Raw genomic sequence first — 57,671 nt, 5'->3', positions numbered from 1 at the left:
GATAAAGTGAAATAAAAAAATTAAAATATAATAAGTGTAAAAGCATCAATGAAATAATTTTTTATTGATGCTTTTTGATTTAAATATACCTCAATGAAATTAATTATACCCAGTCCAATCGTTACTGTAACATGGTTATACAACAATAAAGAAGAAGAAAATTTAATAATTTTAGATGCTAGTATACTAAAAGTAGGAACGGCACAAAAGAAAGAGGAATCAAAAAAAACAATTCCAAACTCTATTTTTTTCGATTTAAAAAACGTGTTTTTAAATAAAGATGGGCAATTCCCAAATACTATTCCAACACAAAACCATTTTGAAGAAGAAGTTCGAAAATTAGGAATTAACAAAGATAGTTGTGTTGTGGTTTATGATGATTTAGGCGTGTATTCTTCACCTAGAGCATGGTGGTTATTTAAATTATTCGGGTTTAAAAATGTAGCTGTTTTAAATGGTGGTTTACCTGCTTGGGTCAAAAACAATTATCCAATAGAGTTTTTATCATTAAAAGAATCTCAACAAGGAAGTTTTACAGCTATTTTTCAAAAAGAATTACTTTGTAAAACGGATAATGTTTTGTTGGCGTCTAATAATAAACAGATGATTTTAGATGCTCGATCTAAAGAAAGATTTTATGCAACAGTTCCGGAGCCTAGAAAAGATTTAAGAGGTGGACATATTCCGAACTCTAAAAGTTTGCCTTATACTGAACTACAGGTTGCTGGTAAAATGAAATCTAAAGAAGAGTTACAAAAAGTTTTTTCAATATTAAACCCACATAATAAGAAAGTCATTTTTTCTTGTGGATCAGGAATTACTGCATGTATCTTAGCTTTAGCTAATGAAATTATTGGAAATACTAATTATAGTGTTTACGATGGTTCTTGGACAGAATGGGCAAGTACTTTAGAGCTTCCTGTTGAAAAATAAATTAACGTATGATTCAAAAAAAAAGCCGCTATTTAATAGCGACTTTTTAATTATATTAATTTTCTTACCTCTTGTTTTAAGTAAATAATAGAGGTTTGTGTAGGGTTTTCATTTTGAGAATAATCTATCAAAACATTTTCGCGTAATTTTTTTGCAGAATCAGAGTTATCGGCAGTACTACGTAATTTGGCTATTATTGATAATTTGGCAGCTAATATAGCTTTCCAGCTATCTTCTGATACGTATAGTTGTTGTACCATATTGTGCTCGTATTCTTGTTCGATATTAGCAATTAATAATTGTAAATAACTATTTACATCATCACCAATAGGGTTTACTCTAATTAGTAGTTTAGTTGGGTTTATTCGTTCGCAAAATAAAAGTAAGCGTTCATAAGCCTGTAATTTAATAGGTAAGCTTTCACGCTTTTTATCAACTAAAGCATTAAATTTTTTTTCATTATTATCTTGCTTAATAAATGCGCCTAATATAAAATAAGCTACAAATCCTGTTACTAATGCGGGTAACGCGTATGCTAATCCTTCAATAATTTTATCTTCCATAATGCGAATATACAAGTCCTGTTAAAATAGCCAATCCAAAACTTAATAAAGTTCCAATTAAAATGTATTCAGTTAATTTTCTGTCTTTAGCCGAGGTTAAATCTCCAAAACGAAAAACAGATTTGGCTGCGAGTAAAAATCCTACTCCAGCCCATTGCCCAATAATTACAAATATAAAAATTAATAAACGTTCTAAAATACCAATATAATTACCTGCTTTTGATAGTGATTCATTTTCTTTTTTATCATTTTTTTCAGGATTCCATTGCGATATTATTGTTCTTATAATTATTGAGGACACAAAACTCACAAAAAGTAAGCTAGCTACAAGTAAAAGTTTTTTTTCAGAAAAGTAGAAAGTAACATCAAATTTAATGGGTTTATACCAAAATGTTACCAATAATAACATTAAAATATGTAAAAATTGATCTAAGAAAAATAACCATCTCTTATTTTTTTTATTTTGTAAATATAACTTTCCTAAATCAATACCATAATGTGTTACAACTATAAATAAGATACCCAAAGTGTATTTAAAATTAAAAACTAAAACAAGTAATAGGAGTAATAAATGAATTGATATGTGAAGGTATAACTTTTTTGATTTGATTTTTTTCTTCTCCTTGTTTTTAACCCATTTTTCTGATTGAAAAATGAAATCACCTAAAAAATGTGCAATTAAAAATTTTAAAAATAAGATCATAACAGTGAGGTTTTTTCTTTAATTTGTTTTCGATATCTTTTTTCTAATTTGCTTATAGCATCATATCCAGCTCTTTTTTGACGTTCACTAACACGACCTTGTGTAATTCCTAATTTATCGGCAATTTCATTTTGAGTAAGCGTAGGGTTTTCTATAGATATTTGAAAAACTTCAGCTGAGTTTTTTGTCCAGTTATTCATTGTTAAAAGCGCTAATTCTAAAGCTAAATTAAATTCATCATCAAGTTCTATCCAAGGAGATTTTATAGCAATCAATTGTTTTTTTACTAAACCTTCAAAAACTTTTCCAGAGTTAATAAACGCTTCTCCATTAGCTTCTGTAATGTTTTTAGAGTTGTTGATTTCTTTACCAATACCAACACCAATTCTAACGTCTATATTATCAATTTGTTTTAAATAAGATTTTATTAAAAAAGCAGCAAAAAAAGCCTCTTCAATAGCAACTTTTAATTGAAAACTGTCACCTCTAAAAATATCCCAGTCATTAGGCTGTTTCCCGAATTTTATAAGCGTTTTTTTTAAAGCAGCAAGCCAAGTAAAGTCGGATGCTTTCCTCGAATTTACAATATCACCTGTTATTATACTAATCATAAAAAAATATTAGAAGTTTTAAAATTACTTAAATTTTTATATATAAACAAATTTATCTGCTTTAAAGCAGATATTTGTACTTATCTGTCTATTAGCAGATATTTATATTTATCTGTCAATAGGCAGATAAAAAAAAGTAAATAAAAAATAGCTAACATTCTTTAAAAAACCTAAAAGAATGGTTAAATTTCCATTTTAAAAATTCTTTCAAACTATTTCTATTGAATACTTATTTACAGCAACTTAACGAACCCCAAAGAGCCGCCGTTTTACAAAAAGATGGACCAATGATAATTATTGCAGGTGCCGGATCGGGTAAAACAAGAGTTTTAACGTATCGTATTGCTCATTTAATGCAGCAAGGGGTAGATTCTTTTAACATATTATCACTAACCTTTACTAATAAAGCAGCACGCGAAATGAAAGAACGTATTGCTGGTGTAGTTGGGCATAGTGAAGCTAAAAATTTATGGATGGGAACTTTTCACTCGGTTTTTGCACGTATTTTACGTTCAGAAGCAGATCGTTTAGGATATCCATCAAATTTTACAATTTATGACTCGCAAGATTCTGTTCGCTTGATAACAGCCATTATCAAAGAAATGAATTTAGATAAAGACCGTTACAAACCTAAGCAGATTTTGAGTAGAATCTCATCATTTAAAAATAGTTTAATAACGGTAAGAGCGTATTTTAATAATTCTGATTTACAACAAGCAGATTTAGAAGCCAGTCGCCCAAAGGTAGGTGATATTTATAAAGCTTATGTAGAAAGATGCTTTAAATCTGGAGCCATGGATTTTGATGATTTATTGTTAAGAACCAATGAATTATTAACACGTTTTCCTGAAGTGCTGGCAAAATATCAAGATCGTTTTCGTTATATAATGGTTGATGAGTATCAAGATACCAATCACTCACAATATTTAATTGTAAGAGCTTTAGCAGATCGTTTTCAAAATATCTGTGTAGTAGGTGATGATTCGCAAAGTATTTATAGTTTTCGTGGCGCAAACATCAACAATATTTTAAATTTTCAAAAAGATTATCCAGATGTTAAAACCTTTAAGTTAGAACAAAATTACCGATCAACCAATAATATTGTTGAAGCTGCAAATAGTGTAATTGATAAAAATAAAACGAAGTTAGATAAAGAAGTTTGGACGGCAAATGACCCTGGAGAAAGTATAAAAATAATGCGTACAATTTCTGATGGAGAAGAAGGGCGTTTTGTAGCTCAATCTATTTGGGAAAACCAAATGAATCATCAGTTAACAAACGATTCATTTGCTATCTTATATCGTACCAATGCACAATCGAGAGCAATGGAAGATGCGTTGCGAAAAAAAGATATAAAATATAAAATTTACGGAGGTATTTCATTTTATCAACGTAAGGAAATAAAGGATTTGTTATCATATTTACGATTACTAATAAATCCGAATGATGAAGAAGCATTAAAACGAGTTATCAATTATCCAGCAAGAGGAATTGGAGCTACGACGATTGATAAATTAGCAATAGCAGCGAATCACTATAAAAAATCAATTTTTGATATTTTATTAAATTTAGATAAAGTTGATTTAAAAATAAACTCAGGAACAAAAACCAAACTGGCAAATTTTACTAGAATGATTCAACGTTTTCAAATTGAATCACAAAAAATGAATGCTTTTGAAGTTGCCGATTTAGTAGTAAAACAAACTCAATTAGTAAAAGATTTACAAAAAGACGGTACGCCAGAAGGAGTAAATAAAGTTGAAAATGTTCAAGAATTATTAAACGGAATAAAAGATTTTATTACCGATAAAATAGAAACAGGAGAAGATGCATCACTCCCTATTTTTTTAGAAGATGTAGCCTTGGCAACAGATTTTGATAGTGAAAAAGATGATACACCACGTGTTTCGTTAATGACAATTCACTTATCAAAAGGGTTAGAGTATCCGTATGTGTATATTGTTGGTTTAGAAGAAAGCTTATTTCCATCGGCAATGAGTATGAACACACGTAGTGAGTTAGAAGAAGAACGACGTTTGTTTTACGTAGCCCTGACAAGAGCTGAAAAGGTAGCTTATTTAAGTTATGCGCAAACTCGTTATCGTTGGGGTAAATTAACAGATGGTGAACCAAGTAGATTTTTAGAAGAAATAGACGACAAATATGTCGAACATTTAGCGCCTAAAGAGCCAAAAGGGTTGGCAAATAGATTTATTGATGCAAGTATTTTTGATGACGATTCTCCTAAAAAAATACGCTTTCAAAAACCAATTCAAAAAAAACGAAAAGAGTTTTTAGCTAAAAAAGAAAAACCAAGTATGGTACCTCCTAAAAGTAAAATGAAAAAGGTATCAGAAGTAAACTCTAAAATGAATTTATTTGAAGGAGATATTGTTGTTGGTAACTTTGTAGAACATAATCGCTTTGGTACAGGAGAAGTAATAGGTTTAGAAGGAAAAGGGCCAAACAAAAAAGCCGAAATTAAATTTGGTACAGTAGGTAAAAAGAAATTATTATTACAATTCGCAAAACTAAAGGTAATCGGATAGCTAAATAATCCATAATAATTACCTATTTTGCATATAAATACAGAGAAATGACGTTTGATTTAGAGTATAATTCAGAAAGAGATCACTTAATAATTCCAGAATATGGAAGACATATACAAAAACTAGTAAATCATTGTATTGCTTTAGAAACTAAAGAAGAACGAAATACAATGGCAAAAGCAATTATTGATGTAATGGGTAATTTACAGCCTCATTTACGAGATGTGCCAGACTTTAAACACAAACTTTGGGATCAGTTACATATAATAGCCGATTTTAAACTAGATGTAGATTCACCTTATGAAAACCCATCAAAAGAAGAATTAACGGAGAAGCCAGCAAAAATGGACTATCCAAAATCAGCATCGAGATATCGTTATTATGGTAACAATATTCAAACCATGATAAATATCGCACTAACTTGGGAAGAAGGAGATAAAAGAGAAGCTTTAGTATTTACTATTGCTAATCACATGAAAAAATGCTATTTAAATTGGAATAAAGATACCGTTGATGATGCTGTTATTTTTAAGCATTTATATGATTTATCAGAGAAGAAAATAGATTTAAGAGAATCTACCGAAAAATTATCAGAAAGTAAAAATTTACTTAGAAAACGAAGTAGCCAACAAGGAAAAACAAACCATAAAAACGCTTCAAAAGGAAAATCTAATTATAGTAATAATAAACATAGAAAAAAATAATGGCATCATTTAAAATTGAAGGAGGTCACAAACTTAGCGGAGTAATAACACCTCAAGGAGCAAAAAATGAAGCACTACAAATTATATGTGCCGTATTATTAACTCCAAAAAAAGTAATAATTAATAATATTCCAGATATTATTGATGTAAATAAACTAATATTTATTTTAGGAGAGTTAGGTGTTAAAATAGAAAAGTTAGGAACAAATTCATATAGTTTTCAAGCTAATGAAATTAATTTAAAATATTTAGAATCTGCCGAATTTAAAAGAGATGGAAGCTCACTAAGAGGTTCAATTATGATAGTTGGTCCGTTATTAGCACGTTTTGGTAAAGGATATATTCCACGTCCAGGAGGTGATAAAATAGGACGTCGTCGTTTAGATACACATTTTGAAGGTTTCATTAACCTTGGAGCAAAATTTAGATATAATAAAGAAGAGTATTTTTATGGAGTAGAAGCTGAAAACGGTTTAACAGGTACCGATATGCTTTTAGATGAAGCTTCGGTAACTGGTACAGCCAATATTATTATGGCAGCTGTTTTAGCAAAAGGAACTACTAAAATATACAATGCAGCTTGCGAACCTTACATTCAGCAATTATCTAAAATGTTGAACTCTATGGGGGCAAAAATATCTGGAGTTGGCTCAAACTTATTAACTATCGAAGGAGTAACTGAACTAGGAGGATGTGAGCATCGAGTTTTACCAGATATGATAGAAATTGGTAGTTGGATTGGTGTAGCAGCCATGACTCGTTCGGCATTAACAATAAAAGATGTTAGTTGGCAAAATTTAGGGCAAATACCAAGCGTGTTTCGTAAGTTAGGAATTAAATTAGAAAAAAAAGGAGACGACATATTTATTCCAGAACAAGAAAGTTATGAAATACAAAATTATATAGATGGGTCAGTGTTAACAGTAGCTGATGCTCCTTGGCCTGGTTTTACACCAGATTTATTAAGTATCGTTCTAGTAATCGCAACTCAAGCGAAGGGAACCGTATTAATACATCAAAAAATGTTTGAAAGTCGTTTGTTTTTTGTTGATAAATTAATTGATATGGGCGCAAAAGTTATTTTATGTGATCCGCATAGAGCAACAGTCATTGGACATAATTTCCAATCGATATTAAAGGCAACAAAAATGACTTCACCTGATATTCGTGCCGGAATTTCATTATTAATAGCAGCATTATCAGCCAAAGGAACTTCAATAATTAATAATATTGAACAAATTGATAGAGGTTACGAAAACATTGAAGCTCGTTTAAAATCTATCGGAGCAAAGATTGAAAGAATAGAAGATTAATAAAAACACAAAATAAATAAAAAAATCGTGTCATGTTGGCACGATTTTTTTATTGGCAATATTATTGATAAAAGTATGCTGAAGAATTTAAAGAAACGATTTACAATGAGTAAAGATCAATATACAAAAGAAGACGAGTTAAAAGATACTATTGATAATCTTGAAATTGATGGAAATCAAGAAGAAACTCAAGAAAATAAAGAGGTAGAGGCAAAAGAAGAAGAAAAATCAGTACCAACAAGTGAAGAGTTGTTAGAGGCTGAAAAGAATAAATATTTACGCTTATTTGCAGAGTTTGAAAACTACAAAAAACGTACTTCTAAAGAACGTATCGAGCTTTTTAAAACTGCAGGACAGGAAGTAATGACAGTTTTACTGCCAGTTTTAGATGATTTTGAACGCGCCTTGACACATATTGAAGATGATAAAGAAGCAGAAGAGTTACGTAAAGGAGTTTTATTAATCTATCAAAAAATGGTAAAAACTTTAGAGCAAAAAGGATTAACTGCAATTGAAGTAAAAGCAGGTGATGTTTTTGATGCAGAAGTACACCAAGCAATTACTCAAATTCCTGCACCATCTGATGATTTAAAAGGAAAAATTATCGATTGTGTAGAAAAAGGTTATAAGTTAGGAGATAAAATTATTCGTCACCCAAAAGTGGTGGTAGGACAGGCGTAAAAATAATAATTCCCAATTATCAATAATAAATCAATTGATAGTTGTCAATTACAATAAAATGGCAAAACAAGATTATTACGAAGTATTAGGTATTTCAAAATCAGCATCACAATCTGAAATAAAAAAAGCATATCGTAAAATGGCGATAAAATATCATCCAGATAAAAATCCTGATGATAAAAATGCTGAAGAAAAATTTAAACTATGTGCTGAAGCTTACGAAGTACTTAGTGATGATAATAAAAAAGCACGCTATGATCAATATGGTCATGCAGCTTTTGATGGTACACAAGGTGGTGGCGGTTTCGGTGGTGGCGGAATGAATATGGATGACATATTTAGTCAGTTCGGAGATATCTTTGGAGGCGGTGGCTTTGGTGGTTTTGGTGGTGGCGGTGGTCAGCGACAAGCCCGAGTTAAAGGATCTAATATGCGTATTCGTGTAAAACTTACTTTAGAAGAAATTGCAAATGGAGTAGAGAAGAAAGTTAAAGTTCGTAGAAAAGTTAAGGCAGACGGAGTAACCTATAAAACCTGTACAACTTGTAATGGTAGTGGGCAACAAATGCGTGTAACCAATACTATTTTAGGAAGAATGCAAACAGCAACTACTTGCGGTACTTGTCAAGGAGCAGGAGAAATACTTAATAGTAAACCAAACGGATCAGACGCTCAGGGTTTAATTGTAAAAGAAGAAACAGTTTCAATTAATATTCCAGAAGGAGTTACTGAAGGAGTACAATTAAAAGTAGGAGGTAAAGGAAATGAAGCCCCAGGTAAAAATTCTATTCCTGGAGATTTATTAGTGTTGATTGAAGAAGTACAGAATGAAACTTTAAAAAGAGAAGGAAGTAATATTCATTATGATTTATATATTAATTTTTCTGAAGCCGTATTAGGTGTTTCTAAAGAAGTAGCAACAGTAACTGGTAAGGTAAAAATTAAAATTGAAGCAGGTACACAATCAGGTAAAATTTTAAGATTAAAAGGAAAAGGATTACCAAGTATTGAGCGTTATGGAAAAGGAGATTTTTTAATCCATATAAACGTTTGGACACCGCAAGAATTGACAAAAGAACAGCGTAAATTTTTTGAAGCTATGCAAGAAGATGAAAATTTTAGTCCCAATCCTCAAACATCTGACAAGTCATTTTTTGATAAAGTTAAAGATATGTTTTCATAAACACTTAAAAAACTTATTATTAGTTAATTACGTGTGATAAAAAAGCTTTTCATTTTAATGAAAAGCTTTTTTATTATATTTTTTTTAAAAAAAGTATATGAAAACAAAAAAACATTCATATATTTGTACCGTCTAGGAGACGTTCTAGACACTTTTTCTTTTTCATAGCAATTTTCCCACTCAATTTATTGAGTGGGTTTTTTTATGAAAATAGCAAATTTATAAAATATTAAAGCAACCCAATCTTATCGACTTGTATTTAGTATAAGTAGGAAAGTCTGGACACCATAGAGTAGCATAGCGGATAACGTCCGTCCGGTGTAAACCGAGGACAAGTGCAGCAGAAAGTATGTACAGGTAATGCTGTAGTGAAACCAGGTAAACTCTATGCGGTGCAATGCCATGTACATTAGAGTTCGAGCGCTACTCGCGCGATTCTAAGGGGTAGGCAGATTGATTTTACAAGCAATTGTAAAACTAGATAAATGATAAGAGCCTTATTTTTTAGGGAACAGAATCCAGCTTATAGGGTTGCTTTTTTTATTATTTAGAATGGTTATATGTATTTTTTTTATGTATAACCATTTTTTAATTATCATATTCGTAATATATAGTTTGTTTTTAATGTTTTTTATGTGTTAAATTAAAACAAATTAAGTTTTATTTAGTTTTTATTTACTTTTTAATGCCTTTTCTTGTTTATTTTTAAATATGAAGCTAAAATTGTATTTTTGCCTAGCAAAAAAAACAATATAATTTATACAGAAAAACAGTTTTTAAATTAAAACACTTTAAATATAAAATTGTGTTATAAAACTATTTCTTATTAAAAATATACCTTTTATATTATGAATATATACTCAGACTACCTTAAAGAGATAGAAGAAAGAAAAAAACAAGGACTACATCCAAAACCTATTGATGGAAGCGAATTATTGAATAACATAATTTCTCAGATAAAGGACGAGAATAATGAGCACCGCGAAGCATCTTTAAACTTTTTTATCTATAATGTTTTACCAGGAACAACAAGTGCTGCTGGTGTAAAAGCAAAATTTTTAAAGGAAATTATTTTAGGTGAATCTATTGTTTCTGAGATTTCTATCGATTTCGCTTTTGAGTTATTATCACACATGAAAGGAGGACCTTCTGTTGAAGTGTTAATTGACCTTGCTTTAGGAGATAATAAAACAATTGCAAATCAAGCAGCTAAAGTGTTAAAAACACAAGTTTTCTTGTACGAAGCAGATACAGACCGTTTAGAAGAAGCGTATAAAAATGGAAATGAAATTGCTACAGATATTATAGAAAGTTATGCAAAAGCAGAATTTTTTACAAAACTTCCAGAAATCGAAGAAAAAATAGAAGTAGTAACTTACGTTGCAGGTGTTGGAGATATTTCTACAGATTTATTATCTCCAGGAGGTGATGCACATTCAAGATCAGACCGTGAATTACATGGTCAATGTATGTTTGAGCATAATAAAGACATGCAAAACGAATTATTAGCTTTAAAAGAAGCTCATCCTGATAAACGTGTAATGCTAATTGCAGAAAAAGGAACTATGGGAGTAGGATCTTCAAGAATGTCAGGTGTTAACAACGTTGCTTTATGGACAGGTATTTCTTCAAGTCCATATGTTCCTTTTATTAACATTGCACCAGTAATTGCTGGTACTAATGGTATTGCCCCAATTTTTTTAACAACAGTTGGTGTAACTGGAGGTATAGGTTTAGACCTAAAAAACTGGGTTATCCAAAAAGATGCCGAAGGAAAAACGATGCGTGATGAAGATGGCGAACCAATCTTAAAAGAAGAATATTCTGTAGCAACAGGAACAGTACTTACAATTAACACAAAAGAGAAAAAATTATATAACGGAAAAACAGAATTAAAAGATATCTCAGCAGCATTTACACCACAAAAAATGGAGTTTATGAAAGCAGGTGGATCTTACGCTGTTGTTTTCGGTAAAAAATTACAAACATTTGCTTGCAAAACTCTAGGTATTGATGTTCCTAAAGTATATGCAACTTCAAAAGAAGTATCTATTGAAGGACAAGGGTTAACAGCTGTAGAAAAAATATTTAATAAAAATGCCGTAGGAACTTCAGGAGCAACTTTACATGCAGGTTCATACGTACGTGCAGAAGTAAATATTGTAGGTTCGCAAGATACTACAGGGTTAATGACATCTCAAGAATTAGAAATGATGGCAGCAACTGTTATTTCTCCAATTGTAGATGGAGCATACCAATCGGGTTGCCATACAGCATCAGTTTGGGATGATAAATCAAAAGCGAATATTCCAAGATTAATGAGCTTCATGAACGACTTTGGTTTAATTACCGGTCGTGATCCAAAAGGGAAGTATTTCCCAATGACAGATGTTATCCATAAAGTATTAAATGACATTACAGTTGGTGATTGGGACATTATTATAGGTGGAGATTCACACACACGTATGTCTAAAGGTGTTGCCTTCGGTGCCGATTCAGGAACCGTTGCTTTAGCTTTAGCTACAGGTGAAGCTTCAATGCCAATCCCTGAATCTGTTAAAGTAACCTTTAAAGGACAAATGAAATCTTATATGGATTTCCGTGATGTGGTACACGCAACACAACAACAAATGTTACAACAATTTGGAGGTGAAAACGTATTCCAAGGTCGTGTAATAGAAGTTCATATCGGGACATTAACTGCAGATGAAGCCTTTACATTTACAGATTGGACCGCCGAAATGAAAGCAAAAGCATCTATTTGTATTTCTGAAGACGATACTTTAATTGAATCGTTAGAAATTGCAAAAGGTCGTATCCAAATCATGATTGAAAAAGGAATGGATAATGCAAAACAAGTATTAAAAGGACTTGTTGAAAAAGCAGAAAATAGAATTGTAGAGCTTAAAACAGGTATCAAACCATCTTTAAGACCAGACGCTAATGCTGTTTATCATGCAGAAGTTATTATTGATTTAGATGAAATCGCTGAACCAATGATTGCAGATCCAGATGTAAATAATGATGACGTATCTAAACGTTATACACATGATAATATTAGACCACTATCTTATTATGGAGGAACTAAAAAAGTTGATTTAGGCTTTGTAGGGTCTTGTATGGTACATAAAGGCGATATGAAAATATTAGCACAAATGTTAAAGAATATTGAAGCCCAACAAGGTAAAGTAGAATTTAAAGCACCTTTAGTTGTCGCTCCTCCAACATACAATATTGTAGATGAGTTAAAAGCAGAAGGTGATTGGGAAGTATTACAAAAATATTCAGGATTTGAGTTTGATGACAACGCACCAAAAGGATTAGCACGTACCAAATACGAAAACATGTTGTATTTAGAGCGCCCAGGGTGTAACCTTTGTATGGGTAACCAAGAAAAGGCTGAACCAGGAGATACAGTAATGGCAACATCAACACGTTTATTTCAAGGTAGAGTTGTAAAAGATACTGGCGAGAAAAAAGGAGAATCGTTACTATCATCAACACCAGTGGTAGTTTTATCTACAATTTTGGGTAGAACACCAACCATGGCAGAATATGAAGCAGCGGTTGATAATATTGTTTTAACAAAATTTAAACCATCTACAAAACAATTAGTACGATAATTAAAAAGGTACAAACTATAAAAAGTCTGAGTTTTAAACTCAGGCTTTTTTTGTTTAAAACAAGTTCGTTATAATTTGGAGGTTACCACGCCAAAAAGAGGCGCGGTCGGGCTTTTTGTTACAATCTTTTTATTCATACTTCACAAAAAGGATTTTCACGTCAATCCCTAACCCGAGCAATAGTAATTTTTTAAAATTAAGATGTTTGTTACAATAAATTTCAATCAAAAAATCCTATAAAACTATCAGTATTACGTATATCATAAAAAATAAATAAATAATATATTTTGTATCTTGGTGAAATAGAAAAAGTATAACCATTTAAATATATTAAATTCTTATGGCATTTGACATTGACATGATTAAAAAAGTATACGCTAAAGTAGTTGACAGAGTTGATACAGCTCGAAAAATTACTGGAAAACCTTTAACACTTTCTGAAAAAATACTTTATACTCATTTGTGGGACGGTAATCCAAAAAAAACATTTGTAAGAGGTAAAGATTATGTAGATTTTGCTCCAGACCGTATTGCATGTCAAGACGCAACAGCACAAATGGCGTTACTACAATTTATGCAAGCAGGTAAAAAGAAAGTAGCCGTGCCAACAACGGTACATTGCGACCATTTAATACAAGCAAAAGAAGGCGCTGTAAAAGATTTAAAGCATGCAAACAATGTTAGTAGCGAAGTTTTTAATTTTTTAGAGTCGGTTTCTAATAAATACGGAATTGGTTTTTGGAAACCAGGCGCAGGAATTATACATCAAGTAGTGTTAGAAAATTATGCGTTTCCTGGAGGAATGATGATTGGAACCGATTCTCACACCGTAAATGCTGGTGGGTTAGGAATGGTAGCCATTGGCGTTGGTGGCGCGGATGCAGTAGATGTAATGGCAGGGATGCCTTGGGAATTGAAGTTTCCGAAATTAATAGGTGTAAAATTAACAGGAAAAATTTCTGGATGGGCAGCACCAAAAGATGTTATTTTAAAAGTAGCTGGTATTGTTTCTGCAAAAGGAGGTACAGATGCAATTGTAGAGTATTTTGGTGAAGGAGCTAAAAATATGTCTTGTACAGGTAAAGGTACTATTTGCAACATGGGAGCTGAAATAGGAGCAACCACATCAACTTTTGGTTATGATGAATCTATGGAGCGTTATTTGCGTGCCACTGATAGAAGTGATGTTGCTGATGAAGCAAATAAAGTAAAAGAATACTTAACAGGAGATGACGAAGTATATGCAAATCCTGAATTATATTTTGATCAAGTTATAGAAATTAACTTGTCAGAATTAACACCATTATTAAATGGACCATTTACACCAGATTTATCTACAAAAGCAGGAGTTGATATGACTGCAATCGCAAATAAAAATGATTGGCCTTTACAAGTAGAGTGGGGTTTAATAGGTTCTTGTACAAACTCGTCTTATGAAGATTTATCAAGAGCTTCATCAATAGCAAAGCAAGCTTTAGATAAAGGGTTAAAAATGAAATCAGAATTGGGAATTAACCCTGGTTCAGAAAAAGTTAGATATACGGCTGAAAGAGACGGGATTTTAGATTTATTTAAAAAATTAGATGCGAAAATTTTCACCAATGCCTGTGGTCCTTGTATTGGACAATGGGCAAGATATAGTGATCCTAAAAATGCACCAAAAAACAGTATTGTACATTCATTTAATAGAAATTTTGCAAAACGTGCCGATGGTAATCCAAATACCCACGCTTTTGTTGCTTCGCCTGAATTAACAGCTGCTATTGCTATAGCTGGTCGTTTAGATTTTAACCCAATGACAGATTCGTTAATAAATGAAAAAGGTGAAAAAGTAATGTTTGATGAACCAACAGGATGGGAATTACCTCCAAAAGGTTTTGAAGTAAAAGATGATGGTTATTTAGCACCTGAAGAAGATGGTAGTAGTGTGAAAATTAAAGTCAGTCCAACTTCAGAAAGATTAGAATTATTAACACCATTTTCCCCTATAGGAAACCAACTAAATGGTGTAAAATTGTTAATAAAGGCCTACGGAAAATGTACGACAGATCATATCTCTATGGCAGGGCCATGGTTACGTTTTCGTGGTCATTTAGATAATATTTCTAATAACTGTTTAATAGGAGCTGTAAATGCTTTTGGTAAAAAGACCAATTTTATTAAAAATCAATTAAATGGCGAGTATGGTGGGGTGCCAGACATAGCACGTAAATATAAAGCTGCAGGAATATATTCTATAGTTGTGGGAGATCATAATTATGGTGAAGGTTCATCAAGAGAACATGCGGCAATGGAGCCAAGACATTTAGGAGTTGCAGCAGTTTTAGTAAAATCATTTGCCCGTATTCATGAAACAAACCTAAAAAAACAAGGAATGTTAGGGTTAACATTTGCAAATGAAACAGATTACGATTTAATTCAGGAAGATGATACCTTTAATTTTATTGATTTACAAGATTTTGCACCTAATAAACCTTTAACTATTGAAGTTGTTCATGCTGATGGATCAAAAAATATAATTATTGCAAATCATACATATAATGAAGGACAAATAGAATGGTATAATGAAGGTTCTGCTTTGAATTTAATAAAGAAACAAAACGCTTAAAATAGTCATCATTAATCTTTTGAAAGAACTCCAGATTTTATCTGGAGTTTTTTATTTTTGTTAAATGATAAATTTGCTAAATAACATTTCAGAAAAACCACTATTCGTAATTGATAAAAATATACCAATTACTAAATACATTCCTATTTCAATAGCAAGTACAAATAAAGATTTAACCTTTGATGTTTCTTCTTCTGATGAATGGGAGGTTTATATTAATAACTATCTAAAAGTAAACGATAAATTACTTGCTTTTGGAGGCTATTTAGAAACTAGAGATATTTATAATAGAAGTGAATATTTTAATAAACAATCTAAAGAAAATCAACGCAATATTCATTTAGGTATCGATTTATGGTGCGATGCTAATACCGCTGTTTTAGCTGTTTTAGATGGCAAAATACATAGCTTTAAAAACAATAAAAATCACGGTGATTATGGTCCAACAATTATTCTAAAACACGTTATTGATAATCGTGTTTTTTATTCACTTTATGGTCATTTATCTGAAAGTTCACTTAAAAATTTAAATATCGGAGATAAAGTATCAAAAGGTGAAAAAATAGCAGTGTTAGGTGATAACTCAGTAAATGGAGATTATGCACCGCATTTACATTTTCAACTTATAATTGATATGGAAGGTAAGCTTGGTGATTATCCGGGAGTTTCATCAATAAAAACATTAGACTTTTATAAAAATAATTGTCCAGACCCTAATTTATTATTAAAATTGCCAAATGAAGTATAGACAACTTACCAAAGAACAATTTGAAGGATTACATGAAGAATTTGCTCGTTTTTTAGCCTCACAAAGTATTGATGCCAAAGAATGGAAGGAGTTAAAAGAGGAGAAACCTAAAGTGGCTGAGGATGAAATGAATGTTTTTAGCGATGTTGTTTGGGATGATGTACTTACCAAAACAACACATTTAGAACATTTTTCTCCAAAAGTGGTGAATTTATTTAAATGTGATGAAGAAGAAATTCACCGTATTGTTATTAAAATTGATAAAGAAATAAATTTATTACAGCAAGAAGGTTTTGAATGGTTGATGAAAAACCCAAATGACGAAAAAATAGAGTTTTTTACAGGAACAAAAAAATATGATCAAGAAAGAAATACCGAAATTTTCGATTTGATAGAAAAAGGAAGTACTATTTCTAAAGGCGAAATTTACGAGTATTTTAATCGCTTAACATCGTAAGTAACTTATTGGTTCCTAAACTAGCAACGTCTTTAATAATTGTTAAATTACTAAAGGCGTTTTTGTTTACCACAGGTTTTGGGTCGATAAAATAAATAGGCGTGTTTTCTGAAATATAATCAATTAAACTAGCCGCAGGATATACTTGCATCGAAGTACCAATAATAACTAAAATATCGGCTTTTAAAGTAATTTCAATAGCTTTTTCTAACATTGGTACATCTTCACCAAACCAAACAATATGTGGTCGTAATTGGCTTTTATCATTCGCTAAATCACCTAAAATTATATCTTTCTTCCATTCAAAAATATCGTTTTTATTTTTTGAACTTCTTGCTTTTAATAATTCGCCGTGTAAATGTATAACGTTGGTACTTTTAGCACGTTCATGTAAATCGTCTACATTTTGAGTAATTATATTAACATGGTAATCTTCTTCTAGTTTTACAAGATTATAATGTGCTTTATTAGGTGAAACAGTTAATAATTGTCTTCTTCGTTGATTGTAAAAATCAAGCACTAGTTCAGGGTTTTTATCAAATCCTTCAGGGGTAGCAACTTCATAAATATCATGACCTTCCCACAAACCATCAGCATCTCTAAAGGTTTTTATTCCGCTTTCAGCGCTAATTCCCGCACCAGTTAATACTACGACTCTTTTTTTCATTATAACTATTGTTTCTTTAAAGTATTTGTTTTAATTAAATACTTATTTATAAGTACAGTGGTAATTTTTACACCAATTATAAATCCAAAATAATATAGTAATTTGTTTCCACTAAGATTAGATAAACGATGGCCTAAAAAAAAGCTGACACTTGTTCCTATAAGCATTAAACCAATGTAAAAAAGCATTTTTTTCTTTGCAGATTTGATCAATAATTCATTTTTGGTTACATAACTTTTTTTTGTGCTCAAAAACAGCTTTAAATTAGATAAAAAGCATTCATAAAATGACGAAAATGCAATGGGAGTAATAAACCCAAAGCCGTCAGAAGTTACTTGGTAATTAATTGAAATACTTTTACTTTCATGTATATTAATATCAATTTTTGTTTTTAAATTTAGAGGGTTTAAGGTATATCCGCTAAAAAAAGACCATTTTTTTATAAAAATAATTTGATTTTCATTTTCTTTTTCTAGTTTAAAATTATAAGTGTCAAAATACTTTTTGATATTAGTTTTTAAATTGACAGTGTTTTTAATTTCATACTGAAAATGTTTAATATATTCTTTCATAAATAGCAATTTTAAAACGTATTACTAAAATATGAAATTTTAGTATGTTTGTACTATGATTGACGAAGGATTATTTGCGTATTTAGAAGGTTTTATTACAGATAAAAGAAAAGAAACATTTTATAAAGTTTTAAATGAACGAACACGTCATTTTACAGTTGTATTAGAAGATATTTTTCAGCCTCATAACGCAAGTGCTGTGGTAAGAAGTTGTGATATTTTTGGAGTACAAGATGTGTATGCTATTGAAAATAAATTTACCAATAAAGTTTCTCGACATGTAGCAAAAGGAAGTCAAAAATGGTTAAATATTAACCGTTATAAAGAAGATGGAAATAATACCAAAACTTGTTTAGAAGACTTACGAGCAAAAGGATATCAAATAATTGGTACTACTCCTCATACCGATTCGTGTGTTTTGGCCGATTTTGATGTTACTAAAAAATCTGCTTTTGTTTTTGGAGCTGAAAAAGACGGAATATCAGATTATATTAAACAAGAAGCTGATGGTTTTTTAAAAATTCCGATGGTTGGTTTTACCGAAAGTTTAAATATTTCGGTTGCAGCTGCAGTTACTTTAAATGATGTAACTTCTCGATTGAAGAAAACAAATGTCGAATGGCAATTAAGTGATTCAGAAAAGAAAGAGTTGTATTTCGAATGGATTAAAAATACTATTAAAAACCCTGATAAGTTAACAGCACATTATTATAAAGAGCTTAATAAATAGAAAGAATTGTTAGCTAGAATTCGTTTCAAATCTTCAGAAGGAGATTCTTGTTTTATAGGATGCGATTCTGAAACAAGTTCAGAAAGATGAATTTTAATATTTCTTGATTTTTAAAAGCGGATATTTTATGTCAACCTAAATATATTTTAAGTTATCATACAAACAGATTTATTTCTGTTTATAGGATGCGATTCTGAAACAAGTTAAGAATGACGTTAAGTACTAATTTGAACTTATAATTTTAAAAACCAACTCTTTAGTCAATGCTTGTCCGTTAGCTATTTTTTTGATGTTATCAAACGTAAAAACAAAATCACACCCATTTTTATAATTAGAGCATCCGTAAGCAGATTTTCCTTTTAAAATAGTTCCTTTTTTACATTTAGGACAAGTAATAATGTCAGCAACTTCAGATATTTTCGATTGTGATTTAACGGACGTTTGTTTTTGCTCTAGCTTTAAATTGAAATTAGCATCAAAACGAACCAAACCTTCAACTTTATCTTTGCCTTGTTTAAAACCTTTTAAATTAGTGGTACATCCTTTATCGATTAAACGAATTAGTTGCGTTTCAGATATTTTTTTATCCATAAAACTAAAAGGCAATTTAAAATCACATCCATTTTTGTAACTAGAACATCCGTAGGCTGTATTTCCTTTTAATAATTGTCCTTTTTTACATTTCGGACACTCTTTAGCAACGACTGTTTTCTTCTTTGAAGTAGCTTTTTTATGTTTTACTTTCGGAGTTTCATTTTCAGAAGACAGTCGTTTTGTTTTATTGCTAGAACGGACTTCATACACCAATTCATCCACCATTTTTTTCATATTATTGATGAAAATACCGGCATTAAAATCACCACGTTCAATTTCTTTCAAGCGTTTTTCCCAACGACCTGTTAATTCAGCAGATTTTAGTAATTCATTATCTATCAAATCAATTAAATCAATTCCTGTTTGGGTAGGAATTACTAATTTTTTTTGACGCTCGATATATTTTCTTCTGAATAACGTTTCAATAATACTTGCACGAGTTGACGGACGACCAATACCGTTTTCTTTCATTAATTCACGCATTTCATCATCATCAACCTGTTTACCAGCAGTTTCCATAGCACGTAATAAACTTGCTTCGGTATAATTACGTGGAGGTTTGGTTTCTTTTTCTAAAAAACTAGGTTCGTGCGGTCCTTTTTCACCTTTTACAAAGGCAGGTAAGGTGTTTGCTTCTGTTTTTTTAGTATCATTTCCGTATTCGAATACAACACGCCATCCTTTAGATACAATTTCCTTTCCGCTTGTTTTAAAAGCTATTTTGTCAACCTCACCAATTACCGAAGTATTTGCAACCTCACTTTCTGGATAAAAAACAGCAATAAAACGACGCGTAATAATATCATACACTTGTTGTTGATTATATTGTAAATTATTTTGAATTCCGGTAGGAATAATAGCGTGGTGATCGGTTACTTTTTTATCGTCAAAAACCTTTTTAGATTTCTTTATTTTTTGCCCTAATAACGGTTTTGTTAACTCGCTGTAGTCTGTTAATTTGGTTAATATTCCTGCTATTTTAGGGTACACATCATTCGGTAAAAAAGTAGTATCAACTCTAGGATAGGTAACTACTTTCATTTCGTAAAGTTTCTGAACTATTTTTAAGGTTTCATCCGCAGAAAACCCGAATTTATTATTGCAATATACTTGTAAGCCCGTTAAATCAAATAATTTAGGAGCATATTCTTTTCCTTTCTTTTTGGTAACCGAAGTAATTTCGAAATCGCTTTCTTTTACTTTATCAGCAAAAACCTGACCTTCTTCTTTTTTTAAAAAACGTCCTTCTTCGTAGCTAAAAAGCGTATTGCGATATAAAGTTTGCAGTTCCCAATAAGGTTGTGGTTTAAAATTTTGAATTTCATTAAAACGATTTACCAACATTGCTAAGGTAGGAGTTTGCACTCTACCTACCGATAATACTTGCTTGTAGCCACCAAATTTAACAGTATATAATCGTGTTGCATTTAAGCCTAAAAGCCAATCGCCAATGGCACGAGAAAAACCTGCGTAATATAAATTATCGTATTTTTCGGCAGGTTTTAAATTGTTAAATCCATCTCTAATAGCTTCTTCGGTTAGCGAAGAAATCCATAATCGTTGTACTTCTCCTTTGTAATTTGCTTGGTTTATTACCCAACGTTGTATCAGTTCACCTTCTGTACCGGCATCCCCACAGTTTATAACAACGTCAGCTCTTTCAAATAACGATTTAACGATATTGAACTGTTTTTTTATACCGCCATCGTTGGTTACTTTGGTGTTAAAACGTTCGGGAAGCATGGGTAAGTTGTTTAAATCCCAACTTTTCCAATGCGGTTTGTAGTCTTTAGGCTCTAAAAGTGTACATAAATGTCCGAAAGTATAGGTAACAGCATAACCATTACCTTCGAAATAACCATCTCGTTTGGTATTGGCTCCTAATATATTAGCAATTTCGCGTGCTACACTCGGCTTTTCGGCGATACAGACTTTCATTAAAACTATTTAGAAAATCGAAATTACTAAAAAACTTGAGTTACGCCAATAAAATTATAGAGTAAAAAGTATATTTAAAACCCTCGTTGTCTTTTGGCCTCGAAAGTTAAAATGGCAGCGGCTACAGAGACGTTCATCGAATCTATTTGTCCTTGCATAGGTATATTGATGTTTTGCGTTGCTTTATCTCTCCAAATTTGTGTTAATCCGGTTGCTTCGGTACCTACAACTAAAGCAGTTGGTTTGGTATAATCGTTTTTATGATATTCGTTAGAATTTTGAAGCGTAGCGCTGTAAATATTGATGTTTTTTTGTTGTAAAAAATCAATAATTTCTTCGGATGTTCCAACTCCGATTTGATTGGTAAATAAACAACCAACACTAGAGCGCACAATATTAGGGTTAAATAAATCGGTTTTTGGATTTGCAATAAAAACTGCATCTACATTTGCGGCATCCGCAGTGCGTAACATAGCACCAATATTACCGGGTTTTTCAATGCCTTCTAAAACTAAAACAAGTGGAGTAGTGGTATTAAATTGAATACTCTCTAAAGTATAATCTTTCGATTTTACTACAGCAACCACACCTTCGGTAGTATCGCGATAAGCAATTTTTTGATAGATTTCTTTTGTAATTTCTATACAGTTTTTAGTATGTTTCAATAGCTCTTCTAAACTTTCGTTAGAAAACATATCAGTTACAAATAAAATAGTTTCTATTTGATAGCCACCGCTAACTACTAAGGATATTTCACGTTGGCCTTCAACTAAAAACAATCCTTTCTTTTTACGTTCTCGGGATTTATCTTGAAGTTTTAATAAATCTTTAATAAAAGGATTCTGTATGCTGCTAATTTGTTTCATAAATACAAAAATACCCAATATTGAGTATTTTATACTATTGATTTTCGTATATATTTATAATGAATTTGTTAACGTAAACTTTGTGGTTAAAATTTATTATTAATAATTTTTAACAAATTGATTTGAATTAAAAGCTCGGTAGTGATACCGAGCTTTTTTATTTTTATTGATTTTTATATTTATTAGAATAACGTTTCCAAAGTTTTGTTTGATGGGTCTCTAAACTAATTTTTCTACCTTGAATAAAAGCTTCTGTTAAAATATTGGTTCGCATATCTAGCGCATCTCCTTCCGAGATAAATAAAGTAGCATCTTTACCAACTTCTAAAGTACCTACTTTATCATCAATGCCTAAAATTTTGGCATTGTTTTGTGTAATTAACTGCAATGCTTTTTCTTTACCTAAACCATAAGCAGCATAAGTTCCTGCGTAAAAAGGTAAGTTACGTGTACTCATACGTTCCATTTCCCCTTCCATACCTAAACCGACAGTAATACCTGCATCTACTAGTACTTTTGCTGTACGGTATGATAAATCATAGTCTTCATCTTCGGCACCCGGTAGACGATGTGAGCGTAATACGATTACCGGAATATTATTTTCCTTTAATAAATCGGCTACTTTTTCAGCTTCACTTCCTTGTACAATAACGATGTTTTTAATGCCTACTTTTTTCAACGTTTTAATTACGTCAGTAATTGCTTTTTGTCCGTTTACATGCACAAACATTTTCTGAGAACCGTTTAAGACTCCTTGTAAAGCTTCATAAGGTAAAATTTTAGCAGTTTTATCACCTACTAAATACGTCTTTGCATTGTTAATGTAGTCAGTAATTTGATTGATGTTTTTAGCGTAGTTTTTGTTTGGTTTTAAGCCAGGATCTTCTCCTAACCACCAACGACCACGACTAAAAACTCTTGGCCAATTCATGTGAATTCCATCATCTGTTTTTAAAGCAGCATCTTCCCAGTTCCATGCATCAAATTGTACTACAGATGATGTTCCTGAAATAACGCCACCACGAGGTGTAATTTGCCCCATTAAAACCCCGTTTGGACGCATAGATTCCACTATTTTACTTTCTGCATTGTAAGCAATAATACTACGAATGTGAGGTAGCATAGCACCAACTTCATCAGCATCTACAGTAGCTCTTACAGCATCAATTTCTGCCAATCCTAGAGAAGTGTTTGCAGCAATAAATCCAGGATACACATGTTTTCCTTTTGCATTTATAACTTTGCCTTTTCTGGCAATTTTCATCATTGCATTACCAACAAAAGAAATTTTACCATTAGTAAACATAATTAATGAATTTTCAATCACTTTTCCGTTTCCTAAATGAGCAGTCGCTCCTTCGATACTATAATCTTGTGTTTGTTTTGCGGCGGGTGTTTGTTGCGCCATTATATTTCCTATAAATAAGAAACATAATAAACTATATATAACTTTAATTTTCATGTTTAATGTTTTAGGTTTCTTATTCTGTATCACAGTGAAATAATTTTTTAGACTTCTTAACAGGTGCTTGTGTTTTAGCTCCTTTTAGTTTTTCTTGTAACATCATGTTAATCAATTTAGCACGTTCTGACTTAATTGTAACACGTTTCTTTTTATCTTTTTCGATATCAAAATAAACAGCTCCATCAATAATTGTTTTTTCAGCTTTGCTGTAAACAGATAAAGGATTTCCGCTCCATAAAACAACATCTGCATCTTTACCAACTTTAATACTACCAGTACGATCGTTTAAGTGTAATAATTTAGCAGGATTTATGGTTACAGTTTCCCAAGCTTCTTGTTCACTTAATCCACCATATTTTATCAATTTAGCAGCTTCTTGATTTAAGCGACGCGACATTTCAGCATCATCTGAATTAATAGCAACCGTTATTCCTTGGTTATGCATAATTGCAGCATTGTAAGGTATTGCATCGTTAACTTCGTATTTATAAGCCCACCAATCTGCAAAAGTAGAACCACCAACACCGTGTTCTTTCATTTTATCAGCTACTTTGTATCCTTCTAAAATATGTGTGAATGTGTTGATGTTGAAATCAAATTTTTCAGCAACTTTCATTAACATGTTAATTTCTGATTGCACGTAAGAGTGACAAGAAATAAAACGTTCTTTATTAATAATTTCAGCCAACGTTTCTAGCTCGATATCTTTACGATAAGGTTGTCCGCTTTTCTTTTTAGCATCGTATTCTTTAGCACGCTGAAAATAATCGATATACACTTGTTCAACTCCCATACGTGTTTGTGGGAAACGAACGGTTTGTAAATCTCCCCAGTTGGCTTGCTTTACATTTTCACCTAAGGCGAATTTGATAAATTTCGGACTGTTTTTATAGATTAATCCATCAGCATTTTCTCCCCATTTAAGTTTGATAATTGCAGAACGACCACCAATTGGATTTGCTGAACCATGTAAAATTTGAATAGAAGTAACCCCACCAGCAATGTTTCTGTAAATATTAATATCATCCGGGTCTACAACATCTTCAATAGTAACTTCGGCAGTAGAATTATGACCAGATTCGTTTACTGCAGAAGTTGCAATATGTGAATGCTCGTCAATAATACCAGCGGTTAAACATTTTCCTTCACCGTTAACAACTTTAGCTCCTCTTACAGAAATGTTTTTACCTATTTCAGAAATTTTTCCATCTTTAATTAAAACATCAGTATTGGTTAAAATTTCTTTGTTTTCAGAAGTCCAAACAGTTGTATTTTTGATTAAAATAGTTTCTTTTTGAGTTTTAGTATAATTCCCATACCCGATATTCGGATAAGAAACAGCAACAACATTAACGTTTTCTTCTTTTTTCTTCTTTTTCTTTTTGCCTTCTTTTTTAGAGTTGAAAGTAGCTGTCCAATTGGTTTCATCACCAGTATTGGTAACAGCTTTACCTTTAATGTTTTTAGCATCTACTATTCCAGATAAACGTGTAAAAGCATCACCTTCTCTTAAAGTAATAGACATCCAATCATCTTTAAAAGAAAATTTAGAGTTTACCTTTTTTCCGTCTTTCTTAATGATAGCTTTTTGCTTTGTACCTTTTCCGCTGATAGACATTTTATAGGTATTACCATTAACTGCCAATGTATATTCACCAGAAAGATCTTTTATAGTAATATCGTTTACAACATTTTTGTTTCCTTGTACCCAGTTTTCGTAAAGTGTAGTGTTTTTATCAAAAATATCACCAGAAGTAATTAAAAAGTTAGCATAACTACCTTTATTTAAGTTTCCTATTTTATCATTTTTTAAAATTTTAGCAGGAACACTAGTCAAGGCTTTTAAAGCAGTAGTTTTATCCAATCCAAATTTTATTGCTTTGTATAAGTTGATCTTAAAGTTTTCTACTTTTTTTAATTGAAAAGTAGTTAAAGCAAATGGTACATTATTTTTAGCAAGAACAGCAGGGTTTGCAGGTTCTTGATTCCATTTACGCATATCGCTTAACGCAATTTTATCCGCTAAAAAAGCATTACTTACATCGTATGCTTTTCTGAAATTAATAGGAATAATAAAAGTAGCATTCGTATTTTTAATATCGTTTACACGTTCATACTCGTTTCCTCCACCTACAATTGTGTATTGAATTCCGAATTCATCACCAATTTTATCAGCACGTAAATCATCTAAATAATTTCCGGCTCTAAATATTTGAGGAAGGTCTTTTTTATCATTTAAAGCTTGTAAAGCTAAATCTGTATTATCGATATTTCCACCAGCATACCAGTTTGCATCTGAGTAAGTTTGACGTAATAAAGACATCGCACCCATACGAGAAGTAGGGTAGGATTGACGAGATTTGTTACTTTTACTAAACGATAAATAGTTTGCAGATTTTTTATTTAAAATACGATATGCATCAGATGATACGCTGTTTAAAGCAACTAATACACCGTTACCTTGCATAATTCCGTCGTTTTGATGTGTGTTTACAACCCCAAAACCTAAATTAACTAATTCTTTAGCTTTTTTGTTATCAAAACTAAAAACTTCAAAAGCATCAGTATCAGGACGAATATGATCGTTCCAATAATATCCTTTTCTGCTAGCATCGTATTGTGGACCTCTACCGCTTTTTCTTTTTGGAGCTGTTACACCAAAAGTACTGTAGACATCTACAAAAGATGGATAAATAGTTTTACCTTTTAAATTAATAATTTCTGTTCCTTTCGGGATTTTTACAGATTTACCTATGTTTAAAACTTTTCCGTCTTTAATAAGTAATGTTCCTTTTTTAATAATATAAGTCGGACTAGCATAAATTTTTGCATTTGTAAACGCAAATAATTTATTTTTTGAAGTTTTAACTCCGGTGTTACTTGGAAAGTATTCTTGTGCATAAAGTGTTGTTACACACAAGAATACTAATAGCATGAGGATTTTTTTCATTGATAATTAAGTTAGTTTATGTGATAAAGGTATTTGTTTAATATTAAGTTGTCTTTGTTTTAACAAAATATTAATATTTGTTTAGGACTAATTTCCCGATTTTTTGGTGTCCAGATAACCACGCAGTATTTTTATCTACAAATTGAATAGTATAATAAGCGTCGCTGCTTACTTCTGTCCATGTATGCCCGCCATCGTTAGAAAATGAAACTCCGGTTTTACCCACAGCAAAAATTTCTTTACCGTTAGTATTAGGTACATATTGGACACAACTTTTGTAATTAGGATTTTGATTATCGGCAACTAAAGTCCATGTTTTTCCTCCATCTGTAGTTATGGCTTTATTGGCACAATTATCATTAGGTTTTGCATAATTACCACCAATAGCAATCCCGTTATTTTCATCATAAAAATCGATAGAATAAATCCCTTGTGATCCATCACCTTGAATAATAGGCGTGTTATATATTTCCCAAGTTTTTCCGAAATCAACAGATTTTAAAATTCTAGCTTTAGTTCCACCAGAAGCAATCCACACCGTATTGTTTACAATTTTTATATTGGTATTACTTGCAGCAAAAAAAGCTTCACCTTCTTCGAAATTAGGTAGTTTATTGCATGGAAGTTTTGTCCAAGTAGTTCCACCATCCGAAGTTAAAATAATAGAGGCACAGTTTTCGGTAGGATCACCAACTGCGATTCCGTGTTTTCCATCAGCAAAGAACTTCATGCTGTCGTAAAACACTTTTTCATGAGTTTCTTTGTATACTAAAGTTGTTTTTTTAGTTGAATCATCTATTTTATAAAGTAAAGCAGGATTACCAATGCTTAACGCATAGGCATTTTGGCCATTAAAAGCTATGCTTCTGAAATGTGGAGTGATAGTATCTTGGTGTTTAACATATGTCATACTCCAAGTTTTTCCTCCATCTTTGGTACTACCAATATCTCCTTTTGAACCAGCAAAAATAATTTCATTTTTAGTAATTGCTTTTATTGCACGAATACTTGTGCTATCTTGTTTAAATTCAGTAATTTTAATAGTATCAAAAGATCTTGCTAGCTGTTTTTTTTTACAAGAAAAAGAAATTAAAAGAACTAAAATTAAAAGTGAGAATCGTTTCATTTTTTATGATATTTTTACAATTCTAAAAATAGGTAAATCAAATTAAAACAATGAAAAAAGCATTGGTAATTTCTGGAGGTGGGAGTAAAGGCGCATTTGCAGGAGGTGTTGCACAGTTTTTGATGAAACAAAAGAAGAAAGAATACGATATGTTTTTAGGAACATCAACCGGTAGTTTAATGGTTTCTCATTTAGCGTTAGGAATGGTTGATGAGTTAAAAGAATTGTATACATCGGTAAATCAAAAATCTATTTTTAGTAACAGTCCGTTTAGAGTAAAATCTGTTCACGGAGAAAAAGTTATATCTATACGACATACCAATACATTTTGGAACTTTTTAAATGGACGTAAAACTTTTGGAGAAAGTAAGAATTTACGAAAGTTAATTAAGAAAAAAGTTACCAAAGAAATATACGATGAAATTCGTGCAAAAAATAAAGAAGTGGTAGTTACGGTTTCTAATTTAACAGCAAACCAGATTGAATATAAATCGATTTTAGAATGTGAATATGATGATTTTTGTGATTGGATTTGGGGTTCGTGTAATTATGTGCCGTTTATGAGTTTGTTAGAAAAAGATTACTGCCAATATGCAGATGGTGGTTTTGGAAGTTTAATTCCGATAAGAGAAGCTATTGAAAGAGGTGCTACCGAAGTTGATGCTGTTATTTTAGCCACTGAAGTAACACAGATTAATAGATTGCCAGCTAAAAATCCGTTTTCGTTAATGATGGATACGTTTGATTTTATGCTAGAAAATGTGGAGCGTCATAATATTACTATTGGAAAATTATCTGCTAAACAACATGGTGTAAAATTGAACTTATATTATACACCAACTGTTTTAACAACCAATTCATTAGTTTTTGATAAAGAAAAAATGAAAAAATGGTGGAAATCTGGTTATAGCTATGCTAAAAAATTAGATGATGAGAAAATGAGCGAGTTTAGACCAGAAATGATTGATAATAAAGAAATAGAAGAGGGTTTAGAAAACGCATAATTTTATGAAATTTGGAAAAGTACTCAACCCTGAGTTAATCGATTTTACATTAGCAAAAACACATCAAAAAACAGTAAAACTATTAAGTTCTTTTAATAAAGTTGATACTCCAAATATTTATGTTGGATGTGCTAAGTGGAATAAAGCCGATTTAAAAGGGTTTTATCCGAAGGGAACTAAAGATGAATTGGGGTATTATTCGAAACAATTTAATTCAATTGAGTTGAATGCAACATTTTATCGCCAATATTCAGCTGAACAATTTGAAAAATGGCAATTAAAAACACCAAAAGTGTTTAAGTTTTTTCCGAAATTAACGCAAGATATTAGCCATTTTAAACGATTACAAGGTGTTCAAGATTCTGTAAATTTGTTTTTAGATAACGCAGTTCATTTACAAGAAAAATTAGGTACTATTTTTTTGCAAATGCATGAAGGGTTTAATTCTAGTAATTTTGATAGTTTACAAAATTTTGTAATTAGTTGGCCAAAAGAAATAAAGCTAGCAATAGAAGTTAGAAATGAAAACTGGTTTAATAATTTAACTGTTTTTAATGAATATACGCAGTTATTAGAAGAAAATAATATAGCAAATATATTAGTAGACACTGCGGGTAGGCGCGATATGCTGCACATGCGTTTAACAAACAACGAAGCTTTTATTAGGTTTGTAGGTGCAAATCATCCGACGGATTATGAACGTTTAGATGCTTGGGTTTATAGATTAAAAGAATGGAGCGATTTAGGGTTGAAAAATATTCATTTTTTTATTCATCAGAATATAGAAGTCGAATCACCTTTATTAGCGGCTTATTTTATTAAGAAAGTGAACAAAGCATTAGGAGCAGATTTAAAAATACCGAATGAAAGTATAAATCAACAAATGAGTTTGTTGTAAAGTAAAAATCCAACGATAAGGCTGGATTTTTTATTTATTGAAGCGGAGTAAAGTTGGTATTTCTTTTTTGAGTAGGTGACAAAACACTTGTAAAAAGAAGTATAGTTAATTGTTTTTTACTCTTCTTGTTTTTTTCTTAATTTGTTTTGAAAAAGGTTTGTCAAAAAAAGAAATAATTACAGATTCACCCTTGTTATTAAGCTTTATTTTTGTTGCGTATGATAAATATTCAAACTTTATTGAAATTATTTTTTTATTTTCTATTTCTTGAAATTGTTTTTTATTAATTTTTTTCAAAATTCGATCTATTTCAATATCCGAAAAATCATATTTACTTAATAATGATAACATTCTATTAAAGCCTTTTTTTTCTAATGCGTCTAGAATTTTTTTTCTATAATTAGGAATATCTATATTTTTTTCGGCTATGAATTTGTTATACTTATATAGCAAAACTAAAGTAGTCGTTCCTTCCAAAGGAATATTAATATTTATTTTTTTTATATTGTTGATATCTATAGAATATGATTGAATAACAGACGTAACTTCCTTAATAATTACTTTTTTTTCAGAGTCATCTAGGTCATAACTTGAAAGTAGTTCAATAGTTTTATTATTAATTTTATTCTGTTTATCTAATTTTTTTCTTTTCTCTTGTTCTTTTAACTTTTTAATTCGATTTACTTCTGCAATTTTTTTATTTTTTTCTTCTTCAATTAACTTTTTAACTTCTTTTTGTTCAGCTAATACTTTCTCTTTATATGCTTTGGTAATAACATAATTAATGGCCTTAGTACTTGCTCTTAAACTAAAAGATATATCGTTTTTTCCATAATTATCCTTAATTCTAACATTTACTTTATTAGCGGTTTTTAATTTTTCAATAAATTCAAGTTTACTTATACTTTCATTTGATTTAGTATTTATAAAATCATTGAAAAATATAATTTTATTATTATCTGACTTTGAAATATTAACTGATTTGTAGAGGGTGTCAAGTTCATCATTGAAAATCCATAATACATTTGTTTCTGATAAATTTTGAAAGTAACCAGCATCAGCAATATAAAAATTTAAAGATTCATTTTTAAAAAGATTGATTACAAGTAATGGGTTGTTATAAGGGAAGTCGGTTCCTTTTCCTTTTATACTTGATGTCTTATACTTTCCATCAAATACATTTCCACCAGATTCAAAGCTCCAATTTTGAGCTGAAACCATTATTTGACGAAGTAGAATAGCAATAAAAATAATTTTTTTCATAGTTTTTGTTCTTTATCCTTTTTTCTTTTTATAAAAATAGTACTATTCTGCAAGCCATTAAATAAAATTTTAATAAAATCTGTCGGAGCAAATCGTCCGTCAAGTTATTGCTTAAAAGAGTGGTGTGATTTAGGATTAAAAAATCTAACCAAGAATTTAGGACATATTTAAAAGTTTCTAATAAAAATACAAAAAATGAGCTTGTTATAAAGTAAAAATCCAGCTTTAAAGCTGGATTTTTGTATTGGTTTCAATCATTTATTTTAAATCGATATACATATTGTTATAATCAATATATTTCATGTTAGAGTTCCATTGTGGAGCAAAGTTCGATTTTCTTTTTTTAGTTGCAGAAACACCTTTAGCACCTGTGGTAATATATTGTATGGTTCTTTCTAATAATGGTTCGGTAATATCACCAATTATGCCTAAATTACCAGGATCCTCTTCCATAATTACTTCAGGAATAAATCCTTCAGGTTTATTTTCTCCATTACTATTCTGAATTTCTAAAACAATTGGTTGCATTGCCCAAGCATGATTTGTTTTAAAATTTGGGCCGTTACGCGAAAAGTTATCAGAATCGTACAAGGTTATTGAGCCTACATGTTTACCGTAAGTTTGCGATCCTACAAGTTTTACATTGATGTAAGGAGATAATGCATTTATAACTAACTCAGATGCCGAAGCGGTATTTTCTGAAACAATAAAATATACTGTTGGTAAGTTTAAATTATTAATGTTTTCATCTAAAATAGTGTTTCCATTACTGTCTTTATTTAAAATTTTATCCGTGAAATTATTAATAAAATCATCTGGGTTTCTACCAGCCATTACTTTGTTATTCCAAACTTGTTTAGAAAACAGCTTATTATTACCTTGCCCAGCAATCATACTTCCTAAATACACAGCCGTTTGCACTGATCCACCACCATTGTATCGTAAATCGATAATTAAATCGGTAATGCCAGCGGTTTTAAAATTAGCAAATTCGGTATTTAAATCTCCATCAAAATCACGTGAAAATTGATTGTACATTAAATAACCAATAGTATGGCTACCATCAACAATAACAGTAGTTTTTTTAATTGGGCTTTCAGTTATTATTGCGCTATTTAGTGTTATGGTTGTGCCGTTGCTTACAGGGTTTCCTGCATTATAATCGGCTAATTGAATTGTAAACGAATCGGCACTAAATAAAGCATTTACATTGGCTCTTGTTAGTATGGTTCCGTTTACTTCAGTAATAAGCATTCCTCTAACAATTCCTTTGGTTTCAGCATCAGAATTTTTTACAACGTCATATACATACACATAATAATTTCCAGAACCATCGGCATAATCAGCTCCTTTAAGTTTTATTCCTGTCGTTTGTCGTGTACCTTCAAAAGATTGTTCTAAGGCAATGTAATCATCAACAATCCAAGAATAAGTTCTGTTAGGATCTTTGGGATATTCACTCGGTATGTGTAATAAATTGTAAAATAAATTTTCGGGATTATTATAATTATCTAAATATCCAAAAAGCTCTTGATTGTTATTAAAACGTCTGTCAGATAAATCAGGTACATCTTTTTGCCACAAATAATAGGCGTTTAAGCCTTTCCAAACAAAATTTTGAACTTGAATGTCAGTAGGAATATTTTCTTTATCGCTACAAGAAATAGTAGCAAAAGCTAAAAATACAATAAGTAATGTTTTATATAATTTCATAAGGAGTATATTAGTTATAATGTCAACGCAATTTAATCAATATTATTATTTTTTTTGATTGTTGCTGTAACAAACTTAAAACTACGTCGTCGTAGTTATGTAAACCAGCTAATAAAGATGTAATTTTAAAGTATGGCTTACAAATTAATTAACTAAACAATGAATCAATCAGATTTTTTAAAAGTTGTATTACCCTTTAAAGACAAAGTTTTTCGTTTAGCAAAAAGACTTTTAGTTTCTAGAGAAGAAGCTGAAGATGCTACACAAGAGTTAATTTTTAAGTTATGGAGAAATAAAGAGAAATTATCAGGTTATAAAAATGTAGAAGCATTTGCGATGACGATGACAAAGAATTATTGTTATGACCGATTAAAATCGAAACAAGCTAGTAATTTAACTTTAGTTCATAGTAATTATAAAGAAAAGGAAACGTCTTTAGATAAAAAGGTTGAGCATAATGATAGTGTAAGCTTAGTACATAAATTAATAGAAAAATTACCAGAGCAACAAAAAACAATTATTCAATTAAGAGATATAGAACAATATGATTTTGATGAAATATGTAAAATGGTAGACATGAAACCAACTGCTGTTAGAGTAGCTTTATCAAGAGCAAGAAAAACAATACGAGAACAATTAATAAAACAACATAACTATGGAGTTAGCTAACATAGAAAAATTAGTACATAAATACCTAGAAGCAACAACGAGCTTGCAAGAAGAAAAAGTATTACAAGAATACTTTACTTCTGATGATGTGGCACCTCATTTGCAAGAGTACAGTATGTTATTTAGTTATTTTAAACAAAGTAAAAACGAAACCTTTACCCAAACCATTCAGTTAAAACCTGAGAAAACTAAAAAGAACTGGAAATGGTTATCGGTAGCAGCGTCAGTCGTTTTACTATTTAGTGTATTTGTAGGTAATGAAAAGTATCAAGAGCATCAACAAAGAAAACAGTTTGCGCAGGTAACAGCAGCGTTACAACTACTTTCTGTCAATTTAAACAAAGGAAACGAGGCACTGTATGCCGTTTCAAACAACTTAAACAAAGGAAATGAAGCTTTAGCGCATTTAAACACCTACGAAAAAACAGTAAATAAAGTAATTAGTAAAGTAAATTAATAAAAAAACAAAGTAAAACCAAGTACTTAATAAACCAAGACAATCATGAAAAATATAATTATAATATTCGTATTCATATTCACAGCAAACTTAACTTTTGGGCAATCAATGTTTGATAAATTAGAAGACATCGATGAAGTATCATCAGTAGTAGTAAATAAAGATGCTTTTGAAATGTTATCAAAATTTAATGTAGGTTCAGGAGACAACGAAGCTATTGAAGTTTTTAATATGATAAAAGACTTAAAAGAATTAAAAGTTTTTACTACAGAAGATTCTGCTATTTCTTCACAGATGGAAGGGATGGTAAAATCATCAGTTACTAAAAATAATTTAATAGAATTAATGCGTGTAAAGGATAAAGGATCACGTGTTAAAATTTATGTAAAATCAACAAAAAATAAAGATTTTGTTAGCGAAGTTTTAATGTTTGTAAAAGACAAAGGTTCTAAAAAAGGGGCGGCAGAATCGGTTATTGTATCTTTAACAGGAACAATCGATATTAATAAAATGTCGAAATTAGTTGAAACATTTTCAAAAGAAAAAAATGTAAAGGTTAGTAATAACTAAAATCACTTTTATACAGGAGTAAGTAATGTATTTCTTACTCCTTTTTTATAAACCCTAAAAAAGAATCAATATGAAAAAAATATTTATGTACTCATTATTATTAGTTGTTTTTGCTACTGTTTCTTGTAAAAAAGAAACATCGTTACAAGGATATTTAGTAGAAAGTCAAGATAAAAAAGAATTTATAACGTTAGATGTTCCTGCAAGTGTACTTCAATTAAGTATGGATAAAGCATCAGAAGAAGATAAAAAGGCATTTGAAAGTATTCGTAAAGTGAACATTACCGGTTTACCATATAAAGATACTGACGTAAAAATGTATGAAGAAGAAAAAAATAAATTAAAAGTAATTTTAAAAAATTCTGACTACAAAAAATTAATCAATTTTAAAAAAGATGGCATGCATGCTGCAATTTACTATTCAGGAAAAACCGATGCTATTAACGAAATTATAGCTTTTGGTTATGGTAAAGAAATGGGCGTTGGTATTGCACGTATTTTAGGAGATAACATGAACCCTGGTAAGATTATGGAAATGATGAAAAAATCGAAAGTAGATGCAAATAATTTAGATTTAAGTCAGTTTAAATCTCTTTTAGGAAAAAATAAAAACCAAACAAATCAAACTGAATAAGTTACTGTGGAGTAATCTTAATAGTTAAAGTATAAAAAAGCCATCAATTTATTGATGGCTTTTTCTTTTTAACGACTCATTAACAAGCCTCCCAATAGATTTTCCTATTTTTGACATTCAAACGAAAATATTTTATGAAGCTTCAAAAAGCCCTTACCTTAACAATACTTTTTTTTTCACTTACATTATTTTCACAGTCTGAAAATAATTATAGAGCAGAAAAAGATAAAGTTCACGATTTAATTCACACAAAATTAAAAGTTGATTTTAACTTTAAGGAAAAGCAGTTAAATGGTGAAGCATGGATAACATTAAAGCCACACTTTTATAAAACGAATAAAGTTACTTTAGATGCTAAAGCAATGCTTATTCATAAAATAACGATGAATAACCAAAATTTAGACTATAATTACGATGATTTTAAGTTGATAATTGATTTACCTCGTGCTTATACAAAAAATGAAAACTTTACACTTTATATTAAGTACACCGCACGTCCTGAAAAAGTAAAACAAAAAGGAAGTGCAGCGATAACATCAGCTAAAGGATTGTATTTTATCAATCCAACAGGGTTGGATAAAAATAAACCTACACAAATTTGGACACAAGGAGAAACTGAAGCAAGCAGTTGTTGGTTTCCTACAATAGATGCACCAAATCAAAAAACATCACAAGAAATTTATATAACTGTTCCTAATAAGTACGTAACACTTTCAAACGGTAAGCTAGAAAAACAAACAAATAACAATAACGGAACAAGAACCGATTACTGGAATTTTACGCAAAAACATGCACCATATCTATTCTTTATGGGAGTGGGGGAGTATGAAATAATAAAAGACACGTATAAAAATATTCCGGTAGATTATTATGTAGAAAAAAAATATGCACCTTATGCAAAAGATATTTTCGGAAAAACACCTGAAATGTTAGCATTCTTTTCAAAAATTACTGGAATAGAATATCCTTGGAATAAGTATGCGCAAATTGTTGGACGCGATTATGTAAGTGGTGCTATGGAAAACACAACAGCTGTTATTCATGGTGAAAATGCCTATCAAATGCCAGGGCAATTGATTGATGAAAACATACAAGAAAACACCATTGCTCATGAAGCTTTTCATCATTGGTTTGGCGATTTAGTAACTGCTGAAAGTTGGAGTAATTTAACCGTTAATGAAAGTTTTGCTAATTATAGTGAGTATTTATGGCGCGAATATAAGTACGGTAAAGAGGATGCTGATGCTCATTTATTAGCAACTATTGAAGGGTATAAAAACGGACAAAATTACGATAAACATTTAGTTCGTTTTAAGTATCATGATAAAGAAGATATGTTTGATGCAGTTAGCTATAACAAAGGTGGTGTAATTTTACATATGCTACGAAACTATTTAGGTGATGAAGCTTTTTATGCCGGATTAAATAAATATTTAACTGATAATAAATACAGTACAGCCGAAGCTCATCAATTACGTTTAGCTTTTGAAAAAGTAAGTGGAAAAGACCTAAATTGGTTTTTTAATCAATGGTATTTTAGTAGTGGACACCCGAATTTAGAAATTTCGTATGATTATAATAAATTACGAAAAACAGTAACGGTAAATATTATTCAAAACCAAGCAAATGAATTTAAATTTCCTTTTGCTATTGATGTTTTTGAAGGAAGTAAGCGTACACGTCACAACGTTTTTGTAACAGGTAAAGATGCATCATTTACCTTTCCTTTTAGAAAACAACCTACTTTAATTCAAGTAAATGCAGACGGGGTTTTGTTATGCGATATTGTTGAAAATAAAGTGTTAAGCGATTATATACATCAACTAAAATATGCCGATAATTATATACATAAAAAAGAAGCGTTACTTGAAGTTGCAAAAAAACAAGATGATAACAAAGCTTTTGAAGCCATCGCAAATGCAATGAATAATGATTTTTATAAAATTAGAATTTTAGCCTTAAAAAACATCAATTTAATCTATAAAGGATCAAAGAAAAAGGTTATTGATAATATTAAGCGAATAGCAATGAATGATCCTAAAACTTTGGTACAAGCAGCTGCTATTGAAACGCTAGGAAAATTAACCGATCCAGAATTAAAGGCGGTTTTTGAAAAAGGTTTGCAAAGTAAATCATATGCAGTGCTAGGTAAGTCGTTAGTGAGCATGTATTACATAGATAAGGTATTGGCTATTCAAAAATCAAAAACATTGCCAGTAGCAGTTAAAAATATTATAGCAACCCCGTTAACTCGTATTTATTTAGAAGAGAATGACGATGATGAGTTGGTCTTTATTGCAGGTAATGTTATGGCTGGAATGTACTTAAGTCAAAATAAAAAAATACAATCGTTGTATAAAAAAGCGTTTGAAAAAATTGCAAAAAGCAATAATACTGAAGCTATTAAAAATTTAGCGGATGATATTGTAGCAAAAGGTATTCAATACAAACAATATAATTTTGATAAAGTAGGAATCAATTTATTACGACAAATAGTACAAAAGCAAAAAAATGTTAGCGCTACTAATAAAATACGCAATATTGAAGTTGTTAAAATAGCAATGGCAAAATTATTAGAATAAGTAATTTAAAAAAATTAACTATTGGCATTATAATTGTCTGTTCTAATAAAATCAAAAAAACATGAAAAAAACTACTTTACTACTCATTCTTATTTCACTTATAACAATTTCTTGTAGTAGCATTAAAACAACAGAAAAAGCTATAAATTCAGGCGATTATGATAAGGCAATATCTTTATCAGTTAAAAATTTAATAAAAAATAAAAATAAAGAAAAAAATCAGCCCTATGTTGTAATGTTATCTAATGCTTTTAAAAAAGCAACAGATAGAGATGTTTCTAAAATTTCATTTTTAAAAAAAGAAGGCAAACCAGAAAATTTAGAAACAATATATAATTTATATAAAAGATTAAATAATAGACAAGAAAAAATAAAACCGTTATTGCCTCTTAAAAATAATTTAACAGGTAAAAACGCAAAATTTTATTTGGTAAACTATAATGATGAAATTATAAAAGCAAAAGAAAATTATGCTGATTTTTTATATAATAAAGGACTTGCTTTATTGAGTAAAGGAAGAGAAAATAAAATTAATTATAGAAAAGCTTTTGACGAATTTAAATATTTAGATAAAGTAAATTCAAATTATAAAAATACAAGAGATTTACTTGAAGAGGCACATGCAAAAGGAACAGATTATGTATTTTTATCAGTAAGTAATGAAACTGATTTGATAATTCCTAGCAGGTTAGAAGATGATTTGTTAGCAATGGATACTTATGGTTTAAATGATTTATGGACAGTATATCATTCTGAAAAAATAAGACAGATTAAGTATGATTTTGATTTGGAATTAAATATTAGAAGAATTGATATTTCTCCTGAGCAAATTCATGAAAAAGAAATTATAAAAGAAAAACAAATTAAAGATGGCTTTAAGTATTTAAAAAATAATAAAGGTGTTTATGTAAAAGATAGTTTAGGAAATAAAATTAAAGTTGATAATTTTAGAAAAATAAGATGTAAATTATATCGTTTTACTCAATTTAAAAGTAGTAGAGTATCTGGGGTTGTTAAATATTTTAATAATACTACAAATCAATTATTAGAGAGTTATCCTATAGAAAGTGAATTTATTTTTGAACATAGCTATGCTGATTACGATGGAGATAGAAGAGCTTTAGATAAAACTTTTTATGGTTTAACAAAATTAAAATCTGTAGGTTTTCCATCAAATGAACAAATGGTATATGATACTGGTAGTGATTTAAAAGAAAAATTAAAATATATTATTACACGAAATAAATTTAGAAATTAATAATAAATAGAAAATCTCCTTTTATAAACAGGAGATTTTTTATTTTTAGCCATTATGGATTTATTTTCACAATTTGATAAAGAGCCTCAAAATTTACTTCCTAAAGATGGAACTGTAAATTATTATGGGATTGTTTTATCTAGAAAAAAAGCTGATGAATATTACAGTCATCTTTTAAAAAATATAGAATGGAAAAATGATGAAGCTATTATTTTTGGAAAATTAATAGAAACTAAACGAAAGGTAGCTTGGTATGCCAAAAATCCTTTTGAATATTCATATTCTAATCGAACCAAAAGAGCGTTAATTTTTACAAAAGAACTATTAGAGTTAAAAAAAATAGTAGAAAAAGAAACAGAAGAAACCTACAATTCATGTTTGTTAAATTTATACCACGATGGTTCCGAAGGTATGGCATGGCATAGTGATGGAGAAAAAGACCTAAAAGAAAATGGTGCAATTGCATCATTAACTTTAGGAGCTGAGCGTAAGTTTGGTTTTAAACATAAAACAACCAAAGAAACAGTTTATAAGGTGTTAGAACATGGATCATTGTTGGTGATGAAGGACGAAACACAAACGCATTGGTTACATCGTTTACCACCAACAAAAAAAATACATCGACCTCGAATTAATTTAACTTTTCGAACCATTGAAGAAAATAAATAATAGATTATTTCATTTTTCTAAAAAAAGTTAATTCGTAATTAGGTAGTAATTCTGGATTGGTAATTTTAATCATATCTTTTAAAACTAAATCTGGTCTTATAGGTGCTAACTCAAAGTAAATAAGTCCACCAGTTTTTCCTTTTTTTGTTCCAATAGTAAAAACTTTATCCTTGTTTACCGCATCAAACTCTTTGTAATGTTTGTTAGCACTTAAAAGCTGTTCTTTTGTTTCGTATAAACCACAACCAATCCAAAAATCAGCATTTTTACCTTTGTCTAAAACACTTTCAAAACTTAATTGTAAACTTCCAGTTCCCTTAGTATTTTCCCATAAATATTTTAAGTTAGCGTCCTTAAAAAAAGTAGCAACAAAACTTTCGCCTCCAGGAACATTCCATATATCTTTAAACATACTTCCTGATAATATTGTTGGAGAGTTAGTGTTTTTAGCTGCAATTTTTTTAGCTTTTAAATAATTTTTTTCAATAGCATTAAAAATACTATCAGCTTCTTTCTCTTTATTAAGAAGAACACCAAAAAATTTAATCCATTCGGCTCTACCCAACGGAGTTTCTTCAAGCCATTCGCCGTTAAAAACTACAGGAATTTCTGCTTTCTTAATATTATCATATAATTTACTGTTTGGATGTAAAGAAAAACCAACAACTAATTCTGGCTGTAAATCCATTAGTTTTTCGGTATTCATACTTTGTTCAGATCCAAGTTCAACTATTTTACCAGCTTCAATTCTTTTTCTAGTTTTTTCTGATGAAATGTATTTTGCATGTGGAAAACCAATCAACTTATCTTCACTATTTAAAAGTTCTAACATTGGCACATGAGTTGTGCTGGTAACTACTAATTTACTTACAGGAACTTTAATTTGATTCTTAGCAATATTAGTTTTGTTGGTAAGTGTAAATTTAAACTGCTTTTCAGAGTTTTGAAATACTTTTTTAATGATTAATTTTTTTTGATTATTTTCAGAAATAATGTCAAAACCTTTGGCATATTTTATAGTATATGAAGGGGTTTTTATGGCTAAATTTTCTTTTTTTTCTGATTTTTTACATTGAATAAAAAATAAAGAAAAAATTATTAAGGATAATAAATGTTTCATGATTGTTATAAGGTAAATTTTATAATATGTCCATAATTAAGTTTTAAATCGAACGAGTTTTCTAAAGCTCTTTTATTAATATATGACCATAAACTTCTAATAATTCCTGCATGAGTAACTATTACAACGCGTTTTTTGTTTAAAGTTTTTATTTCTTCTAAAAACTTAACAGCTCTAGCGTGTAAATCTAAATAAGATTCGCCATTTGTGGTAGTAACATTCACAAAATCTTTCATCCAAATATCTAATTCTTTTTTGTTGATGTCATCCCATTTTTTTAACTCCCAATTTCCAAAATCGAGTTCTTTAAGCCTGTTATCATAAATAATAATATCAGAAAATTGTTCGGCTAAAAGTTTACATCTTTTAAGTGGACTAGAATAATAAAGTGTTTCTATATCGTTTATAGGAATTTCTTTTAAAATAGGTTTAATTTCATCATTAAAAGTATTAGTAACACCAATATTAGCTTGCCCATAGCAAATTCCTTTTTCAATATCGGGAGTAGTATGTCTAACTAAAATAATTTCCATATAGCAAGTAATGATAAATAAAATATAACTTCAGAAGCTTGTTGTAAAGCTCCAGCACAATCGCCTGTTTGTCCGCCAATCCATTTTTTAAATAAACGACTCATGTATAAATAGGTTAAAAATAATGGAATTAAAACTCCGAATACTTTAATATCTTGAAAGAAAATAAGCGGTAATATTCCAAAAAAACCTGAAATAACCAATGCTTTTGTGCTCATTTTTTGTGTTGTAGGCTTCACTTTAGCAGTGTCAATATCCCTAACATATTCATGAGTATATAGTAAAACGGTGGCTACAAACCGACTAATAGCATGACCAGAGATAAGTATTAACGGAATTTTATTTAAGTGATTATGCAACTCGTTTAAACTGACTATTTTTATTGATAAAATAGAAATTAAGCCTATAACACCATAAGTTCCTAAGCGAGAGTCTTTCATGATGGTTAATATTTTCTCTTTCGTCCATCCGCCACCAAAACCATCGCAAACATCAGCAAAACCATCTTCATGAAAAGCACCAGTTGTCCAGACAGAAGTGATACAACTTAAAATAATAGCTATTAGAGGATTAAAAATAAAAGAAGCTCCGTAAAAAGTAAGTGCTGAAATTGTACCTACAAGAATACCTACTAAAGAAAAATAACGACTACTTTTATTTAATATTTCAGGAGAATGGTTTACCCATTTAGGGCACGGAATTCGAGTGAAAAATAAAACAGCAGTTAAAAAATAATGGATTTGATTTTTCATAAAATTAAGCTTCAGATACATTTGCACTTTTAAAAGTAGCCATTTCATTTAAAAAATTTACAGCTGCTTGTACTATCGGAAAAGCAATGGCACTACCAGTTCCTTCACCTAAACGTAATCCAATATTTAATAATGGTTTTGCATTTAAAAAAGACAACATTTGTTCATGGCCTTGCTCACCAGAAGTATGGCAGAATAAGCAATAATCTACAATGTTTTTATTAATGGCTTGAGCAGCTAATAAAGCGGCAGTAACAATAAAACCATCAATTAAAATGGTCATTTTTAAAGATGCAGCTTCTAACATGGCTCCGCACATCATTACAATTTCAAAACCACCAAAAGTAGCTAAAGCATCCATCGGGTTTTTAATGTTTTTTTCATGTAAATCTAATACACCTCTAAGAATTTGTCCTTTTTTAGTAACACCATCATCATTTAAGCCTGTTCCTTTACCAACACAATCTTCAATTGGCGTATAGGTAAAATAACTCATTAATAAAGCAGCAGATGAAGTGTTACCGATTCCCATTTCGCCAAAACCAATGGTATTTGTACCTTCTTTAAATAATTTAGCTACTATTTGTTTCCCTTTATTTAAAGCTAACAAACAATCATTTGTTGTCATGGCTTGTGTAATACTATAATCTTTTGTGCCTTTTGCTATTTTAGCATGTATTAGATTCTCATTTTCCTTAAAATCAGCATTTACACCAGCGTCAACAATAGTTAAATCAATATTATTTTGATTACAAAACACGTTAATAGCAGCTCCGTTATTCAAAAAATTTAACACCATTTGTTGGGTTACCTCTTGTGGATAAGGACTTACAGATTTTGATTTTACAATTCCATGATCTCCTGCAAAAACAACAATACTAGGTTTCTTTAAAATAGGGGTAAGGGTGTTTTGAATTTGCCCAACTTGTAAAGCAATCGTTTCTAAAGCTCCTAAAGAGCCGATTGGTTTCGTTTTAAAATCTATTTTTTCTTGTAGTGCTTTTTTTATGGTTGCAGAAACTGGTAATATGCTAGTAGAATACATGTTTTTATTTTAAAGTTAAAGGTAATCCAGATACCATAAAAGTAGCCTTATTTGCTTTTTTAGCAATGTATTGATTTACCCAACCTTGTAATTCAGTAAATTTTCGGCCAATTTTAGTATCAGCATGCAAACCCATTCCTATTTCATTAGAAATAATAATAATATTGGCATCTATTTCAATCAATTTATCTATTTCTTGGGTAGCTAAACGTAAACTTTCTTCTACATTATTTTTAGTGTCAATATAAAAATTAGTAAGCCATAAAGTAACACAGTCAATAACTACGGTTGCTTTTTTAGGAATTACGGTACTTATATTTTTTTCCTCTTCAATAGTTATCCAACGTTCATCCCTATCGGAAATATGCCTATCTACACGTTTTTTAAAATCAGCATCCCAAATTCTTGAAGTAGCTAAGTAAAAAGGTGAATCCGATAATGATTCAGCCAACTGTTGTGCGTAACTACTTTTTCCTGAACGCTCTCCGCCACTTATATAATACATCATAATAAAGAAGTAATTTAAAAGCAAAGATTAGAAAGATTTTTAGAAAAAGAAAATAATACTAGATAACTATGTATTTTAGCAGCTTAAAATATTTTTTATGAAAGTTTCTTCATTTATGCCTGCAGTAACCCAAATGATTTATGATATGGGATTACAAGATTATTTACAAGGTATTACCTTTGAGTGCCCTGCAATTGCGCTTGATGAAAAACAAGTTGCTGTACGTTATAAATTAGAAGGACAAACCTTAACTAGTGAAGAAATAAATACTATTTTTTCTAAAACTAAAGCTGAAGGCGGTACTTTATATTATGTTGATGAACCTGTTTTAGAAAGCATCGCACCTGATATTATTTTCACACAAGATGTATGTGATGTTTGCCAGATTGATACAGAGTCTGTAGCTAAATCTGCATTAAAATTAGCTAAAACACCAGAGTTAATATCAATAACACCAAATTCTTTAGAAGATGTTTTTGATAATGCTTTAACAATTGCAAAGGCAATGAACAAAGAGGAGATAGGTGTTAAATATGTGAATGATTTAAAAGAACGTATTTATAAAATAGTAGATACACAACGCGCAAACAGACTGCAATCTAAAAGTGTGATGCTTTTAGAATGGATAGATCCTTTATTTAACTGCGGACATTGGATTCCGCATCAAATTGGGTATGCTGGTGGAGTTGATTTATTATCGCACCCATCAGGAGATAGTATTGTTATTTCTTGGGATAAAATTGTAAAATATGATCCTGAAGTTTTAATTATTGCTCCTTGTGGTTATGGTATTGAAAGAACCATGGAGGATATGCGTTTTTTAGAAGATAAACCTGAATGGAGTTCTTTAAGAGCTGTAAAAAATGGCGAGGTTTATATTGCCGATTTTGCCATGTTTACGCAATCGTCTGCAAGTACTTTAGTTGACGGAATAGCGTGTTTAGCAGCAATGATTCATCCTAAGAACTTTAATATACCAGACAATTTAAAAGTTAAATTTTCTAATTATAATGATTTATTGGTATTAGATAATTAAAAAAATAACATACATTTGCGCAAAATTTTAGGTTTTGATGTTTAGCAACATAGCATCAAATTAAAAGGGAATTCGGTTAAATACCGAAGCTGTTCCCGCAACTGTAAGCTATTAAGCTTGTAATTAATCTTTAAGTCACTGTTTATTTATAAATGGGAAGACCAATTACAAGACGCAAGCCAGGAGACCTGCCTAGATTTTAAATAATTCAAACTTTCGGGATAAAGGTTTAGTATATTTATGAAAACAATATTAAGTATCTTCTTGTTATTTTTTGTTAACACTCTTTTTTCTCAAAAAGACACAATTTCTGTCAATAAACTTAAAGAAGTTATTGTAAACGGAAAAATAAGAACAATTGGAAAACGTATTGGTGCAGAGTCAACTACAATTGATGAAAAACAAGTAGTTAAAAACCCAATTAATTTTACAAATCTTTTACGTTATAATAGCCCTATTTCATTTAGAGATTATGGTAATGGAGGAGTTAGCACAGCTAGATTTAGAGGAACTTCAGCTTCTAATACCTTAGTGTTATGGAACGGGATACCGATTAATGCAATAGGAAGCGGACAAACAGATTTTAATTCTTTATCAGCCAATATTAGTGATAATATAATTGTTCAAAGTGGTGGTAATAGTACCGAATTTGGTTCGGGAGCTATTGGTGGAACAGTTCGTTTAAATGATGAGTTAAATTTTAAAAAGCATAAAAAGTTCCATTTATTTTCTTCTTTCGGAAGTTACAATACAACGTCTAATTTTTTTAAAAGCTCTTTTGGAGATGAAAAATGGAGTGTAAAATTAGCTTCTACAGTTAATTATTCTGATAATAATTATACGTTTATTGACGATAGATATAAAGACACTAATGGTAATTTATTAAAAAACGAAAACGGGACTTATAAAAATTATGGCGTTAGTTTTAATATAGCTCATAAATTTAGTTCAAAAAATACATTAGCCTTTTACACAACTGGCTATTATGGTAATCGTTTATTTTCAGATGGATTACCTAATCCATCAGCTGGTAGTGAAAGAAATGAAGATTTTAATCAACGTAATTTATTACAGTGGAATTATAGTTATTCATCACAATTTAAACAACTAATAAATATTGCTTATTTAACACAAGAGTATCGATATTATGATAATAAAAATGCTGACAATTTTAGTTTTGGGAAATCTAAAACCATTCACGCTAATTATTCATTAACTTACAAACCTTCTAACATAATATCTTTTAATTACAAAACAACTTTTGAAAACATAACAGGTAGTAACTCTCAAATAACTACTAAAAAAAGAAATTCGGTAGCTTTTATTGGAAATATAAAATATAAACCGTTTGAAAAGTTACTTACAAACTTACAAGTAAGAAAAGAATTAAACTCTGATTTTAATGTGCCAACTTCAATATTTATTGGAAGTGAATATAAAGTATCACCCAAATTTACTGTTTTAAGTAATTTTTCTACAAATTATAGAACACCTACTTATAATGAAAGTTACTGGCCTATTGTAGGTAATTTAAATTTAAAACCAGAAAATTCACTTCAGGGAGAAATAGGTATTTCATATAAAAATAAAAACGTAGTATTAAAATCAACCGTATTTTATATACATACAAATGATAAAATCCTTTGGTTGCCAGCAGGAGGAAGTAATTTATGGATACCAAAAAATGTAAGTGATGTAGTAAATAAAGGGGTAGAATCTTTTATTAGTTATCAAAAAAAAATAGGAGAACATACTATTGATATTTCATCTAACTACACCTATACAAAAGCAACAAATAAAGAAACGGCTAAAATATTACCATATGCTCCTTCGCATTTGTTAAACTATACTGTCAATTACAAATACAAACGAGCAACTATTTTTTTACAAGGTTTATACCAAAGTAAAACATATACTAACGAAACAAATTTAAGTTTTTATTCTCTAGAGCCTGTTAATGTACAGAATATAGGAATGACTTATAATTTATCAACAAAAAAAATAAAATTACCAATAATTGGGCTAACCGTAAATAATATATTTAATAAAGCATATTATTTTTCAAATTTACGCCCTATGCCTGGTACAAACTTTAACATCAACATAAATTACAAATTTTAAACAAAATGAAAATTACAAAATTAATTTTACAACTTTTTTTAGTTAGTATACTTGTTACTTCTTGTTCTGATAATGAGAAAATAGTTGAAGTGCTAAAAGATGAATATACCAAAGGTATTATTATAAGTGCTGAAGGAAATTTTGAAGACAAGGATGGTTCTATTTCTTATGTAAGTAATGATTTAACTGAATCTCATAATTTTATTTATGCAGGTAAAAATGGGGCTTTATTAGGAGGTTTAATACAATCAATTACGTTTACAGATACAGAAGCGTATGTTATTTTAAATGATGTGAATACAATTGTAGTTGCAGATAGATATACTTTTGAGAAAAAAGGGCAAATTACTACTGATTTAAAAAATCCTAGATACATGACAATTGTTAATGGAAAAGGATATGTTACGAATTGGGGAGAAACAAAATGGGGAGATGATATAGATGATGATTATGTCACAGTTATTAACTTAAACACATTAGAAGTTGATTCTAAAATAGATGTAGCTATTGGTCCTGAACAAATATTAAATAAGAACAATAAATTATATATTTCACATAAAGGAGCTTATGGTTCAAACAATATTGTTTCTGTAGTAGATTTAAATGCTAATAATAGTATTTCAACGATTACTGTTGATGATAATCCTGATGAAATGGTTTTTGACAATGCAGGTAATTTAATTGTTTTATCGGAAGGTAATACAACTTATGATGCAGATTTTAATGTTGTTGATAAAACAACATCTGCTATTTCTTTTATTGATTTATCAAGTAATACTATTTCTAAGAAATTAGAATTTCCTTCAATGGAAAGCGCTGCTTATATGACTTACCAAAATGGAAAAGTATATTATTATAAAGGAGCTGATAGTAAGGTATATACAATTGATGAAAGTGCTACAGTTTTAGCAACCGAAGGTATAGATGTAGGAGGTATTTATGGAATGAATGTTAGAGATAATAATCTTTTTACTGTTAGTTACGAGTTTTCTACAACTACAACTTTATCTAAATTTAAAGTTCATGATTTAAATACAAAGTCAGAAGTTTATACTTCTTTAGTAGGTATTGGAGCCTCAAAAATTTATTTTAATAATTAATTATAAACAATATTACCAGTTTATAATTAAAGGGAGAATTGCAAGCATAAACATAGAAAAAGAAGAAAAAATCCTACCTTATTTGGTGGGATTTTTTTTATAAAAATTTGTCGCTTATGTTTTTAGTAGGAACCATACACGCATCTTTTTTACCAAACCATCTATAACGATTTTTAGCAATAAAATCATAAATAAAGTTTCTAAAACTTTCAGGAAATAGCCAAAAAATTGATGTTAGTTTCCATAAGCCATTAAAATGATTCATAATTTTTATAGCTGCAGACGATTTTATATCATAACTAATATTTGGTTCATATAAAATGATAGAATCAACTTTAGCAGTATCAATGCCTAAATAATCAATAATTTCTTTTCCTTTTTTAGATTGTATGGAAGCAAAAATAAATAAATTCTTTTTATCAAGAGTAATAATTTTTAATATCGCTTGGTTACAAAAATTGCATACTCCATCAAATAAAATTATTTTTTTATCTCTTGGTAAATCAGTCATTATATTTTTTTTAAAAAGATTAAAACAAAAATATAGATAAATTATGTAACATTTTAAAACAAGAAGCGTCTAGTAGGTAAGTAAATAAAGATTTTAAATATAAAATCAATATTTATTTTGATATAACAATTAACCAATACTATGATTCGAATAGAAAACCTACACAAATCTTATCCAATAGGAAAAGATAAACTTCATGTTTTAAAAGGATTAGATTTACACATTAAAGAAGGTGAATTTGTATCGATTATGGGATCTTCAGGATCTGGAAAATCTACCTTATTAAATATAGTAGGGTTATTAGACACACACGATGAAGGTAATTATTATTTAAACGGACAATTAATTGAAAATTTAAATGAAAAAAAAGCCGCTATCTTGCGTAATAAATTTTTAGGTTTTATTTTTCAATCATTTAACTTAATATCCTATAAAACAGCTTTAGAAAACGTTGCGTTACCCTTATATTATAAAGGAGTAGCTAGAAAAGAACGTTTAGAAATAGCCTTAAATTATTTAGATAAAGTAGGTTTAAAAGATTGGGCACATCATTTACCAAATGAACTTTCAGGAGGACAAAAACAGCGTGTAGCAATTGCCAGAGCTTTGGCAACCAAACCAAAAGTAGTATTGGCAGATGAGCCAACAGGAGCTTTAGATTCATCAACAACCGACTCGGTAATGGATTTGTTGAAAGAAATTAATGATGAAGGAATGACGGTTTTTGTAATTACTCACGAAGAAGAAGTAGCAGAGCAAACAAACAGAATTGTACGTTTAAAAGATGGTGTAATTATTAGTGATGAGTACACCAATGCAAAAGCAATTTAATTATGTTTGATATAGATACTTGGAGAGAAATTTTTCAAAGCATTAGCAAAAATAAACTACGCTCTATTTTATCAGGATTTACAGTAGCCTTTGCTATTTTATTGTTTACATTACTTTTTGGTATTGGTAATGGACTTCAAAATACATTTAAAAATGAATTTGCAAAAGACGCTATAAATTCAATCTACATCAGTTCAAACCTAACAACAAAGGCATATAAAGGACATCAGGTAGGACGTAGAATTCAATTTAAAAATGATGATTTTGAATTTATAAAGGAAGAGTATTCTGATAAAATTCAAATGATCAGTCCGCGTATTCAAAGAAGTTCAAAAGTTGTTTACAAAACAGAAGAAGATAATTATACAATTAGAGGTGTATATCCTAAATATGACATATTAGAATCTGCCGAAGTAACTGAAGGACGTTTTTTAAACATAAGAGATTTAAAAGAAAAAGCAAAAGTTGTGGTTATTGGTCGTATGGTTGAAAAAGATTTATTCGGTCAATTAAGTGCTTTTGGCAAGCAATTAAATATTGGTGGAATTATGTATAAAGTTATCGGTGTTTTTTCTGATCCAGGGGGCGATAGTGATGAGCGTTATATTTATATGCCATTTACCACCATACAACAAATTTATGGTAATAACGATTATATTGGAGATTTTGGATTAACATATAATCCTAAATTAAGTATAGATGAAGCTATTGCATTTGGAAATAAAATGCGAAGAGAATTAAAAAAGAAGCACGAAATAGATCCAAACGATCAAAGAGGAATTAGAGTAAATAATTATGCCTCAGATAATAAAGAGGTATCTAGTATGATGGTTGGTTTAGGTATTTTAATTTTAATCATCGGTTTAGGAACTTTAATCGCAGGAGTAGTAGGTATTAGTAATATAATGGTATACGTTGTAAAAGAACGTACTAAAGAACTAGGAATTAGAAAAGCAATTGGAGCTAAACCAAAATCGATTATTACAATGATTATGTTAGAGTCAATTTTAATAACAGCTTTGGCAGGTTATTTAGGATTGGTGATTGGTGTAGGTATTTTAAAAATAGCCGGACCAAGTTTAGAACAATATTTTATTTTAAACCCAGGTGTTTCACAACCCGTAGTAATAGGTGCTACAATTACTTTGATATTAGCAGGTATGATAGCTGGATATTTACCAGCAAAAAGAGCAGCACAAATTAAACCAATAGTAGCTTTAAGAGCAGATTAGTTATGAAATTTCTATTTGATAAAGATGTATGGCAAGAAATTTACGAAAGTATTCGTAAAAATAAAACAAGAACTGCAATTACTATTTTTGGAGCTTTTTGGGGGATTTTACTTCTTGTAGGGTTATTAGGAGCCGCCAAAGGAATTGAAAATGGTTTTAATAGCATGTTTGGTGATTTTGCCACTAACAGTGTTTTTATGGCTGGTGGCAGAACCTCTAAAGCTTTTAAAGGTTTTCAAGAAGGACGACAAATACAATTAACCACTAGCGATGTTGAAAAAATTAACAGTGAGGTTAAAGGTGTAGAGTTTGTAGTGCCAAGAAACGCTACAGGAGGTTTAGTTGTAAACGGATTAAAAACAGCAAATCTTACTATTTTTGGAGATTACCCGTTACTAGATAAAGTACAAAAGAAAAACTTAATTGAAGGACGTTTTATTAACCAAAATGATATTAACCAAAACAAAAAAGTTTGTGTAATTAGTGATGATGTTTATGAACAGTTATATGATAAAGATGAAGAGGTTTTAGGCACTTATTTAAAAATAAATAACATTGGTTATAAAGTTATAGGTGTTTATAAACCTGGTAGAATTGGAGGTAGAGGAAATACAGTTCACATTCCATTTAGTACCTTTCGTTTAGTATACAACACAGGTAATAAGTTTGAGTGGATGATGGTAACAGGTAAAGCTGGTTTTGACATTGAACAAGTTGAAATAGATATAAAAGGTTTGTTAAAAAGTATTCATAAAATTCATCCAGATGATACTAGAGCTTTTAACGGATTTAACTTAGGTAAAGAAATTGCTAAAGTCACAGGTTTTTTAACCGGAATGCAATTTTTAACATGGTTTGTTGGTATAGCTACCTTAATAGCAGGAGTATTTGCTATTGGTAATATATTATTAATTACGGTAAAAGAACGTACTAAAGAAATAGGAATACGAAGAGCATTAGGAGCAACACCTATTATGATTCGTCAACAGATTATACTAGAATCAATTTTTTTAACCTTATTAGCAGGGTCATTAGGTATTATTGCAGGAGGTTTAATTTTAATGATTATCGATAAAGCAGATATTTTAACAAACCCAACAGTAAATATACCAATTGTGTTAATTGCTTATGCAGTATTAATTATATTAGGAACCTTTATAGGGTTTATACCTGCATACATGGCAACAATCATACAACCAATTGAAGCATTAAGAGAAGAATAAAACAAAATCAATTAACAAGAATATAAATAGATAAAAATGAAAAAAGTAATCATCTTTGGCGGAATAGCGTTAGCATTAATACTAGTGTTAGTATGGTTTGGAAAAAAGAACAGCGCTTCACCAATAGAATATAAAACTGAAAAAGCATTTAAAGCAACGATTGTTAAAAAAAGTGTAGCAACTGGTAAAGTTGTTCCTTTAGAAGAAGTTGAAATTAAACCACAAATAGCAGGTATTATAGATAAAATAGTTGTTGAAGAAGGGGCAATTGTTAAGGCAGGTGATTTAATAGCTACGGTAAGAGTTGTACCAAATGTAGCATCGTTAAACAGAGCAAATGGAGTTGTAAAAAATGCAAAATTGTCATTTAATAATGCAAAAACACAATTTCAGAGAACAAAAAATTTATTTGATAAAGGAGTAATTTCTCGCCAAGAATTTGAAAATGCAGAATTAAGTTATAACAATTCAAGACAAAACTTAGCCAATGCACAATCTGATATGGATATTATTAAAAAAGGTACTACATCAGGTTTAGGGAATGCAGCAAACACTAGTATTAGAGCTACCACATCAGGTATGATTGTTGAAATTCCTGTTAAAAAAGGATATCAAGTAACACAAACAAACGATTTTAATGCAGGTACAACTATTGCCCGCATTGCAGATATGACTAAAATGATTTTTGAAGGTCAAGTTGATGAGTCAGAAGTTGGTAAACTAGTAAAAGGAACAAATATTGAAGTAGCTTTAGGAGCTATTGAAGATAAAAAGTTTCCAGCAGTTTTAAACTTTATTGCACCTAAAGGAACTGATGAAGGAGGAGCTGTACAGTTTAAAATTAAAGCAGATGTTACTTTAGATGAATCTCATTTTATTAGAGCTGGTTACAGTGCAAATGCAGAAATAGTTTTAGCTAAAAAAGATAGCGTTTTATCAATTAAAGAAGCATTATTACAATTCGATAGGAAAACTGAAAAACCTTATGTTGAAATAAAAACTGGCGATCAGGAATATGAAAAGAAAGATGTGAAATTAGGATTGTCTGACGGAGTTAATGTTGAAATTTTAGAAGGAGTTACCGCTACAGATGAGATAAAAATATGGAACAAAGTTTCTAAAGAAGAAAATAAAACAAATAGAAATAACTAGTGATTTTAGTTTAATATCATAAAAAAAGCAACTCAAATGAGTTGCTTTTTTTAAATTTAAATATTTTAAGCTTATCCTTTGTAAAAAGGTAATTTAACTACTTTTGCTGGTATTTGTTTTTTACGAACTTGAATAAAAATTTCAGAATCTACTTTAGAGTTTTCTTTAGTAACGTATCCTAAACCGATTCCTTTACCTAAAGATGGACTCATAGTACCAGAAGTAACACGACCAATTACAGTACCTTCACTATTAACAACATCATAACCTTGGCGAGGAATTCCACGCTCTGTCAATTCAAAAGCAACTAATTTTTTAGTAACACCAGCTTCTTTTTGAGCCTTTAAAGCTTCAGCGTTTACAAAATCTTTGGTAAACTTGGTAATCCAACCTAAACCAGCCTCTAAAGGAGAAGTAGTATCATCAATATCATTACCATATAAGCAATAACCCATTTCTAAACGTAAAGTGTCTCTTGCTGCTAAACCTATTGGTTTAATACCAAAATCTTTACCAGCCTCAAAAACTTTTTTCCATACAGCTTCTACATCTTCATTTTTAACATAAATTTCAAACCCACCAGAACCTGTATAACCAGTTGCCGATACTATAACGTTTGGTAAACCAGCAAAATCAGTAATTTCAAAAGTATAAAATTTAATAGTTTCTAAATTTACTGAAGTTAACGATTGCATTGCTTCAACAGCTTTAGGCCCTTGAATAGCAAGTAATGACCATTCCTCTGAACGGTTTTCCATTTCAACCTTTAAGTCGTTATGAGAAGAAATCCAGTTCCAATCCTTTTCAATATTAGACGCATTTACAACTAGCATATACTCATTTTCGGCAATCATATAAATAATTAAATCATCTACAATTCCGCCATCAGCATTTGGCATACAGCTATATTGAGCCTTTCCCGGTGTTAATTTTGAAGCATCATTAGAAGCTATTTTTTGAATTAAAGCCAATGCATTTTCTCCTTTTAAAAAAAACTCTCCCATATGGCTTACATCAAAAACACCAACACCGTTTCTTACGGTTTCGTGTTCTAAATTTACACCTTCGTATTGTACAGGCATGTTATAACCCGCAAACGGAACTAGTTTAGCACCTAATGCTTCATGTATATGTGTTAATGCAGTATTTTTCATTTTAAAATTGTTTGTTTTAAAGTAATTGCTAAAATATTGAAAATATGACAAACAAATAGCGTGATTTTGTTTAATATTTTGATGATTTATTAACCAAAAAAGTGCTAATATTTTCTAGTTCTTGTTAAAGAGTCTTATTTTTGAGTACTAATTAAATTTATACTACCTGTTTTAGATAAATTGTTTTTTGTGTAAATTAGATGTTAAATTAGCGACATATTAAGAAAATAATTAAATGAAATTATCAAGAAAAAGTATATTTAATATTGCATTTGTAATTATAATAGGATTGTTATTATATCCGCCAACTAAAGTTTATTTTATAAGATTAATTTCTTTTTCACCTTCAGTTATCACTGAAGATGAACAAGTAAATTTAACTGATTATAACTGGAATTTAAAAGGATTAAATACCTCAAATATCGATTTTAACGACACTAAAAATAAGGTGGTTTTTGTAAATTTTTGGGCAACTTGGTGCCCGCCTTGTATTGCCGAAATGCCTAGTGTCCAAAAATTATATAACGATTATAAAGATAAAGTAACTTTTGTTTTTGTAAGTAATGAAAAATGGACGGTTATTAATGATTTTTACCTAAAAAACAATTATAATTTACCAACTTATAACTCGTTAAGTAAAATACCTGAACAATTAAAAAGTAATTCGATTCCTGCTACTTTTATTATTGATAAAAAAGGAAATATTGTTACCGATAAAAAAGGTGCTGCCAATTGGAACAGTGCTAAAGTTAGAGCGTTATTAGATAATTTAATCAAGTAGAAGCTTTACTTTTGTAGCTTTATATAAATTATGAGTCAAGAACAACCTAATAATCCGCTTCACGGAATTAAATTAGCTACCATGTTAGAAGAACTATATTTAGAATATGGTTGGGAAGAAATGGGAGAAATTTTAAGTATTAATGCCTTTAAAAAGAATCCAACGTATAAATCGAGCTTAAAATTTTTAAGAACAACTCCTTGGGCAAGGGCTAAAGTCGAAAAGTTGTATTTAGAGTATATTAGTTAATTTAAGTCATATTTCTTATTTTCAGCGTCATTCCATATTTATTTCGGAATCATAACTTGACAAGAAGCTTGTTATTTGTTAAGAGAAGCTGAAATAAGTTCAGGTTGATACATTCAGTATATCGTTAATAAAGGATAATCATAAATAAATTTCATTTAGAATCTAAATAACTTTGTCTTTTAAAACCAATTTCACTCCATTATTTTGGATTTTACATAATTGAAGTCATAAATACCTTTGTTTTTCTGTTTACAATGTAGTGATTTTTGTGTAGTTTTGAATTTATCAGTTCCAGTAAAAAATATTTGAACAGATAAGAGAAAATTAAATTTATATTGAGAACTAAATAAAAAACTTCTCGATATAATTTTATTCATTTCAATCATAAAATCACTCGAAGTGACACCATATTTCATCGACGTTATATTACCAATTCCGTTAAAAAAAACATTTACGTATTCGGTAAATGAAGCAGAATTTTCATTTCTTAAAAAAGGAATGCGCGTAGCAGTATCTTTCGGAAAAAGTAAAATTTATACCGCTTTGGTGTTTAATATTCATCAAAATGCACCAGAATTATACGAAGCAAAAGATATTCATCAAATTTTAGATGAAAAACCGATTGTAACTGAACGTCAATTAAAGCATTGGCAATGGATTTCTAACTATTATATGTGTTCTTTAGGTGATGTTTATAGAGCTGCATTGCCATCAGCATTTTTGTTAGAAAGTGAAACTATTATTTATAAAAATGAAACTTTTTCGGATGAAAAAAGTTTAACTGATGAAGAGTTTTTAATTTTTGAAGCCTTACATCATCATTCGCAATTAACCATTCATCAGGTTTCAGATATTTTAGGCAAAAAAACAGTTTTACCAATTATTAATGGTTTAATAAATAAAGAAGCTGCTTTTATTAAAGAAGAAATTTACGAAACATATAAACCTAAGCTGGTTAAATATGTTCGTTTAAATGCAAAATATACCTCAAACGAGGCACTTCAGGGTTTGTTAGAGGAACTTTCAAGAGCAAAAAAACAACGAGAAGCGGTATTAGTTTATTTTCAGTTGGCGGTTTCCAAAAAACCGATAAAAGCAAAAGATTTAGAAGAAAAATCAGGGGTTTCATCCGCAGTTTTAAAAGCGTTGGTTAGTAAAGATATTTTTGAGTTTTACGAAATTCAAACAGATCGTATTAATTTTAAGGGAGAAGCGAATCAATTAAAAGAATTGAATGAATTTCAACAGCAATCTTTCAACGAAATTAAAACTTCTTTCGAAACTCAAAATGTAACCTTATTACATGGTGTTACAGGTTCTGGAAAAACAGAAATATATGTAAAACTGATAAAAGAGGTTATTGCAGAAGGAAAACAAGTTTTGTTTTTATTACCTGAAATAGCTTTAACAACACAAATAATTACCCGTTTACAACATTATTTTGGTGAGCTTATATCAGTTTTTCACTCAAAATATTCGATGAATGAACGGGTAGAAGTTTGGAATAATATGTTAGAAAACAAACCCAAAGCACAAATAATTTTAGGAGCTAGATCGTCAGGTTTTTTACCTTTTAATAATTTAGGATTAATAGTTGTTGATGAGGAGCACGAAAGTTCGTACAAGCAATTTGAACCCTCGCCACGTTATAATGCTCGTGATGCAGCAGTAGTTTTGGGACATTTACATACAGCAAAAGTTTTATTAGGTTCGGCTACACCATCATTAGAAAGTTATTATAACGCGAAGCAGAACAAGTATGGTTTTGTTGAGTTAACAAGACGTTTTGGAAATATTCAATTACCAAAAATTGAATTGATAGATGTAAAAGAAAAACATCGAAAAAAGGAAATGAAAGGTCATTTTTCTGATCGATTATTAAAAATGATTACCGAGGCTTTAGAAGAAAAGGAACAAGTAATTTTATTCCAAAATCGTCGCGGATTTTCTCCAGTTGTTGAGTGTACCACTTGTGGTGTTTCTCCACAATGCCCAAATTGTGATGTTAGTTTAACATTTCATAAATTCCGCCGAGAATTAAAGTGTCATTACTGCCATTATCAACGTGCAATGCCAAATAATTGTGGAGCTTGTGGTAGTAATACTTTAGATACCAAAGGTTTTGGAACAGAACAAATAGAGTTAGAATTAAAAGAACTTTTTCCGAAATATAAAATCGGAAGAATGGATTTAGATACGACACGCGGTAAATATGGATATCAAAAAATAATTGGCGCTTTTGAAGCACAAGAGATTGATATTTTAGTGGGTACGCAAATGTTATCGAAAGGATTAGATTTTGAAAACGTATCATTAGTAGGGGTTTTAAGTGCCGATTCTATGCTAAATTTCCCCGATTTTAGAGCGCATGAAAGAGCGTACCAATTAATGGTGCAAGTATCGGGTAGGGCAGGACGCAGTAAAAAACAAGGTAAGGTAGCGATACAAACGTATAATCCGTATCATCAAATTTTACAGCAGGTTTCTACAACAAACTATGCAGAAATGTATAAAGAACAGTTGCAGGAACGCTGGCAATTTCAATATCCGCCTTATTATCGATTGATAAAAATAACCTTAAAACACAAAGACTATAATCGTGTAGAAAACGGTGTAAATTGGTTAGCAAAATCGTTGCAAAACGTATTTCAAGATAACGTGTTAGGTCCAACAGCTCCAGCAGTTTCCAGAGTTCGGAATTTATATATTAAAAATTTAACGATTAAGATCCCTCCAAAACAATCGTTAGTTAAAACAAAGGAACAGTTACATAAAATTAAAAATACGTTTGAAGCAGTAAAAGATTTTAGACCTATTCGTTTTATTATTGATGTAGATGCTTATTAATAATTGTTTTATAACATTTCTACAAGTTGGATGTTGTTACCACAAGTATCATTAAAAATAGCGTATTTTACAGTTGGTGTTTCGGTTGGTTTTACGCTAAAACCTACATCAAGTTTAGTAAGTCGTTCGTATTCTTTATTAAGATTTTCAACATTAAATTGCGTGTAAGGTATGC

Annotated in this window: 51 protein-coding genes, 1 other RNA gene and 1 riboswitch (2 of these 53 cut by a window edge); of the genes, 32 read left to right on the top strand and 20 right to left on the bottom strand. The window is 30.1% G+C overall.

Features of this window, described 5'->3' with window-relative positions; all coding sequences use genetic code 11:
- Both Q4586_RS05860 and Q4586_RS05855 read left to right on the top strand, forming a co-directional pair.
- Positions 1–15, top strand: the final stretch of a protein-coding gene (locus Q4586_RS05860; protein ID WP_303527248.1) for a dicarboxylate/amino acid:cation symporter. Its footprint begins 1,311 nt before the window's first position; only the last 15 of its 1,326 coding nucleotides appear in the window; its start codon lies beyond the left edge, outside the window; its stop codon occupies positions 13–15.
- 78 nt (positions 16–93) lie between these two features.
- Positions 94–933: a sulfurtransferase gene (locus tag Q4586_RS05855; RefSeq protein WP_303527245.1), complete on the top strand. Its 840-nt coding sequence runs from the start codon at positions 94–96 to the stop codon at positions 931–933.
- 50 nt (positions 934–983) lie between these two features.
- Here Q4586_RS05855 and Q4586_RS05850 read toward each other — a convergent pair whose 3' ends face one another.
- Genes Q4586_RS05850 through Q4586_RS05840 form a run of 3 tightly spaced genes read right to left on the bottom strand, consistent with a single transcriptional unit; the run spans position 984 to position 2,810 of the window.
- Positions 984–1,496 carry a DUF7935 family protein gene (locus Q4586_RS05850; RefSeq protein ID WP_303527242.1) on the bottom strand — a complete coding sequence of 171 codons (513 nt, stop codon included), beginning with the start codon at positions 1,494–1,496 and terminating at the stop codon, positions 984–986.
- Positions 1,486–2,199, bottom strand: coding sequence for a DUF3307 domain-containing protein (locus tag Q4586_RS05845; RefSeq protein WP_303527239.1), 714 nt, complete (start codon positions 2,197–2,199; stop codon positions 1,486–1,488). The genes Q4586_RS05850 and Q4586_RS05845 overlap by 11 nt, the downstream gene beginning before the upstream one ends.
- Positions 2,196–2,810 carry a SatD family protein gene (locus tag Q4586_RS05840; RefSeq protein WP_303527236.1) on the bottom strand — a complete coding sequence of 205 codons (615 nt, stop codon included), beginning with the start codon at positions 2,808–2,810 and terminating at the stop codon, positions 2,196–2,198. Before Q4586_RS05840 ends, Q4586_RS05845 begins: the two co-directional genes overlap by 4 nt.
- 221 nt (positions 2,811–3,031) lie before the next feature.
- On the opposite strand from Q4586_RS05840, the gene Q4586_RS05835 reads away from it, so the two are divergent.
- The 10 genes from Q4586_RS05835 to Q4586_RS05790 all read left to right on the top strand — a co-directional run bounded on the left by Q4586_RS05835 (position 3,032) and on the right by Q4586_RS05790 (position 16,676).
- A complete protein-coding gene (locus Q4586_RS05835) occupies positions 3,032–5,359 on the top strand; it encodes an ATP-dependent helicase (protein ID WP_303527234.1) in 2,328 nt (775 codons plus the stop codon).
- A gap of 47 nt (positions 5,360–5,406) precedes the next feature.
- Positions 5,407–6,063, top strand: coding sequence for a DUF4290 domain-containing protein (locus Q4586_RS05830; protein ID WP_303527232.1), 657 nt, complete (start codon positions 5,407–5,409; stop codon positions 6,061–6,063).
- Complete coding sequence (murA, locus tag Q4586_RS05825; RefSeq protein WP_068705664.1) at positions 6,063–7,376, top strand: UDP-N-acetylglucosamine 1-carboxyvinyltransferase; 1,314 nt, start codon at positions 6,063–6,065, stop codon at positions 7,374–7,376. Before Q4586_RS05830 ends, murA begins: the two co-directional genes overlap by 1 nt.
- A 105-nt stretch (positions 7,377–7,481) precedes the next feature.
- Positions 7,482–8,057, top strand: a complete 576-nt coding sequence (locus tag Q4586_RS05820; RefSeq protein ID WP_303527229.1) for a nucleotide exchange factor GrpE — start codon at positions 7,482–7,484, stop codon at positions 8,055–8,057.
- A gap of 58 nt (positions 8,058–8,115) precedes the next feature.
- Positions 8,116–9,240: a molecular chaperone DnaJ gene (gene dnaJ, locus Q4586_RS05815; RefSeq protein ID WP_303527226.1), complete on the top strand. Its 1,125-nt coding sequence runs from the start codon at positions 8,116–8,118 to the stop codon at positions 9,238–9,240.
- A 231-nt stretch (positions 9,241–9,471) separates the two neighbouring features.
- Positions 9,472–9,782: RNase P RNA component class A (rnpB, locus tag Q4586_RS05810), an RNA gene on the top strand.
- 306 nt (positions 9,783–10,088) lie between these two features.
- The gene (locus tag Q4586_RS05805; protein WP_068705668.1) at positions 10,089–12,863 is read left to right on the top strand and encodes a bifunctional aconitate hydratase 2/2-methylisocitrate dehydratase; all 2,775 of its coding nucleotides are present in this window, start codon (positions 10,089–10,091) and stop codon (positions 12,861–12,863) included.
- Between the two features lie 340 nt (positions 12,864–13,203).
- Positions 13,204–15,471 (top strand): aconitate hydratase, encoded by a 2,268-nt coding sequence (locus tag Q4586_RS05800; protein ID WP_303527223.1) that lies wholly within the window; start codon positions 13,204–13,206, stop codon positions 15,469–15,471.
- Positions 15,472–15,535: 64 nt separating this feature from the next.
- The gene (locus Q4586_RS05795; protein ID WP_141677709.1) at positions 15,536–16,219 is read left to right on the top strand and encodes a peptidoglycan DD-metalloendopeptidase family protein; all 684 of its coding nucleotides are present in this window, start codon (positions 15,536–15,538) and stop codon (positions 16,217–16,219) included.
- Entirely contained in the window at positions 16,209–16,676 is a 468-nt protein-coding gene (locus Q4586_RS05790; protein WP_068705671.1) for a DUF6495 family protein, read from the top strand. Before Q4586_RS05795 ends, Q4586_RS05790 begins: the two co-directional genes overlap by 11 nt.
- Here Q4586_RS05790 and Q4586_RS05785 read toward each other — a convergent pair.
- Together Q4586_RS05785 and Q4586_RS05780 are read right to left on the bottom strand one after the other, a co-directional pair.
- A complete protein-coding gene (locus Q4586_RS05785) occupies positions 16,657–17,343 on the bottom strand; it encodes an SIR2 family NAD-dependent protein deacylase (protein WP_068705673.1) in 687 nt (228 codons plus the stop codon). The genes Q4586_RS05790 and Q4586_RS05785 overlap by 20 nt on opposite strands.
- A gap of 5 nt (positions 17,344–17,348) precedes the next feature.
- Complete coding sequence (locus tag Q4586_RS05780; protein WP_068705675.1) at positions 17,349–17,915, bottom strand: hypothetical protein; 567 nt, start codon at positions 17,913–17,915, stop codon at positions 17,349–17,351.
- A 55-nt stretch (positions 17,916–17,970) separates the two neighbouring features.
- Between Q4586_RS05780 and Q4586_RS05775 the strand changes: the two genes are divergently transcribed.
- Complete coding sequence (locus tag Q4586_RS05775) at positions 17,971–18,645, top strand: TrmH family RNA methyltransferase (protein WP_068705677.1); 675 nt, start codon at positions 17,971–17,973, stop codon at positions 18,643–18,645.
- Positions 18,646–18,867: 222 nt separating this feature from the next.
- On the opposite strand, the gene Q4586_RS05770 is transcribed toward Q4586_RS05775, so the two are convergent.
- From Q4586_RS05770 to Q4586_RS05750, 5 genes are all read right to left on the bottom strand, one after another.
- Positions 18,868–21,177, bottom strand: a complete 2,310-nt coding sequence (locus Q4586_RS05770) for a type IA DNA topoisomerase (protein ID WP_303527215.1) — start codon at positions 21,175–21,177, stop codon at positions 18,868–18,870.
- Between the two features lie 74 nt (positions 21,178–21,251).
- Positions 21,252–22,043, bottom strand: a complete 792-nt coding sequence (locus tag Q4586_RS05765; RefSeq protein WP_303527213.1) for a TrmH family RNA methyltransferase — start codon at positions 22,041–22,043, stop codon at positions 21,252–21,254.
- A gap of 163 nt (positions 22,044–22,206) precedes the next feature.
- Complete coding sequence (locus Q4586_RS05760; RefSeq protein ID WP_303527212.1) at positions 22,207–23,505, bottom strand: amidohydrolase family protein; 1,299 nt, start codon at positions 23,503–23,505, stop codon at positions 22,207–22,209.
- Positions 23,506–23,524: 19 nt separating this feature from the next.
- Positions 23,525–26,458, bottom strand: coding sequence for an amidohydrolase family protein (locus tag Q4586_RS05755; protein ID WP_303527210.1), 2,934 nt, complete (start codon positions 26,456–26,458; stop codon positions 23,525–23,527).
- A 70-nt stretch (positions 26,459–26,528) separates the two neighbouring features.
- Complete coding sequence (locus Q4586_RS05750; RefSeq protein WP_303527208.1) at positions 26,529–27,584, bottom strand: WD40/YVTN/BNR-like repeat-containing protein; 1,056 nt, start codon at positions 27,582–27,584, stop codon at positions 26,529–26,531.
- 50 nt (positions 27,585–27,634) lie between these two features.
- On the opposite strand from Q4586_RS05750, the gene Q4586_RS05745 reads away from it, so the two are divergent.
- Positions 27,635–28,588 carry a patatin-like phospholipase family protein gene (locus Q4586_RS05745; RefSeq protein ID WP_068705692.1) on the top strand — a complete coding sequence of 318 codons (954 nt, stop codon included), beginning with the start codon at positions 27,635–27,637 and terminating at the stop codon, positions 28,586–28,588.
- A gap of 4 nt (positions 28,589–28,592) precedes the next feature.
- Positions 28,593–29,486: a DUF72 domain-containing protein gene (locus tag Q4586_RS05740; protein WP_303527205.1), complete on the top strand. Its 894-nt coding sequence runs from the start codon at positions 28,593–28,595 to the stop codon at positions 29,484–29,486.
- A 105-nt stretch (positions 29,487–29,591) separates the two neighbouring features.
- Here Q4586_RS05740 and Q4586_RS05735 read toward each other — a convergent pair whose 3' ends face one another.
- Positions 29,592–30,749, bottom strand: coding sequence for a hypothetical protein (locus Q4586_RS05735; protein ID WP_068705734.1), 1,158 nt, complete (start codon positions 30,747–30,749; stop codon positions 29,592–29,594).
- Between the two features lie 258 nt (positions 30,750–31,007).
- A complete protein-coding gene (locus Q4586_RS05730) occupies positions 31,008–32,462 on the bottom strand; it encodes a GFO_1087 family putative carboxy terminal peptidase (RefSeq protein ID WP_303527202.1) in 1,455 nt (484 codons plus the stop codon).
- Between the two features lie 159 nt (positions 32,463–32,621).
- On the opposite strand from Q4586_RS05730, the gene Q4586_RS05725 reads away from it, so the two are divergent.
- From Q4586_RS05725 to Q4586_RS05695, 7 genes are all read left to right on the top strand, one after another.
- Positions 32,622–33,131 carry a GFO_1088 family ECF-type sigma factor gene (locus tag Q4586_RS05725; protein WP_068705736.1) on the top strand — a complete coding sequence of 170 codons (510 nt, stop codon included), beginning with the start codon at positions 32,622–32,624 and terminating at the stop codon, positions 33,129–33,131.
- Positions 33,118–33,588 (top strand): PG0215 family putative anti-sigma factor, encoded by a 471-nt coding sequence (locus tag Q4586_RS05720; RefSeq protein WP_068705740.1) that lies wholly within the window; start codon positions 33,118–33,120, stop codon positions 33,586–33,588. The genes Q4586_RS05725 and Q4586_RS05720 overlap by 14 nt, the downstream gene beginning before the upstream one ends.
- 45 nt (positions 33,589–33,633) lie before the next feature.
- Entirely contained in the window at positions 33,634–34,158 is a 525-nt protein-coding gene (locus Q4586_RS05715) for a GFO_1090 family protein (protein ID WP_068705742.1), read from the top strand.
- 70 nt (positions 34,159–34,228) lie between these two features.
- A complete protein-coding gene (locus Q4586_RS05710; protein WP_303527195.1) occupies positions 34,229–34,792 on the top strand; it encodes a GFO_1091 family lipoprotein in 564 nt (187 codons plus the stop codon).
- A 134-nt stretch (positions 34,793–34,926) separates the two neighbouring features.
- Positions 34,927–37,374, top strand: coding sequence for a M1 family metallopeptidase (locus tag Q4586_RS05705; protein ID WP_303527193.1), 2,448 nt, complete (start codon positions 34,927–34,929; stop codon positions 37,372–37,374).
- Between the two features lie 61 nt (positions 37,375–37,435).
- Positions 37,436–38,632, top strand: coding sequence for a hypothetical protein (locus tag Q4586_RS05700; RefSeq protein ID WP_303527191.1), 1,197 nt, complete (start codon positions 37,436–37,438; stop codon positions 38,630–38,632).
- Between the two features lie 54 nt (positions 38,633–38,686).
- The gene (locus tag Q4586_RS05695) at positions 38,687–39,301 is read left to right on the top strand and encodes an alpha-ketoglutarate-dependent dioxygenase AlkB family protein (RefSeq protein WP_303527189.1); all 615 of its coding nucleotides are present in this window, start codon (positions 38,687–38,689) and stop codon (positions 39,299–39,301) included.
- Between the two features lie 4 nt (positions 39,302–39,305).
- On the opposite strand, the gene Q4586_RS05690 is transcribed toward Q4586_RS05695, so the two are convergent.
- From Q4586_RS05690 to Q4586_RS05670, 5 genes are read right to left on the bottom strand one after another with little or no spacing between them, the layout of a single operon-like run.
- Positions 39,306–40,421, bottom strand: a complete 1,116-nt coding sequence (locus tag Q4586_RS05690) for an ABC transporter substrate-binding protein (RefSeq protein WP_303527187.1) — start codon at positions 40,419–40,421, stop codon at positions 39,306–39,308.
- A gap of 5 nt (positions 40,422–40,426) precedes the next feature.
- Positions 40,427–40,954 (bottom strand): alpha-ribazole phosphatase family protein, encoded by a 528-nt coding sequence (gene cobC / locus Q4586_RS05685; RefSeq protein WP_303527184.1) that lies wholly within the window; start codon positions 40,952–40,954, stop codon positions 40,427–40,429.
- The gene (locus Q4586_RS05680; protein ID WP_303527182.1) at positions 40,939–41,706 is read right to left on the bottom strand and encodes an adenosylcobinamide-GDP ribazoletransferase; all 768 of its coding nucleotides are present in this window, start codon (positions 41,704–41,706) and stop codon (positions 40,939–40,941) included. The genes cobC and Q4586_RS05680 overlap by 16 nt, the downstream gene beginning before the upstream one ends.
- A 4-nt stretch (positions 41,707–41,710) precedes the next feature.
- On the bottom strand, positions 41,711–42,751 hold the full coding sequence (gene cobT / locus Q4586_RS05675; RefSeq protein WP_068705754.1) for a nicotinate-nucleotide--dimethylbenzimidazole phosphoribosyltransferase: 1,041 nt from the start codon (positions 42,749–42,751) through the stop codon (positions 41,711–41,713).
- 4 nt (positions 42,752–42,755) lie between these two features.
- Positions 42,756–43,259, bottom strand: coding sequence for a bifunctional adenosylcobinamide kinase/adenosylcobinamide-phosphate guanylyltransferase (locus Q4586_RS05670; RefSeq protein ID WP_303527177.1), 504 nt, complete (start codon positions 43,257–43,259; stop codon positions 42,756–42,758).
- 97 nt (positions 43,260–43,356) lie between these two features.
- On the opposite strand from Q4586_RS05670, the gene Q4586_RS05665 reads away from it, so the two are divergent.
- The 3 genes from Q4586_RS05665 to Q4586_RS05655 all read left to right on the top strand — a co-directional run bounded on the left by Q4586_RS05665 (position 43,357) and on the right by Q4586_RS05655 (position 47,516).
- On the top strand, positions 43,357–44,295 hold the full coding sequence (locus Q4586_RS05665; protein ID WP_303527175.1) for an ABC transporter substrate-binding protein: 939 nt from the start codon (positions 43,357–43,359) through the stop codon (positions 44,293–44,295).
- Positions 44,296–44,307: 12 nt separating this feature from the next.
- Positions 44,308–44,505: riboswitch (cobalamin riboswitch) on the top strand.
- A 30-nt stretch (positions 44,506–44,535) separates the two neighbouring features.
- Positions 44,536–46,416, top strand: a complete 1,881-nt coding sequence (locus tag Q4586_RS05660; RefSeq protein ID WP_303527174.1) for a TonB-dependent receptor plug domain-containing protein — start codon at positions 44,536–44,538, stop codon at positions 46,414–46,416.
- 5 nt (positions 46,417–46,421) lie between these two features.
- A complete protein-coding gene (locus Q4586_RS05655) occupies positions 46,422–47,516 on the top strand; it encodes a YncE family protein (protein ID WP_303527172.1) in 1,095 nt (364 codons plus the stop codon).
- 97 nt (positions 47,517–47,613) lie between these two features.
- On the opposite strand, the gene Q4586_RS05650 is transcribed toward Q4586_RS05655, so the two are convergent.
- Positions 47,614–48,027, bottom strand: coding sequence for a thiol-disulfide oxidoreductase DCC family protein (locus Q4586_RS05650; protein WP_068705766.1), 414 nt, complete (start codon positions 48,025–48,027; stop codon positions 47,614–47,616).
- Between the two features lie 141 nt (positions 48,028–48,168).
- Here Q4586_RS05650 and Q4586_RS05645 point away from each other — a divergent pair, with 141 nt between their 5' ends.
- From Q4586_RS05645 to Q4586_RS05630, 4 genes are read left to right on the top strand one after another with little or no spacing between them, the layout of a single operon-like run.
- Positions 48,169–48,858 (top strand): ABC transporter ATP-binding protein, encoded by a 690-nt coding sequence (locus Q4586_RS05645; RefSeq protein ID WP_068705767.1) that lies wholly within the window; start codon positions 48,169–48,171, stop codon positions 48,856–48,858.
- A gap of 2 nt (positions 48,859–48,860) precedes the next feature.
- The gene (locus Q4586_RS05640; protein ID WP_068705768.1) at positions 48,861–50,090 is read left to right on the top strand and encodes an ABC transporter permease; all 1,230 of its coding nucleotides are present in this window, start codon (positions 48,861–48,863) and stop codon (positions 50,088–50,090) included.
- Positions 50,091–50,092: 2 nt separating this feature from the next.
- Positions 50,093–51,313 (top strand): ABC transporter permease, encoded by a 1,221-nt coding sequence (locus Q4586_RS05635; RefSeq protein WP_068705769.1) that lies wholly within the window; start codon positions 50,093–50,095, stop codon positions 51,311–51,313.
- 36 nt (positions 51,314–51,349) lie between these two features.
- Positions 51,350–52,465, top strand: coding sequence for an efflux RND transporter periplasmic adaptor subunit (locus Q4586_RS05630; protein WP_068705771.1), 1,116 nt, complete (start codon positions 51,350–51,352; stop codon positions 52,463–52,465).
- A 71-nt stretch (positions 52,466–52,536) separates the two neighbouring features.
- On the opposite strand, the gene gcvT is transcribed toward Q4586_RS05630, so the two are convergent.
- Positions 52,537–53,619, bottom strand: a complete 1,083-nt coding sequence (gcvT, locus tag Q4586_RS05625) for a glycine cleavage system aminomethyltransferase GcvT (protein WP_068705773.1) — start codon at positions 53,617–53,619, stop codon at positions 52,537–52,539.
- A 235-nt stretch (positions 53,620–53,854) separates the two neighbouring features.
- Between gcvT and Q4586_RS05620 the strand changes: the two genes are divergently transcribed.
- The 3 genes from Q4586_RS05620 (at position 53,855) to priA (ending at position 57,496) form a co-directional block, all read left to right on the top strand.
- A complete protein-coding gene (locus Q4586_RS05620; protein ID WP_303527164.1) occupies positions 53,855–54,400 on the top strand; it encodes a TlpA family protein disulfide reductase in 546 nt (181 codons plus the stop codon).
- Between the two features lie 30 nt (positions 54,401–54,430).
- Positions 54,431–54,649, top strand: coding sequence for a VF530 family protein (locus tag Q4586_RS05615; protein WP_303527162.1), 219 nt, complete (start codon positions 54,431–54,433; stop codon positions 54,647–54,649).
- Positions 54,650–55,048: 399 nt separating this feature from the next.
- Positions 55,049–57,496, top strand: a complete 2,448-nt coding sequence (gene priA, locus Q4586_RS05610; RefSeq protein ID WP_303527159.1) for a replication restart helicase PriA — start codon at positions 55,049–55,051, stop codon at positions 57,494–57,496.
- Between the two features lie 8 nt (positions 57,497–57,504).
- Here the strand turns inward: priA and Q4586_RS05605 are convergent, their stop codons facing one another.
- Positions 57,505–57,671 carry the 3' end of a VOC family protein gene (locus Q4586_RS05605; protein ID WP_303527155.1) on the bottom strand. It continues 229 nt past the right edge of the window, so the window shows 167 of its 396 coding nt (coding positions 230–396); its start codon lies beyond the right edge, outside the window; its stop codon occupies positions 57,505–57,507.

The sequence above is a fragment of the Tenacibaculum soleae genome, assembly GCF_030549005.1.
Classification (GTDB): Bacteria; Bacteroidota; Bacteroidia; order Flavobacteriales; family Flavobacteriaceae; genus Polaribacter; species Polaribacter soleae.
The sequence above is the reverse complement of the archived record's forward strand: the minus strand, read 5'-3'. Positions and strand labels throughout refer to the sequence as shown.

Excerpts from the sequence above, each read along its gene's own strand:
- Q4586_RS05695 (WP_303527189.1), top strand. The coding sequence starts at position 38,687 with ATGGATTTATTTTCACAATTTGATAAAGAGCCTCAAAATTTACTTCCT.
- Q4586_RS05760 (WP_303527212.1), bottom strand. The coding sequence starts at position 23,505 with ATGAAAATTAAAGTTATATATAGTTTATTATGTTTCTTATTTATAGGA.
- Q4586_RS05720 (WP_068705740.1), top strand. The coding sequence starts at position 33,118 with ATGGAGTTAGCTAACATAGAAAAATTAGTACATAAATACCTAGAAGCA.
- Q4586_RS05655 (WP_303527172.1), top strand. The coding sequence starts at position 46,422 with ATGAAAATTACAAAATTAATTTTACAACTTTTTTTAGTTAGTATACTT.
- Q4586_RS05715 (WP_068705742.1), top strand. The coding sequence starts at position 33,634 with ATGAAAAATATAATTATAATATTCGTATTCATATTCACAGCAAACTTA.
- Q4586_RS05630 (WP_068705771.1), top strand. The coding sequence starts at position 51,350 with ATGAAAAAAGTAATCATCTTTGGCGGAATAGCGTTAGCATTAATACTA.
- Q4586_RS05800 (WP_303527223.1), top strand. The coding sequence starts at position 13,204 with ATGGCATTTGACATTGACATGATTAAAAAAGTATACGCTAAAGTAGTT.
- Q4586_RS05765 (WP_303527213.1), bottom strand. The coding sequence starts at position 22,043 with ATGAAACAAATTAGCAGCATACAGAATCCTTTTATTAAAGATTTATTA.
- Q4586_RS05755 (WP_303527210.1), bottom strand. The coding sequence starts at position 26,458 with ATGAAAAAAATCCTCATGCTATTAGTATTCTTGTGTGTAACAACACTT.
- Q4586_RS05635 (WP_068705769.1), top strand. The coding sequence starts at position 50,093 with ATGAAATTTCTATTTGATAAAGATGTATGGCAAGAAATTTACGAAAGT.
- Q4586_RS05790 (WP_068705671.1), top strand. The coding sequence starts at position 16,209 with ATGAAGTATAGACAACTTACCAAAGAACAATTTGAAGGATTACATGAA.
- Q4586_RS05830 (WP_303527232.1), top strand. The coding sequence starts at position 5,407 with ATGACGTTTGATTTAGAGTATAATTCAGAAAGAGATCACTTAATAATT.
- Q4586_RS05690 (WP_303527187.1), bottom strand. The coding sequence starts at position 40,421 with ATGAAACATTTATTATCCTTAATAATTTTTTCTTTATTTTTTATTCAA.
- Q4586_RS05845 (WP_303527239.1), bottom strand. The coding sequence starts at position 2,199 with ATGATCTTATTTTTAAAATTTTTAATTGCACATTTTTTAGGTGATTTC.
- cobT (WP_068705754.1), bottom strand. The coding sequence starts at position 42,751 with ATGTATTCTACTAGCATATTACCAGTTTCTGCAACCATAAAAAAAGCA.
- Q4586_RS05725 (WP_068705736.1), top strand. The coding sequence starts at position 32,622 with ATGAATCAATCAGATTTTTTAAAAGTTGTATTACCCTTTAAAGACAAA.
- Q4586_RS05770 (WP_303527215.1), bottom strand. The coding sequence starts at position 21,177 with ATGAAAGTCTGTATCGCCGAAAAGCCGAGTGTAGCACGCGAAATTGCT.
- dnaJ (WP_303527226.1), top strand. The coding sequence starts at position 8,116 with ATGGCAAAACAAGATTATTACGAAGTATTAGGTATTTCAAAATCAGCA.
- cobC (WP_303527184.1), bottom strand. The coding sequence starts at position 40,954 with ATGGAAATTATTTTAGTTAGACATACTACTCCCGATATTGAAAAAGGA.
- Q4586_RS05710 (WP_303527195.1), top strand. The coding sequence starts at position 34,229 with ATGAAAAAAATATTTATGTACTCATTATTATTAGTTGTTTTTGCTACT.
- Q4586_RS05645 (WP_068705767.1), top strand. The coding sequence starts at position 48,169 with ATGATTCGAATAGAAAACCTACACAAATCTTATCCAATAGGAAAAGAT.
- Q4586_RS05775 (WP_068705677.1), top strand. The coding sequence starts at position 17,971 with ATGATTGACGAAGGATTATTTGCGTATTTAGAAGGTTTTATTACAGAT.
- Q4586_RS05705 (WP_303527193.1), top strand. The coding sequence starts at position 34,927 with ATGAAGCTTCAAAAAGCCCTTACCTTAACAATACTTTTTTTTTCACTT.
- Q4586_RS05745 (WP_068705692.1), top strand. The coding sequence starts at position 27,635 with ATGAAAAAAGCATTGGTAATTTCTGGAGGTGGGAGTAAAGGCGCATTT.
- Q4586_RS05805 (WP_068705668.1), top strand. The coding sequence starts at position 10,089 with ATGAATATATACTCAGACTACCTTAAAGAGATAGAAGAAAGAAAAAAA.
- Q4586_RS05730 (WP_303527202.1), bottom strand. The coding sequence starts at position 32,462 with ATGAAATTATATAAAACATTACTTATTGTATTTTTAGCTTTTGCTACT.
- Q4586_RS05615 (WP_303527162.1), top strand. The coding sequence starts at position 54,431 with ATGAGTCAAGAACAACCTAATAATCCGCTTCACGGAATTAAATTAGCT.
- Q4586_RS05820 (WP_303527229.1), top strand. The coding sequence starts at position 7,482 with ATGAGTAAAGATCAATATACAAAAGAAGACGAGTTAAAAGATACTATT.
- Q4586_RS05680 (WP_303527182.1), bottom strand. The coding sequence starts at position 41,706 with ATGAAAAATCAAATCCATTATTTTTTAACTGCTGTTTTATTTTTCACT.
- Q4586_RS05650 (WP_068705766.1), bottom strand. The coding sequence starts at position 48,027 with ATGACTGATTTACCAAGAGATAAAAAAATAATTTTATTTGATGGAGTA.
- gcvT (WP_068705773.1), bottom strand. The coding sequence starts at position 53,619 with ATGAAAAATACTGCATTAACACATATACATGAAGCATTAGGTGCTAAA.
- Q4586_RS05780 (WP_068705675.1), bottom strand. The coding sequence starts at position 17,915 with ATGAAAGAATATATTAAACATTTTCAGTATGAAATTAAAAACACTGTC.
- Q4586_RS05700 (WP_303527191.1), top strand. The coding sequence starts at position 37,436 with ATGAAAAAAACTACTTTACTACTCATTCTTATTTCACTTATAACAATT.
- Q4586_RS05840 (WP_303527236.1), bottom strand. The coding sequence starts at position 2,810 with ATGATTAGTATAATAACAGGTGATATTGTAAATTCGAGGAAAGCATCC.
- Q4586_RS05855 (WP_303527245.1), top strand. The coding sequence starts at position 94 with ATGAAATTAATTATACCCAGTCCAATCGTTACTGTAACATGGTTATAC.
- Q4586_RS05670 (WP_303527177.1), bottom strand. The coding sequence starts at position 43,259 with ATGATGTATTATATAAGTGGCGGAGAGCGTTCAGGAAAAAGTAGTTAC.
- Q4586_RS05850 (WP_303527242.1), bottom strand. The coding sequence starts at position 1,496 with ATGGAAGATAAAATTATTGAAGGATTAGCATACGCGTTACCCGCATTA.
- Q4586_RS05660 (WP_303527174.1), top strand. The coding sequence starts at position 44,536 with ATGAAAACAATATTAAGTATCTTCTTGTTATTTTTTGTTAACACTCTT.
- Q4586_RS05795 (WP_141677709.1), top strand. The coding sequence starts at position 15,536 with ATGATAAATTTGCTAAATAACATTTCAGAAAAACCACTATTCGTAATT.
- Q4586_RS05735 (WP_068705734.1), bottom strand. The coding sequence starts at position 30,749 with ATGAAAAAAATTATTTTTATTGCTATTCTACTTCGTCAAATAATGGTT.
- Q4586_RS05620 (WP_303527164.1), top strand. The coding sequence starts at position 53,855 with ATGAAATTATCAAGAAAAAGTATATTTAATATTGCATTTGTAATTATA.
- murA (WP_068705664.1), top strand. The coding sequence starts at position 6,063 with ATGGCATCATTTAAAATTGAAGGAGGTCACAAACTTAGCGGAGTAATA.
- Q4586_RS05640 (WP_068705768.1), top strand. The coding sequence starts at position 48,861 with ATGTTTGATATAGATACTTGGAGAGAAATTTTTCAAAGCATTAGCAAA.
- Q4586_RS05750 (WP_303527208.1), bottom strand. The coding sequence starts at position 27,584 with ATGAAACGATTCTCACTTTTAATTTTAGTTCTTTTAATTTCTTTTTCT.
- Q4586_RS05785 (WP_068705673.1), bottom strand. The coding sequence starts at position 17,343 with ATGAAAAAAAGAGTCGTAGTATTAACTGGTGCGGGAATTAGCGCTGAA.
- Q4586_RS05740 (WP_303527205.1), top strand. The coding sequence starts at position 28,593 with ATGAAATTTGGAAAAGTACTCAACCCTGAGTTAATCGATTTTACATTA.
- Q4586_RS05665 (WP_303527175.1), top strand. The coding sequence starts at position 43,357 with ATGAAAGTTTCTTCATTTATGCCTGCAGTAACCCAAATGATTTATGAT.